The 57,671-nt window shown below is 39.8% G+C and carries 49 protein-coding genes, 1 tRNA gene and 1 riboswitch (1 of these 51 cut by a window edge); of the genes, 41 read left to right on the forward strand and 9 right to left on the reverse strand.

Features of this window, described 5'->3' with window-relative positions; all coding sequences use genetic code 11:
* Positions 1 to 251: 251 nt before the first annotated feature.
* Positions 252 to 461, reverse strand: coding sequence for a DUF378 domain-containing protein (locus IGL24_RS06035; protein WP_206858012.1), 210 nt, complete (start codon positions 459 to 461; stop codon positions 252 to 254).
* Positions 462 to 673: 212 nt separating this feature from the next.
* On the opposite strand from IGL24_RS06035, the gene IGL24_RS06040 reads away from it, so the two are divergent.
* Complete coding sequence (locus tag IGL24_RS06040) at positions 674 to 1,366, forward strand: DNA-directed RNA polymerase subunit omega (protein ID WP_207699400.1); 693 nt, start codon at positions 674 to 676, stop codon at positions 1,364 to 1,366.
* Positions 1,367 to 1,520: 154 nt separating this feature from the next.
* On the forward strand, positions 1,521 to 1,796 hold the full coding sequence (locus IGL24_RS06045) for a hypothetical protein (RefSeq protein ID WP_206858009.1): 276 nt from the start codon (positions 1,521 to 1,523) through the stop codon (positions 1,794 to 1,796).
* Positions 1,797 to 1,939: 143 nt separating this feature from the next.
* Here the strand turns inward: IGL24_RS06045 and IGL24_RS06050 are convergent.
* Positions 1,940 to 2,022, reverse strand: a tRNA-Leu gene (locus IGL24_RS06050).
* 64 nt (positions 2,023 to 2,086) lie between these two features.
* On the opposite strand from IGL24_RS06050, the gene IGL24_RS06055 reads away from it, so the two are divergent.
* The 4 genes from IGL24_RS06055 (at position 2,087) to nagA (ending at position 6,050) form a co-directional block, all read left to right on the forward strand.
* Positions 2,087 to 2,248, forward strand: a complete 162-nt coding sequence (locus IGL24_RS06055) for a hypothetical protein (protein ID WP_206858007.1) — start codon at positions 2,087 to 2,089, stop codon at positions 2,246 to 2,248.
* A gap of 135 nt (positions 2,249 to 2,383) precedes the next feature.
* Entirely contained in the window at positions 2,384 to 3,601 is a 1,218-nt protein-coding gene (locus IGL24_RS06060) for a pyridoxal phosphate-dependent aminotransferase (protein ID WP_207699399.1), read from the forward strand.
* Between the two features lie 389 nt (positions 3,602 to 3,990).
* A complete protein-coding gene (locus IGL24_RS06065) occupies positions 3,991 to 4,827 on the forward strand; it encodes a helix-turn-helix domain-containing protein (RefSeq protein ID WP_207699398.1) in 837 nt (278 codons plus the stop codon).
* Between the two features lie 74 nt (positions 4,828 to 4,901).
* Positions 4,902 to 6,050, forward strand: coding sequence for an N-acetylglucosamine-6-phosphate deacetylase (gene nagA / locus IGL24_RS06070; protein ID WP_206857995.1), 1,149 nt, complete (start codon positions 4,902 to 4,904; stop codon positions 6,048 to 6,050).
* Between the two features lie 83 nt (positions 6,051 to 6,133).
* On the opposite strand, the gene IGL24_RS06075 is transcribed toward nagA, so the two are convergent.
* On the reverse strand, positions 6,134 to 6,928 hold the full coding sequence (locus tag IGL24_RS06075) for a MerR family transcriptional regulator (protein WP_429968413.1): 795 nt from the start codon (positions 6,926 to 6,928) through the stop codon (positions 6,134 to 6,136).
* A 156-nt stretch (positions 6,929 to 7,084) separates the two neighbouring features.
* On the opposite strand from IGL24_RS06075, the gene IGL24_RS06080 reads away from it, so the two are divergent.
* On the forward strand, positions 7,085 to 9,676 hold the full coding sequence (locus IGL24_RS06080) for an HAD-IC family P-type ATPase (RefSeq protein ID WP_207699397.1): 2,592 nt from the start codon (positions 7,085 to 7,087) through the stop codon (positions 9,674 to 9,676).
* A 292-nt stretch (positions 9,677 to 9,968) separates the two neighbouring features.
* On the opposite strand, the gene IGL24_RS06085 is transcribed toward IGL24_RS06080, so the two are convergent.
* The 3 genes from IGL24_RS06085 to IGL24_RS06095 all read right to left on the reverse strand — a co-directional run bounded on the left by IGL24_RS06085 (position 9,969) and on the right by IGL24_RS06095 (position 12,647).
* Positions 9,969 to 11,264 (reverse strand): ISL3 family transposase, encoded by a 1,296-nt coding sequence (locus IGL24_RS06085; RefSeq protein ID WP_207115953.1) that lies wholly within the window; start codon positions 11,262 to 11,264, stop codon positions 9,969 to 9,971.
* Positions 11,265 to 11,534: 270 nt separating this feature from the next.
* Positions 11,535 to 11,918, reverse strand: a complete 384-nt coding sequence (locus IGL24_RS06090; protein WP_429968414.1) for a hypothetical protein — start codon at positions 11,916 to 11,918, stop codon at positions 11,535 to 11,537.
* Positions 11,919 to 12,647 (reverse strand): DNA/RNA non-specific endonuclease, encoded by a 729-nt coding sequence (locus IGL24_RS06095; protein WP_207699395.1) that lies wholly within the window; start codon positions 12,645 to 12,647, stop codon positions 11,919 to 11,921. It abuts the gene before it with no gap.
* 126 nt (positions 12,648 to 12,773) lie between these two features.
* On the opposite strand from IGL24_RS06095, the gene IGL24_RS06100 reads away from it, so the two are divergent.
* Entirely contained in the window at positions 12,774 to 13,298 is a 525-nt protein-coding gene (locus IGL24_RS06100) for an NfeD family protein (RefSeq protein ID WP_206857979.1), read from the forward strand.
* A 13-nt stretch (positions 13,299 to 13,311) separates the two neighbouring features.
* Positions 13,312 to 14,793, forward strand: a complete 1,482-nt coding sequence (locus tag IGL24_RS06105) for a flotillin family protein (RefSeq protein WP_206857978.1) — start codon at positions 13,312 to 13,314, stop codon at positions 14,791 to 14,793.
* Positions 14,794 to 14,900: 107 nt separating this feature from the next.
* Here the strand turns inward: IGL24_RS06105 and IGL24_RS06110 are convergent, their stop codons facing one another.
* Positions 14,901 to 15,497: an FUSC family protein gene (locus IGL24_RS06110; RefSeq protein WP_206857976.1), complete on the reverse strand. Its 597-nt coding sequence runs from the start codon at positions 15,495 to 15,497 to the stop codon at positions 14,901 to 14,903.
* 109 nt (positions 15,498 to 15,606) lie between these two features.
* Here IGL24_RS06110 and IGL24_RS06115 point away from each other — a divergent pair, with 109 nt between their 5' ends.
* Entirely contained in the window at positions 15,607 to 16,572 is a 966-nt protein-coding gene (locus tag IGL24_RS06115) for an aromatic acid exporter family protein (RefSeq protein WP_207699394.1), read from the forward strand.
* Positions 16,573 to 16,628: 56 nt separating this feature from the next.
* On the opposite strand, the gene IGL24_RS06120 is transcribed toward IGL24_RS06115, so the two are convergent.
* Positions 16,629 to 17,588 carry a Gfo/Idh/MocA family protein gene (locus IGL24_RS06120; RefSeq protein ID WP_207699393.1) on the reverse strand — a complete coding sequence of 320 codons (960 nt, stop codon included), beginning with the start codon at positions 17,586 to 17,588 and terminating at the stop codon, positions 16,629 to 16,631.
* A 193-nt stretch (positions 17,589 to 17,781) separates the two neighbouring features.
* Between IGL24_RS06120 and IGL24_RS06125 the strand changes: the two genes are divergently transcribed.
* From IGL24_RS06125 to purB, 9 genes are all read left to right on the forward strand, one after another.
* Positions 17,782 to 18,318 (forward strand): hypothetical protein, encoded by a 537-nt coding sequence (locus IGL24_RS06125; RefSeq protein WP_207699392.1) that lies wholly within the window; start codon positions 17,782 to 17,784, stop codon positions 18,316 to 18,318.
* A 13-nt stretch (positions 18,319 to 18,331) separates the two neighbouring features.
* Entirely contained in the window at positions 18,332 to 19,129 is a 798-nt protein-coding gene (locus IGL24_RS06130) for a D-alanyl-D-alanine carboxypeptidase family protein (protein ID WP_207699391.1), read from the forward strand.
* Between the two features lie 9 nt (positions 19,130 to 19,138).
* A complete protein-coding gene (locus IGL24_RS06135; RefSeq protein ID WP_206857966.1) occupies positions 19,139 to 19,753 on the forward strand; it encodes a glycoside hydrolase family 73 protein in 615 nt (204 codons plus the stop codon).
* A gap of 23 nt (positions 19,754 to 19,776) precedes the next feature.
* Entirely contained in the window at positions 19,777 to 20,454 is a 678-nt protein-coding gene (locus tag IGL24_RS06140; protein ID WP_207699390.1) for a hydrolase, read from the forward strand.
* 290 nt (positions 20,455 to 20,744) lie between these two features.
* Positions 20,745 to 20,842: riboswitch (purine riboswitch) on the forward strand.
* A gap of 86 nt (positions 20,843 to 20,928) precedes the next feature.
* Entirely contained in the window at positions 20,929 to 21,510 is a 582-nt protein-coding gene (locus IGL24_RS06145) for a xanthine phosphoribosyltransferase (protein WP_206857962.1), read from the forward strand.
* A gap of 2 nt (positions 21,511 to 21,512) precedes the next feature.
* Entirely contained in the window at positions 21,513 to 22,820 is a 1,308-nt protein-coding gene (locus IGL24_RS06150) for a solute carrier family 23 protein (protein ID WP_207699389.1), read from the forward strand.
* 320 nt (positions 22,821 to 23,140) lie between these two features.
* Positions 23,141 to 23,629 (forward strand): 5-(carboxyamino)imidazole ribonucleotide mutase, encoded by a 489-nt coding sequence (purE, locus tag IGL24_RS06155; RefSeq protein ID WP_206857958.1) that lies wholly within the window; start codon positions 23,141 to 23,143, stop codon positions 23,627 to 23,629.
* A complete protein-coding gene (gene purK / locus IGL24_RS06160; protein ID WP_207114815.1) occupies positions 23,622 to 24,746 on the forward strand; it encodes a 5-(carboxyamino)imidazole ribonucleotide synthase in 1,125 nt (374 codons plus the stop codon). The genes purE and purK overlap by 8 nt, the downstream gene beginning before the upstream one ends.
* A gap of 13 nt (positions 24,747 to 24,759) precedes the next feature.
* Positions 24,760 to 26,055 carry an adenylosuccinate lyase gene (gene purB / locus IGL24_RS06165; protein ID WP_206857947.1) on the forward strand — a complete coding sequence of 432 codons (1,296 nt, stop codon included), beginning with the start codon at positions 24,760 to 24,762 and terminating at the stop codon, positions 26,053 to 26,055.
* Positions 26,056 to 26,183: 128 nt separating this feature from the next.
* Here purB and IGL24_RS06170 read toward each other — a convergent pair whose 3' ends face one another.
* Complete coding sequence (locus tag IGL24_RS06170) at positions 26,184 to 26,561, reverse strand: hypothetical protein (RefSeq protein ID WP_206857946.1); 378 nt, start codon at positions 26,559 to 26,561, stop codon at positions 26,184 to 26,186.
* 257 nt (positions 26,562 to 26,818) lie between these two features.
* On the opposite strand from IGL24_RS06170, the gene purC reads away from it, so the two are divergent.
* The 22 genes from purC to recQ all read left to right on the forward strand — a co-directional run.
* Positions 26,819 to 27,550, forward strand: coding sequence for a phosphoribosylaminoimidazolesuccinocarboxamide synthase (gene purC, locus IGL24_RS06175; protein ID WP_207699388.1), 732 nt, complete (start codon positions 26,819 to 26,821; stop codon positions 27,548 to 27,550).
* A 3-nt stretch (positions 27,551 to 27,553) separates the two neighbouring features.
* Positions 27,554 to 27,808, forward strand: a complete 255-nt coding sequence (purS, locus tag IGL24_RS06180) for a phosphoribosylformylglycinamidine synthase subunit PurS (protein ID WP_207699387.1) — start codon at positions 27,554 to 27,556, stop codon at positions 27,806 to 27,808.
* Between the two features lies 1 nt (position 27,809).
* The gene (purQ, locus tag IGL24_RS06185) at positions 27,810 to 28,484 is read left to right on the forward strand and encodes a phosphoribosylformylglycinamidine synthase subunit PurQ (protein WP_206857933.1); all 675 of its coding nucleotides are present in this window, start codon (positions 27,810 to 27,812) and stop codon (positions 28,482 to 28,484) included.
* A complete protein-coding gene (gene purL, locus IGL24_RS06190; RefSeq protein ID WP_207699386.1) occupies positions 28,485 to 30,707 on the forward strand; it encodes a phosphoribosylformylglycinamidine synthase subunit PurL in 2,223 nt (740 codons plus the stop codon).
* Positions 30,692 to 32,131 (forward strand): amidophosphoribosyltransferase, encoded by a 1,440-nt coding sequence (purF, locus tag IGL24_RS06195; protein ID WP_207699385.1) that lies wholly within the window; start codon positions 30,692 to 30,694, stop codon positions 32,129 to 32,131. The genes purL and purF overlap by 16 nt, the downstream gene beginning before the upstream one ends.
* Positions 32,132 to 32,161: 30 nt before the next feature.
* Positions 32,162 to 33,205, forward strand: a complete 1,044-nt coding sequence (purM, locus tag IGL24_RS06200; protein ID WP_207699402.1) for a phosphoribosylformylglycinamidine cyclo-ligase — start codon at positions 32,162 to 32,164, stop codon at positions 33,203 to 33,205.
* Positions 33,202 to 33,777 (forward strand): phosphoribosylglycinamide formyltransferase, encoded by a 576-nt coding sequence (gene purN, locus IGL24_RS06205; RefSeq protein WP_206857927.1) that lies wholly within the window; start codon positions 33,202 to 33,204, stop codon positions 33,775 to 33,777. The genes purM and purN overlap by 4 nt, the downstream gene beginning before the upstream one ends.
* Complete coding sequence (gene purH, locus IGL24_RS06210) at positions 33,777 to 35,309, forward strand: bifunctional phosphoribosylaminoimidazolecarboxamide formyltransferase/IMP cyclohydrolase (RefSeq protein ID WP_207699384.1); 1,533 nt, start codon at positions 33,777 to 33,779, stop codon at positions 35,307 to 35,309. The genes purN and purH overlap by 1 nt, the downstream gene beginning before the upstream one ends.
* Positions 35,310 to 35,324: 15 nt before the next feature.
* Positions 35,325 to 36,590, forward strand: a complete 1,266-nt coding sequence (gene purD, locus IGL24_RS06215) for a phosphoribosylamine--glycine ligase (protein WP_207699383.1) — start codon at positions 35,325 to 35,327, stop codon at positions 36,588 to 36,590.
* 118 nt (positions 36,591 to 36,708) lie between these two features.
* The gene (locus IGL24_RS06220) at positions 36,709 to 37,623 is read left to right on the forward strand and encodes an aldo/keto reductase (protein ID WP_207699382.1); all 915 of its coding nucleotides are present in this window, start codon (positions 36,709 to 36,711) and stop codon (positions 37,621 to 37,623) included.
* 105 nt (positions 37,624 to 37,728) lie between these two features.
* Positions 37,729 to 38,883 carry a hypothetical protein gene (locus tag IGL24_RS06225; protein ID WP_207699381.1) on the forward strand — a complete coding sequence of 385 codons (1,155 nt, stop codon included), beginning with the start codon at positions 37,729 to 37,731 and terminating at the stop codon, positions 38,881 to 38,883.
* Between the two features lie 237 nt (positions 38,884 to 39,120).
* On the forward strand, positions 39,121 to 40,098 hold the full coding sequence (gene guaC / locus IGL24_RS06230) for a GMP reductase (RefSeq protein WP_206857920.1): 978 nt from the start codon (positions 39,121 to 39,123) through the stop codon (positions 40,096 to 40,098).
* Positions 40,099 to 40,208: 110 nt separating this feature from the next.
* The gene (locus IGL24_RS06235; protein WP_207699380.1) at positions 40,209 to 41,642 is read left to right on the forward strand and encodes a PLP-dependent aminotransferase family protein; all 1,434 of its coding nucleotides are present in this window, start codon (positions 40,209 to 40,211) and stop codon (positions 41,640 to 41,642) included.
* Positions 41,643 to 42,172: 530 nt separating this feature from the next.
* The gene (gene pdhA, locus IGL24_RS06240) at positions 42,173 to 43,282 is read left to right on the forward strand and encodes a pyruvate dehydrogenase (acetyl-transferring) E1 component subunit alpha (RefSeq protein WP_010735671.1); all 1,110 of its coding nucleotides are present in this window, start codon (positions 42,173 to 42,175) and stop codon (positions 43,280 to 43,282) included.
* Between the two features lie 2 nt (positions 43,283 to 43,284).
* The gene (locus IGL24_RS06245; RefSeq protein WP_206857917.1) at positions 43,285 to 44,262 is read left to right on the forward strand and encodes an alpha-ketoacid dehydrogenase subunit beta; all 978 of its coding nucleotides are present in this window, start codon (positions 43,285 to 43,287) and stop codon (positions 44,260 to 44,262) included.
* A 23-nt stretch (positions 44,263 to 44,285) separates the two neighbouring features.
* A complete protein-coding gene (locus tag IGL24_RS06250; protein ID WP_207699379.1) occupies positions 44,286 to 45,935 on the forward strand; it encodes a dihydrolipoyllysine-residue acetyltransferase in 1,650 nt (549 codons plus the stop codon).
* Positions 45,936 to 45,942: 7 nt separating this feature from the next.
* Positions 45,943 to 47,349: a dihydrolipoyl dehydrogenase gene (gene lpdA / locus IGL24_RS06255; RefSeq protein ID WP_207699378.1), complete on the forward strand. Its 1,407-nt coding sequence runs from the start codon at positions 45,943 to 45,945 to the stop codon at positions 47,347 to 47,349.
* Positions 47,350 to 47,512: 163 nt separating this feature from the next.
* Complete coding sequence (locus IGL24_RS06260; protein ID WP_206857908.1) at positions 47,513 to 47,788, forward strand: UPF0223 family protein; 276 nt, start codon at positions 47,513 to 47,515, stop codon at positions 47,786 to 47,788.
* 4 nt (positions 47,789 to 47,792) lie between these two features.
* A complete protein-coding gene (locus tag IGL24_RS06265; RefSeq protein ID WP_207114818.1) occupies positions 47,793 to 48,560 on the forward strand; it encodes an inositol monophosphatase family protein in 768 nt (255 codons plus the stop codon).
* A 322-nt stretch (positions 48,561 to 48,882) separates the two neighbouring features.
* Positions 48,883 to 50,712 carry a translational GTPase TypA gene (typA, locus tag IGL24_RS06270; RefSeq protein WP_207114819.1) on the forward strand — a complete coding sequence of 610 codons (1,830 nt, stop codon included), beginning with the start codon at positions 48,883 to 48,885 and terminating at the stop codon, positions 50,710 to 50,712.
* 386 nt (positions 50,713 to 51,098) lie between these two features.
* Complete coding sequence (locus IGL24_RS06275) at positions 51,099 to 56,210, forward strand: putative mucin/carbohydrate-binding domain-containing protein (RefSeq protein WP_429968415.1); 5,112 nt, start codon at positions 51,099 to 51,101, stop codon at positions 56,208 to 56,210.
* 451 nt (positions 56,211 to 56,661) lie between these two features.
* A protein-coding gene (gene recQ / locus IGL24_RS06280; RefSeq protein ID WP_207699376.1) for a DNA helicase RecQ crosses the window boundary here: on the forward strand, positions 56,662 to 57,671 show its 5' portion. 778 nt of this gene lie beyond the right edge of the window; 1,010 of the gene's 1,788 nt are visible here — the first part of the coding sequence; it begins with the start codon at positions 56,662 to 56,664; the stop codon falls past the right edge of the window.

The raw sequence follows: 57,671 nt of genomic DNA on the forward strand, positions 1-57,671 counted from the left end.
GAAAAACGCTTTCTTTCGCTTGAATAAAAGAATGTATGTTCTCATTTTTTGAAGAATGATATAGTTAAGAAAGTATTAAGCTAACAATAAATAAGTAATTTTTTGATTGAAAAGAGTAAAAAAGGCGATATAAAGTAATCATCTGGACTCATGAAGATGCTCTTTCGAGAGGATAATCAGAGATTTTTGAAAATAAAAATAGAACATAGAGCAACTAGATGCTCCATGTTCTAAAAATCAAATCCCAACTATTAGTTTTCAACACGATTGGAGATCATTGGAAAGAATTTCAAACAGTAAATAGCGCAAATCCCGACAATTATATAAATAGCTTTAGCTAAAATTGTTGTTGAACCACCAGCAATCATCGCCACTAAATCAAATTCTAATAAACCAACCAATAACCAGTTCAATCCTCCAACGATCAATAATGTTAAAGCAATCATATCTAACGTTTTCATTGAAATTACCCCTTTCCTATATGACTTACTACCATTATAAAACAATTAAAGGATTACTACTAAAATACTGCTTGTAATTTAATCCTTAGGTGCCTTTATTTCAACGTTTATACAGAATCATAGAAATGTGATACAGATATGTCTTGACATTAGGAAGGCAAAAGATTAGATTTATCTGGTTATAAAATAATTATTTCATTAAGGAGAAGAACATGAAAAAGAAATGGATTATTGGTGGATTGATTGCGTTGTTGTTGGGAGCTATTGGTTATACAGGTACGCGTTTTGCAGGAGAAGTTTTATTTTGGGGAGGTGAAGCTGATATCGCGAAAATCAACGAGAATCTTGATAAACTTGATCAGCAATTAACAAGTCATCAACAAAAAATCACCGATTTAACTAGTGTATTAGCGACTAAAAATCAAGAACTTCAAGAGTCACAAACGAAAGCACAAGAATATCAGTCTAAAATCTCTGATCTAGAAACGCAAAAAAGTCAATTAGTTGCAGAGCAAACAAACTTACAAAATCAGTTAACTAGTAAGGAAAACCAACTAAAAGACAAACAAACTGAAATCAACAATAAAATCAATGAAATCAGTCAAAAAATAAGCGAAATCAATAATTTGAACAGCCAATGGAATTCAAGACTCCAAGAGATCCAAGTAAAATATACGGAAATGCAAAATAGCGTCAATCAGTTAAATGAACAAATCGCTCAACTAAGCCGAGAGAAAACAAACTTACAATCCGAGTTAGCAACCACTAAAAAACAATTAGAAACTATTTCAGCAGAAAATAGTAGTTTAAGAAGTTATATTGCTCAATTAGAAAAAGCGAGAAGTGATGCGAAGTTGACAGCGGCAAAGTCTCAACAAATCGTTGATCGACAAGTCAGCAAGTAATGAGATCTAAATCGATAAAAGAAAAGCGAGAAGAAACGGTCGTGACGTATTTATATAGATAGTAAGTACGCTGTAAAAGTTGTTTACTAGTAGAGAATAAAACTTGAAAAACTGAACGTTTGTTCGTATAATAGTAAGGGAGGGGGAGATGACAATGGAAAGAAAATATGGAACGGTCTCGAAAATCAGATTGTTAAAATTAGGAGAAAAACCATTGATCCGTTTTACTTTAGGAACAGAGAATTGCTTGATTGCGAGCCATAGCTTGAATTTTATTGCCGATGTCGATGATGGGATGAAAATCTTTGTAAAAGGCTACTATAACAACCGCAAACAATTTGTTGTCAAAGACTACACGGTATTAGAAAAACCAAACATTGTCGTCGCTTTTGAAAATAGCCCCTTTCCTAGACAAAAACTAGTAAAGTGATTCAACAAGAATAAATGGTGAAAGAAGTAGCCAATAAGTTTACCTATATATAGGTAGAAGATAAATAATGTTCTGAGGCGTTGCCTCTTCTTAAAAACGAAAACAAAAAAACTCATGGCTTGAACCATGAGTTTTGTTCATTATGCAGACGATGGGATTTGAACCCACACGAGCTTACGCTCACAAGACCCTCAATCTTGCATGTCTGCCGTTCCATCACGTCTGCAAGAAACAACAATATAATCATAGCGAGTAACGAAATAGATGTCAAGATAAGAAAGAGGAAAATCATGAATAAGTATGATGGAGAATTCTCGATTTTAGGAATGATAGCAGGCATCATCATCGGATTAGCATTTGGGAAGTTAGCCATGGGGATATTTTTAGGGGTGATCATTGGGATCGCTATGGATTGGGCAGCAAATCTTTGGAATGATCGCCAAGAGAAGTAAACTCAAAAAAAGTTGATTTTCATCTAGGATTTTTTTAAAACGGTGGCAAAATCCAGATGAATGGAGTATGATATGGAAATAAATGAGTATAATCAGAAATTTCTAACTTTTTTTGAAACGAGGGATTGGATCACTATGAGAGAATTTGAAAAATCCAATAAATTAGAAGGCGTAAGCTACGATGTCCGCGGGCCTGTTCTTGAAGAAGCAGAACGAATGCAAGAAGAGGGCATCAGTATTTTGAAATTGAACACTGGAAATCCAGCTCCGTTTGGATTTGAAGCACCAAATGAAGTGATCCGAGATTTGATCATGAATGCCAGAGATTCAGAAGGTTATTCAGACTCAAAAGGGATTTTTTCTGCTCGAAAGGCAATCGAACAGTATTGCCAGTTAAAAAAATTCCCAAATGTAACGATCAATGATATTTATACTGGTAATGGCGTCAGTGAATTGATCACGATGTGTATGCAAGGATTGCTGGACAATGGTGATGAAGTATTGGTTCCTATGCCAGATTATCCTTTATGGACCGCTTCCGTTTCATTAGCTGGAGGAAAGCCCGTTCATTATGTGTGTGATGAGCAAGCAGAGTGGTATCCAGATATTGACGATATCAAATCAAAAGTAACGAGTCGAACAAAAGCGATCGTGATCATCAATCCAAACAATCCAACGGGGGCTTTATATCCAAAAGAGCTACTTGAAGAAATCGTGAAAATTGCCCGAGAACATCAATTGATCATTTATTCTGATGAAATCTACGACCGTTTAGTGATGGACGGCTTAGAACATATTCCAATTGCAACGTTAGCACCTGATTTGTTTGTTGTGACCTTGAATGGATTATCAAAATCTCATCGTGTGGCAGGATTCCGTGTTGGTTGGATGGTATTAAGTGGAGACAAATCAAATGTCAAAGGCTACATTGAAGGGTTGAACATGTTATCTTCGATGCGTCTTTGTTCCAATGTTTTGTCGCAACAGATCATCCAAACTGCTTTAGGTGGCTACCAAAGTGTGGATGAATTATTGTTGCCAGGCGGACGGATCTACGAACAAAGAGAATATATCTATAATGCGATCAATGATATACCTGGACTATCAGCAGTTAAGCCAAAAGCAGCCTTTTATATCTTCCCGAAAATCGACACGAAACGCTTCAATATTACAAATGATGAGCAGTTCGTCTTAGATTTTCTACATGAGCATAAAATCTTGCTTGTTCATGGAGGTGGCTTTAATTGGCCAAATCCTGATCATTTCAGAATCGTGTACTTGCCTAAATTAGATGACTTAAAAGTGACAGCGAAAAAAATGCGTGAATTTCTGACAACGTATCAACAAAGATAGGAAAGTTGATAGCTTAACGATTACACGTACGCAAAGCGCTTGGCTCGTGAGTGGATAACTCGCGGGACAAAGCGGATTTTAAGAAGTAAGTGGTGACCGATGAAAATGGAACACAGTGATTTTTGTGGGTGATTGCTTACTTCTTAAAATCCAATGCGTTCATTTGATCCATGGGTTTACTGAACTTGTGGGAATAAGTGTTTGTTTTAACCTATTTACAAGTAAATATGACTTTACCTAAAAGCCGTCCCGACACCGAGACGCTTTTTTAATGCCAACTATTTGAAAACCAAAAATGTTGCTGTTGGTCTTTTCTTGAAGTTTGCAAAGTAGTCAAGTACAATACATGTAGTCATGCGAATACGCATATTTTTTAGAGGAGGATACTTATGGAAGCGTTAGTCGATTCCTTTGGTACGATCATCAAAGAAATCCGAAAAGAACAAAAAATGACCCAACAAATGCTTTCACAAGGCATTTGTTCTCAAAGTGTGCTGAGTAGAATTGAAAATAACGAAGAGTTACCGAATGTATTGGTAATGGCGCAAATCTGCCATCGACTTGGAGTGACGATCGATTATGTGATGAATTTATCCAAAGATAAATTTCGAGCAGCAACGAGACAATTTGATTTTCTAGATCTTTATTTTCTAAAAAGAGATTATCGTAAATTAGAGCAAGAACTAAAATCAGCGAAAGTAACAGAGAACCTGTATTCCGCTGAAGATTTTCAACGGTATTACTATTATTTAGGCGTTTGTGAATTTACGTTAAGGAAAAACTTAGTACAGGCCCTCAGCTACTTAAAAGAAGCATTGACTTATTCAAGTCAAAAAGATCGAATCCACGTCTGCGATATTGAGATCCAATTGATCAGCTGTATTGGTAAAGTCTATGGTGTAGCGGGGAGAAGTACGGAAGCAAGATATTATTTAAGCCGTAGCGTTCAACTGTTGCATGAGACAATGAACGATCATAACAAAAGCGAGCTGACACAAATTTTTTATAATTACGGAAGTTTTTTATTTCATCAAGGAGAAAGTGAAGCAGCACTTGAACAAGTGAATCAAGGCATTCGCTGGGCACAAGAAAAAAATAGCTATTATTATTTAAATGATTTATTTATTCTGAAAAGTTTGATATATAAGCAACAAAATGAACTATCAAAAGCGTTGTTTTATGAAGAATTAGCTCAAGCTGTAAAAAAAATCGCAAAAAGTATATAAATGGTGTAGACCATTCTTGACTTCTCTCGTAAATAAGAGTAATTTAAAGGTAGATCATCAAAGGAGAGAATAGAATGAGAACTTATATCTATGCTGACAAATTCTTTTTGGCATCTGGTGTGAAAAATGCTGGATATCTTGAAATCACTGATGGACTTTTTGGAGAGTATCTTTCAGAAAAACCAACAGGAGAAGTAAAAATCATTGATCAAACTGGCAAATGGATTGCCCCTGGACTTGTAGACACGCATATTCATGGGTTTATGAATCACGACGTTATGGATAATGACGCTGAAGGTATTAAAGCCATGTCAGAAGGATTATTATCTTGTGGAGTCACTGCATTTTTACCTACCACATTGACTTCTAGCAAAGAACGTCTAAAAGACGTAGCAGAAACCATTGGAAAAATGTATCACGAAGCTCCTGGTGCTAAAATCAAAGGAATCTATTTTGAAGGCCCATTCTTTACAGAGGAACACAAAGGCGCACAAAACCCAAGTTATTTTGGCGATCCAGATCTAGCTGTCTTCAATGAATGGCAAGAAGCTTCTGGTGGTTTGATCAAAAAAATCGCCTTAGCTCCAGAGCGTTCAGGTGTTGAAGAGTTTGTCAAACAAGTGACCGATGAAGGCGTTGTCGTGGCGTTAGGTCATAGTAATGCGACGATCAACGAAGCGCAAGCCGCAGTTGAAGCAGGAGCAAGCGTGTTTGTTCATGCATTTAATGGTATGCGTGGATTGAATCATCGTGAACCTGGGATGGTTGGTGCATTATTGTCATTAGACCACGTGTTTTCTGAATTGATTTGTGACGGTCACCATGTCCATCCAAATGCTGCTCAAATCTTGATGGAAAAAGCAGGACATGATCATGTTGCATTGATCACGGATTGTATGATGGCTGGCGGCATGCCAGATGGCAACTATAATCTAGGTGAGTTTCCAGTTGTCGTTAAAGACGGAACAGCTCGTTTAGAATCTGGTAATCTAGCTGGAAGTATTTTAAGATTAAAAGAAGCAATCAAGAATGTAGTTGATTGGGGCTTAGCTACGCCTGAGCAAGCCATCATGATGGCTACTTACGTTCCAGCGGTCAGCTGTAAGATCGACGATACATGTGGAAAGATTGCTAAAGGAAGAGATGCTGATTTCATCGTCTTGAATCCTGACATGACTTTAGATGCCACTTATTTAGATGGTGTAGAACGTTACCATGCATAAAAAATGAAAAACAGCCAAAAGGGAAGAAGCAGATCGTAGCTTCATTCTCTTTTGGCTATTTTTGTGTTGTTTTTATAGGATCGTTACTGGATCAATACTTCTAAACGAGTAATAAATTCATCTTGGTCATTCGTTTCATGGAAATCAACGAGGTACAGTTCATAAAATGGACTTTTTAGTTCTAGTTTGTGTGTTTCCGCATATTTTCTCATTTCTTGAATACCGATGATTTGTTGCTCATAGCCTCCTTGGTATGTGTAAGTCAAGTATTTCCCTGAGGGCAAGGTGGATACTTCATTGATCAGCGAGGCAGTTTCTGGATAGAAATAGAATACTTGATAGGCAATAGGATCCGTATCTTCATGTAAAATACTTCCAAATAGATTTTGATTATTGGCACTAAGATGTTTTTCATGTTTTTTGTGCAGTTGCTTCAACGCATAATCGACATCATCGCTTGTCGTCATCTCATCGTCTTTGATCACTTGACGTAATTGATGCTCCATCACAATCGGTTGATGGAAGGGAGTGTCTTCTACTTCATAGATCAACTGTAAGCGATCATCCAGTAAGGCGATTTTTTCTTTAGATTCTTCAATCAAGCGATGCAAAGAATCAATTTCAAAACGTAAAAGTTCTTTTGTGCGTTCAATGTTTTTATTTTTAAGGTATTCGACGATATCTGGTAGAGAAACATCGAAATATCTCAAATCTCGAATCGTGTTTAGTTGTTCTAGTTCTTTATAAGAATAGTTACGATAGCCATTATCGTCATAATCTGGTTGGATCAAACCGATTTTTTCATAGTACCGTAAAGTATGTGGGGTAATATCATATAATTTTGCTAATTCATTGATTTTCAATCGATTCACTTCCATTTGATTTTATTTATAGCTTGTCTCTGTTTCTCATTTTACTATTAGTTGGTTAGAAAAAGCGAGTTATTTAAAAAAATGTCAAAAAAAGCATTGACCTTAGAGTTACTCTAACCTGTAAGCTTATTTTAGATTAGTAATTGTTGGAGGAGAAAAAGTATGGAGTGGTATAACAAGTCAACTGAGGAAACATTCGAACGGGTTCAAGTCACAGATTTTATTTCAGAAAGTGATCGTCTTGAACGACAACAAAAATTTGGAAAAAATAAAATGGAAGAGCAAGACCAAACGCCTGAATGGCAAAAATTCTTATCTTATTTCCACGATGCTTTGATGTACATCTTATTAGGTGCTGCAATCTTGAAAGTAGCAACCGGAGCATTGATGGAAGGCGGGATGATTTTTTTAGTTGTTTTTCTAAATGCAATGATCGGTTATTTCCAAGAACGGAAAGCAGCCTCATCTTTAGATAGTATCAAAGGATTATTGAGTGATAAAGCAGTGATTTTGGAAGACGGTAAAAAACGTGAAATCGATCCGACTGAGTTGGTCGTTGGCGATCAAGTAGTTTTGACTGCTGGAGATATCGTACCAGCGGATGTTCGGATCATTGAATCATTCAACCTACAAGTGGATGAAGCAATTTTAACAGGAGAAACACATTCTGTCAGCAAAACTAGCGAGAGTTTACCAGAAAACACAGAATTAGCGGAACAAATCAATATGGCTTTTTCTGGCACAAAAGTTGAATCTGGAAATGGGCTAGGCGTCGTTGTTGAAGTAGGTCCGAATACTCAAATCGGTAAGATCAGTCATTCGTTATCGACGGTTGAAGAGCAAGAAACACCATTATTGAAAAAAATCAAAGAAATGAATACAAGTATTTTTAAAGGAATCAGTGCGTTGATTTTATTGATTGCGATCGTTTCTTATTTTTACTACGGCATGACGTGGGGCTATATAGCGACGGCGATCATCGCTTTGATCGTTTCTTCGATTCCAGAAGGCTTGCCATCGATCTTAACCATTATTTTGTCGGTCGGTGTGAATCGAATGGCAAAACAAAATGCGATCGTAAAAACATTACCTACTGTAGAAACATTAGGAGCAATGACGGTTATTTGTTCAGATAAGACAGGAACATTGACAAAAAATGAAATGTCTTTGGTCCACATTGCGACATTGAATGATTGGTACACGCCTCAATCATTTACAAAAGCATCACGTACAAAAGTTGAGGAGTATTTGTTCCAAGCGATGCACAATTGTCAAGAAACACAATTAGCAGATGGCGATTGTCCTGAAACAGGAAATGCAACTGAACTTGCATTATTACGTTATACAAACACGCAGGACGCAAAGATTTATTCGCCGATCGCTAAGATCCCATTCGATTCAGCGTATAAGTATATGAGTACCGTCCATGAGATCAATGGCAAAAACATCCTGTTCGTCAAAGGGGCGCCTGATGTATTGATTGAAAAAGCTGGCCAACAAATGGATGCTAGAGGTACGATTCAAGCCATCGATAAAAAACGTTGGAATAAGAAAAATGAAGATTTGGCAAGTCAAGGGCAACGTGTTCTAGCTTTCGCTATGAAAGAAATCGGTGATGCAGACTTATCACATGATTCATTAGATGCAGAGTTAACAATGATCGGTCTGTGTGGTGTAATCGATCCACCGAAAGAATCAGCGATCGAAGCTGTAAAATCGATGCAGCAAGCAGGAATCCGTGTGAAAATGATCACTGGCGATCATCCATTGACAGCTAAAGCTATCGCAAAACAATTAGGATTGCAAAATCATCAAACTGCGATCACAGGAAAAGAGCTGAATCAACTTTCAGAGCAACAATGGCAACAAGCAGTAAGTGAAAATGATGTGTTTGCTCGAACGACACCAGAACATAAATTAGCGATCGTGTCTTATCTGCAAGAACAAGGTGAAATTGTAGGAATGACCGGAGATGGTGTAAATGATGCACCGGCATTGAAGAAAGCTGATGTAGGGATCGCTATGGGAATCAAAGGGAGCGATGTGAGTAAGCAAGCGGCGGATATGGTCTTAGTCGATGATAATTTTGAGACGATTGCTTACGCAGTAAAAGAAGGTCGTCGGATTTTCGATAACTTGAAGAAAACCATTCTCTTTTACTTGCCAACCTGTTTGGCACAAGGGTTATTGTTGCTGTTCTCATTGATTGGAAACTTCCCATTACCATTAACGACTGTTCAAATTCTTTGGTTAAACCTAGTGGCTTCAATCACTTTATCTTATGCGTTAGGATTTGAACGAGCGGAAAAAGAAGTAATGAGTCGCCGACCACGACCACTAGATGAGCGAATCCTTTCGCGATATGCGTTGATGCGTATCTTATATGTGGGCATGATCTTAACGATCTTAGGTTTGACTGCGATGGAATATGTCTCAAATGATGCCCGTCAAACGGTGTTGATCAATGCGATGGTCTTTGGTCAAGCCTTCTATATGATCAATTGCCGCCGAATCAGTGAGTTTAGCTTGGACAAAGGATTATGGAAAAATACAGCATTGTTTTATTCAATTGGGATCATGGTCTTGCTTCAAGCAGCGATGATCTGGTTCCCACCATTGCGAATGGCATTAGGAACTAACTTGTTATCAAATGCAGAAGTAGTCATCAGTCTTTTACCAGGATTACTTTTATTCTTCTTAGTAGAAATCGAAAAATATATTTTATCAGCTAGAAGTTACAGAGTTGATGCTTGATCGTTTACTTTCTCCATGAAACCAGATAGGTAAACTAGAGAGAATTTCTTCGAAAAAGTAGCTGTTAAATACTTCTACAACGAATGTAGAGCTAAAAAAATGCAAAGCGATCGAAATGATGGGTCATTTCGATCGCTTTTTTGTGTAAACATTCAAATCATCAATCCATAGATAAGCTTCATTTCTCGCTAATTTCTAAGGAAATATTGGCTCTTTGTCAATAAGGACTGATGAGTGCAATCAAGTGAAATCCGGAAGAAGAAGTGAACACTTCTTCTCCGGATTTTCTTCGTTATTTGACGTGAATGACTTGATTCGTCAAAAAGATTCGGATGCGCATGTTCTCAAATGATTTAAAGCCATAAGACACTCGTTTGAGTGTTTTGATGTGGGTGTTTTTTGCTTCAATTTTCCCATTAGAGTAAGGATAAATCAAAGAATGACGAATCCCTTCTTCATAGCTCAGAAGATTTTGTAGTTTTAGCCGAAATTCTTTATCTAATGTTTCTGGTAACTGATGCAAGAGAGTGAAAAATGACTCGTGGTCTTTGTCACGAAAGGCATCCGCTAGTTCATGGAACGCTTGATAGGCGACTTTCAAGGCAGTTGAAGCACTTAATAAACGGTCAAGCACCATGGCTTCTGTCAGGTAAGGATACTTTGGGGCACGAAAGCTACGCCAAGTTTTATATTCTGTGTGGTTGATATTCTTCCGATTTTTGGTGAGTAAGCGCCAATGGCTTTTTAATTTCCTTGGCATTGTCCGATTGCCCGAAGCAATCAGGCGTTTCATTTCACGGACACGAAAATCTTGGAACGCTTGATTCATGTGTTTGACCACATGAAAACGATCAATGACCAGTTTGGCATGAGGAAATACTTTTTTTGTTAGTTGAAAATACGCCGCATTCATATCAGTAACTAAATAGTCGACGTCAGATGGATTCACACATGTCTGGAAATAAGTGGTCAACCGAGACAATTTTCGAGTGGGTAAGATATCAACTAATTGCCCGGTTTCCCCATCGGCACAAATAAAACTCATCTTATCTTCTGAGGATACATGGGAACGAAATTCATCGACCATCAATACTTTGGGCAGGTGGCGCTTGGCTTGTTTTGGTAAATAGGTTTTTAACGACTTCAAAATACGCGTCACCGTTGGAATAGACACCTGGCAATGCTTTGCGATAAAAGATAAGGAGACCTTTTCGGTGAGTAAAGCAATGATTTTCATTTTTACATGCTCGGCAATCGAATGATTTGGCCGAACAAAATAGCTTTGGGCTGTCCAATGGGTATGGCAGTTTCTACAGTGATAACGTTGTTTCTTCAGCCGCATGATTAGCGGTAAATGGTTGAATTGATCGAAACGAATGCAGGTCATTTTCTTGCCATTTTTGACAATGACCGTTTTCCCCTTCGAATCTCTCACGGCAGAGCCACAAGTCAAACAAGCAGAAGTAGGAGGAGCTAACACTGCGTCAATAACTAAAGTATTGGTTTGATGGAACGTTTCGTAAGAAACATCTTGGATGGTTAAATATTTATCTGTTAATCGGAGCATTTTTTTGATAGAATTTTCCATAGAGCATATCGTCCTCTCAGTTGTTTATTTTGTGGTGATTTAATCATACTAGAGAACGATATGTTTTTTAATACCCAAAAAGAAAAAGTGGACTGACGAATCAGAATTGATTCATCAGTCCACTTTATTATAGAGCCGAAATATTAGCAAGCACATGGAACATCAAAAAATGTCATCCACGAAATTCGCAAGGAAGATTTCGTGGACGACATTTTGTTTTTCGAGAATAAAGGTTTTTTTCCGATTTTTTTATTTGTAGATTACTCTAATCTAATTAGCGGGAAAATCAAAAAAATCGACGATCGATTTTGAAGAGTTTGCGTATCTTATAAGTAGATCGGCTAAACTCCCATTGAATTGCTGGATTTCTTCTTTCTGGTGCGAGCGAGGAAGTAAATAGACCGTATCATCATTTGCCAAGACGTAATCGCCATCGATCGTACGAGCAACCAAGTGAAAGGATGAAAGGAGCTTCGCGAGATCCTCTTCATTAAGTGATGTATAATCGATCGTCCGTAGAATACTAGCTTTAAAATGTTTTGAAGAAGGAAAAAAGACAAGTTCTTCATAATCGGTCAGTTCTTTCTCTTCAAGCCATGTAAGTGTTTGTGTCAATGTACCGTTTTTGTTCAATTGTTCAAACAATCGTTTCACCTACTTTTTATTTGGGATCAACACAGTAAAGTCGATCGTTGGATTATTGCCTGTTCCTTTTGCCTCTAACTCGACACTTTCAGGGATCAGTTCATCGCCAGCGTAATGCGGAGTAACACGATAACGAACAGTTTCCCCATGGTTCAATGCTTTACGGATCTTTAGTTCATAAAAATTCATATAAGGATCGTTGACGGGAAATTGAAACAAAGTAACTAGATTTCTCTTATCGTCGCCACTGCCACCGAATTGTTTAGCGATCAGATGTCCCCGAGAATGATCATATCTCGGCCCAGAAATAAATCCAGGAGGGCGGATGTCACGATTTGCACTAGTTCCTGTGTTGATCATTGATTTTTCCAGTAAGGCATCCGCACCAGTTGGTCGTCCTAGCTGATCAAGCGCATGATACTCGATCCATCCATGGTTCGTTGAAAAATCATTTGCGGTGAATGATGCTTGCCCTAAGTCTTGCGGCCCAGGATTGTTTCCAGTTGGTGCTAAGTCTTCTTCTTGCGGTAGGCCATTGTTTCTTTGTTCAGATGAGTTCGGTGTTGCATTTTCTTTTTCTGTTACGTTCTCACCAGATTCTTTATTTAAAGAAGCAGATTCACTGTAATCAGTGGTGACTGTTGGCTCTTCGTTCACTAAGTCCATCCCGATAAATCCGATTGCACCCAAAACAACTAAAGAAATCAATGTTCCCCATAGTTTTTTTAAATTTTTCATTCTTTCACCTCGCTTATTAGTATAAGGCAAAATAAAAAGGACTAAAAGTAAAAACTTTATCCAAAGTAGAGTAATTATATAGGTGATTATGATATGATATTCTTGTACACAAAGGAGGCGAATGAGATGATAGGAGGAATCGCAATCATCACGATTTACTGGTACGTTCTACTCATATGTGCCGGGATTGCAGTGTTACTTGTTATTTTTGGGGATGTCTTTGATTTCGATGGACCTATCGATCCGATGCTGATCGTTCCTTGGTTGACTTTTACTAGCTTGTTAGGGTATTTGGGAGAATCCTTGACCGACCAGTCCTCGTTAGTGATTTTCGTTATCAGTGCCATTATTGCAACCGTTTTAGTCTTTTTGTTGAATTTTTATGTCTTGATGCCAATGAAGCATGCAGAGTCATCGCTATCGGCTTCTGAAAAATCATTGGAAGGTCAAATCGCTACGGTGGTGACGCCGATACCGATCCAAGGAATGGGTGAGATCCAACTGAAAAGTGTTACTGGTTCGATCAGCCGTCCCGCTTGTTTTTATGCGCCTCAGGAGACAATGATCAAACGAGGAGAAAAGGTACTGATCATTGAAGTAAAAGATCGTGTTTGTTACGTTACGCCGTACGAAAGTATGTTGAAAATGTGAAGGAGTGGAAAAAATGGAAATATCTGGAGTGTTTGTAGCAATTGTTTTAGCAGTATTGATCGTTTTGATGCTATTGATCGTCTTTGTAGCCAAGTACCAAACGGCAAAACCAGACGAAGCATTGATCATCAGTGGTAGTTATTTAGGAAGTAAAAATGTCCATGCGGATGAAAGCAACAACAAAATCAAGATCGTCCGTGGTGGCGGGGCATTCGTACTGCCAGTTTTTCAACGTTCGAATCGCATCAGTTTATTATCAAGTAAATTAGATGTATCTACCCCAGAAGTTTATACCGAACAAGGGGTTCCAGTAATGTGTGATGGTACTTCGATCATCAAGATCGGTTCTTCTGTAGAAGAAATTGCGACAGCTGCGGAACAATTTTTAGGGAAAACGCGTGAAGAACTTGAAAATGAGGCTCGTGAAGTCTTAGAAGGTCATCTACGTTCGATCTTAGGTTCGATGACAGTGGAAGAAATTTATCAAAATCGTGACAAATTCAGCCAAAGCGTACAAGAAGTGGCCTCTGTGGATCTAGCGAAAATGGGCTTGATCATTGTTTCCTTCACGATCAAAGAAGTACGTGATAAGAATGGTTACTTGGATTCATTAGGGAAACCACGGATTGCTCAGGTCAAACGTGATGCAGATATTGCAGAAGCGGAAGCACTAAAAGAGACACGAATCAAAAAAGCGGAAGCAGAAAAAGAATCACAAGCTGCCGAATTACAACGTCAAACGGAAATCGCTGAATCTTTGAAAGAAAAAGAATTGAAACTAGCTGCTTACAAGCAAGAGCAAGATGTGGCACGAGCAAAAGCTGACCAAGCGTATAATTTAGAAAGCGCAAGGGAGCAACAACAAGTAATCGAACAAGAAATGCAAGTAAAAGTCGTTGAACGTCAAAAACAAATCGAACTAGAAGAAAAAGAAATCATTCGTCGTGAAAAACAATATGATTCTGAAGTGAAGAAAAAAGCAGATGCTGATCGTTATGCGAAAGAACAAGAAGCGCAAGCGCAAAAAGTCAAAGAAGTGACAGAGGCAGAAGCGGAACAATTTAGAATCGAAGCATTAGCGCAAGCTCAGGCAAATCAGACTCGTTTAGCTGGGCAAGCTGAAGCGGAAGCAACATTAGCAAGAGGGAAAGCCGAAGCTGAAGCAAAACAAAAAATCGCAGATGCGTTCAAAGAATATGGCGAAGCGGCTGTGCTTAGCATGGTGATCGAAATGTTGCCTCAATTGATGCGTGAAGCGGCACAACCTCTTGGAAATATTGAAAAAATCTCTGTCGTTGATACAGGTAGTGCCTCAGGTGAAACAGGCGGTGCTAATCGGGTAACGAGCTATGCCACAAACTTGTTGTCTACGACACAAGAAACATTGAAAGAAACAACTGGATTGGACATCAAAGACATTATAGAAAATCTTTCTACTCGCGGAAATTCTCGACAATTGAATGTCTATGAAGGATCAAACGAACCGAAAGAATAGGCGTTGAATGAAAAAAACTCAGAGGAGTTGTACTGACCACAAAAGTTAGACCAAGATACTAACTTTTGAAGGTCACTACAATTTTTCTCTGAGTTTTTTATCGTTTGCTATTTTTGTTCGTTTTGTTTACGGATCTGCGCTTTTACTTCTTCAAGATTTTCAAGCAAGGCTTGCTCTTTTTTTCTTAATTCTTCTAAGTCTTCGACAATCTCTTCTTTTTTTTCTACTTCTGGTGGACGTAAGAAGAAATTGATCCCGATGGCGATAAATGTCCCGATAAAGGTGTCAAAAACCCGCTCAACAGCATAGAAGACTGATTCGCCTTGGGGGATGCTCAAAGAAATCAGCAATAATGTTGCGATAGCAGCAATGATTCCAGAATTATTATTGATCCCGTCAGATAAGACGATCACGATGATCACTAACAGTGGCAGAACGATCAGTTCAACTAAAAAATCATTGTGGAAGTAACTTTTGACAAAAAAATAGAAAATTCCTAATCCGCCACCAAGGAGATTCCCGATGATCCGTGAGCGACCAAAAGAAAAGGTAGTCGTCAAATCTTGGCGTAAGGAAAAAACAGCAGATAGGGCAGCAATCATTGGAATGCCACGATTAAAGAGATGGAAGATCAAAATACATAAGAAAACAGCTAAAGCGCTCTTCATTGTACGCATACCAAGTCGAAAGCGTCCAAATTGCATAGTATACTCTCCTTTATGTTCTTTACAATATCATAACTAAACTTCCCTTGGATTGCTAGTTTTTCATGGATGAATTTAGTATAATTCAAGAAAAAGAAAGGAGCCGATCATGCGAATTGGAATGAGAACGGTAAAAACGGTCATTAGCGTTTTTGCTTCGATGGTAGTTGCCAACTATTTTTCCTTGCTCTTCTGGCCGTCTGCCGGGATTATTGCTTTGTTGAGTGTGGGGAATACTCGTCGCTCGACATTGATGACTGGCATTTATCGAATCGCTGCATTTATCATTGCCACATTTATTGCCTTTTTGTGTTTTACTTTTTTAGGCTATCGAATCATCAGTTTCAGTGTCTTTCTTTTATTTTTTATTCCGATCGCTGTGCGGTTCAAATTGACAGAAGGAATCGTTGTGAATTCAGTCTTGATCACGCATTATCTAAGTGAACAAAGTATGAGTTGGCAATTGATCGCAAATGAAGCAGCTCTGATGATCATTGGGGTAGGTTTCGCTTTGTTATCAAACGTTTACATGCCAGATAGTAAAAAACGATTAAAAGAAAATCAAGTGATCATTGAAGAGCGTTTTCGACAACTCTTGAGGAATATGGCAGATTTTCTGATTTCTGATGGTGTCTATGAGAATCAAGGATTATGTAAAGAATTGCAAGTTTTTATTCGAGAAAGTCAAGCATACGCGCGGGATCATCAAGAGAATAACTTACTCAGACAAAATCAATACTATGAAACTTATTTTTCCATGCGTCGAGCACAGATCAATGTGATCCAAGACATGCAAGAGAATTTAGAGTATATCCATGAGCCGGTACCGTATAGCGACCATATCTATGGATTATTGATTTATACAGCCGAAACATTTTCTGAGTCGAATGATGGGAAAGAAATATTAGCACGCATCGAAGAGGTGTATGGATTGTATCGTCAAATGCCATTACCTACTACTCGGAGTGAATTTGAAGCTCGTGCGGAGTTATTCCAGTTTTTACAATCATTTAAAAGTTTTATTGAAATAAAAGTAGAATTTTCTCAGCAGATGATCGTAGATGCTGAAAAGTGAAGAAATAAGACGAAGCGATACTAATGACTATCTGCTTCGTCTTATTTTATATTTATTTATCCGTTTTTCTTCCACTGTTCTTGCATCTCGTCTAACAGTGCAATGACTTCGGTGGTTAAATACAGCGAGCGATTAGGGAGTTCGCCTTCGATCATTTTTACCATATTCTCAATTTCATAATTCATTGCTTGTGCACGATTGCCACTTTCAATCAATTCTTTTGTGCCATCTGTATAGATGATTTCGGCTTGATCTGCGCGAGGATAATCATTGATCGAAAGATAGCCATTTTCAAAAGCGACAATACCAACTTTTGGCATTTTTGCCTGGAAAGTCAGGCTGATCGTCGCTAATTCATTTTCTTTATTTTGTAAAATGGTCACGGATTGTTCATCGACGCCTGTTTTGAATGGAATCATTCGAGAAGCGATGACTTCAGGTTGTGAACTTAAAAAGAAACGTGCAAATGAAACAGCGTAAGTCCCAATATCCAGCAAAGCACCGCCTGCTAAATCAGGATTGAAAAAACGGTTGGTTGGATCAGGTTCTTTGTAACTGCCAAAAGGCGCTTGGATCATTTTCAGTGCCCCTAATTTGCCTGAGTCGATCATTGAACGAAGTTGCTGATATAAAGGCATATTGAAAATCGTCATTGCTTCTGCCAAAATCAGATTTTTTTGTTCTGCTAACTGGATGGCCTTTTGAAGTTCTGCTTTATTCATAGTGATCGCTTTTTCGCATAAAACATGTTTTCCTGCTTCTAAGGCAGGAAGGATGTAATCGATATGTTGACGATTAGGAACGGCGATATAGACGATATCCACTTCAGGATCTTGTAACATATCTTGGTAATCGCCATAAGCTTTTTTAATGGCATGACGGGTAGCAAACGTTTGTGCTTTTTCGAGTGTACGTGATGCGACAGCAACCAATTCACTTGATTGTTGATTGAAGCTTTCTGCAAATTCTTGGGCAATCGATCCTAGACCAACGATGCCCCAGTGAAATTTTTTCATTTTTCATCTCTCCTCATGCTATAGTTATTGTAAGGGTATTTAGTTGAATAACCTTGGGTTCACTATTATTATAACAAAAAAAGGGGATTCGTTCGTTTTGCCGATTCGCTTTCTAAAAAAAGAGGAAAAAAATGTACAAGTGGATGATTTTTCAATTTAATTTAAGTAAAATAATTACGAGGAGGGAATTACCATGCATCAAGTATACGTTGATCTTATTATGAGTGTTTTACTCGAACAATTTGAAACAGAACAAAATTTCTTAGATACTTATCTATTGGTGGACGAAGGAACTTGGCAAGGCTGGAAGCGTGGCGAACAAAATCTGCCATCAGAAGCAATGCAAAAAGTTAAAAACCTCTTTACAGATTATGAGTGGATGCTGACACAGAAAATTTTACGTCAAACCATCATTTTCCCTGAAAAAAGAAATGTTGCAGTTGCAGAATATAAGCAAGTCAAAACTCGTATTGCTCAGAAATGGGTTGGCAGCGGCAGTGCGGATGTCGAATTGGTTCCTTTAAAAAAAGATCAAATTTCCAATGGATATCTTGACTTGAAAGTCAGTATTCAATATGATGAGTGGGGTTATGATGATATTTTGAATTTCCGATTACCAGCAGAAGTTCAAAAGCAAATCGAAGGAGAGAAAATCGAGTTATTAGATTGGGTAAATGAAAATCTGGAAGAAACTTATATCAGTGAGAAAGTGGAGCCAGAAGGGGAATGAAAGGATTTTTTAAGTGAATAAAATTTTAGGTTTTGCTGCAGTTGTGATCATGATCGTTGCGATGGGCTATGTAGTCATCAGTGAAAAAGATTCTGATACGAAGGTCCGAGCGGATAATTCAAAGACTGAGCAAACAACTACGAGTACAACAAAAGAAAGTTCAGAAAACCAGACAAAAAAAGAAACAGCTAGTGAGTTGCCAGATGTCAAAGTGGACGATTGGTCACTTGTTTTGGTGGGACCTGATCATAAGCTTGAGACAGAAATTGATGAAGCGAATCAATTGGTTGCGTTAGACAATGGCTATTTGGTCGATAAGCGCATCAAAACGGACTATGAAGCACTGGCTAAAGCAGCAGAGACAGCGGGCTTTCCGCTGGTAATGGTATCTGCATACCGGTCTGTGGCTACGCAACAACAAGTTTTTTCTCAAAATGTACAACAAGTGATGAGCAGTCAAGGTGTCACTGAAGAAGAAGCGACCAATATCACGAAAAAAACGATGACAGAACCTGGTTATAGTGAACATCATACTGGTTTAGCTGTGGATGTGGTCGATGAAACATGGTATAACAACTATCCAAGCACAGTTCTGGATGAAAAGTATGGTGAGGAACCAGGCGCTAAGTGGCTTGCGGAAAATGCCCCTAAATATGGGTTTATCATCCGTTATCCAAAAGGTCGTCAGGATATTACCAAGATCACTTATGAACCTTGGCATTTACGATATGTGGGCAAAGAAAGTGCGGAATATATCGCAGCAAATGATTTAACGATGGAGGAGTACCTAGACCAACTAAAAGAAAAGTAGGAATAAGAAATGGCAAAAAAGAAATGGAAAAAACAAAGGCGCAAAAATAATCGCTGGTTTGCTGTAATTGTAGGAAGTATGTTGATGATGATGGCTTTTGTTTTTTCTATGAGAAGTTTGTCATCCCCATATTCCACAGAAGCACAGCAACAAGAAGAGTTGACCCATCAAGAATTCATCAATGCATTAGTTCCTCACGCAAAAGAGCTGCAGCAAGGATATGGCGTTTTGCCGAGCATCATCATCGGTCAAGCTATACTTGAATCTGATTGGGGCAATAGTACCCTTGCGAGTAAATATAAGAACCTATTTGGCATCAAGGCATTTGGGAACGAAGAAAAAGTCAATCTGGAAACAAAAGAATATATCAATGAAGAATGGATCACCATCCAAGGAGACTTCCGAGTCTATTCTTCGTGGGAAGAGTCGATGGATGATCACACTGCATTATTTATCAATGGTGTTGATTGGAACCCTGCTCTGTATGCGAATGTGATCGCTGCGACGAATTACATCGAGGCAGCCCACGCGTTACAAACAGCAGGATATGCGACAGATCCGACATATGCTGATAAAATCATACATGTGATTGAAACTTATCAGTTAAATCAATACGATCAATAATCAGACAGAACGGAAGTGGACGGATGGCAGATTTATTTGTTCCGGAAATAATGACAGAATTACATAAAGATATCGTGAGAGTTCCAGAGGTCATTATGGAAGCAAGTGGGATTAAAATTTTTGGAAAGTTGATACGTTCGATTATCTTTACAACAGATATTGCGATCATCAGAAACACAAATGCAAATGCAGTGATCGCAGTTTATCCGTTTACGCCGCACCCGGCGATTACGAAAAGCATTATCGAAGCAGCGGATATTCCAGTTTTTTCTGGAGTTGGTGGTGGATTGACGCAAGGGATGCGTTCTGCATACATGAGTCTTTTCGCTGAAGCGCAAGGTTCACTAGGTGTGGTATTGAATGGACCGACACCTGTAGAAACAGTTCATGATGTCTGTCAGGTTGTCGATATCCCAGTAATCAGTACGGTGACATCCAAATACTCGGAAATCGAAGAGAAATTAGCGGCAGGTATCACGATCATCAATATCAGTGCAGGAAAAGACACAGCAGAGACTGTACGTTTTTTCCGAGAGAAATATCCAGAGTTACCGATCATTGCGACTGGTGGACCAACAGATGAGAGCATCAAAGAAACGATTGAAGCTGGTGCTAATGCGATCACCTATACGCCACCAAGCAGTGGGGAATTGTTCAGTCGTAAAATGGACAAATACCGAAAAATCGAGAAGACGAACTGAATCTTAAACAAAAACTAGTTGTTGTGACAACTGTCTAGCTCCAAGCAATAAAAAATAATGGGTTTTACTTTTGTTCCAGTCTCGTACAATCTTGACTTTAGCAACCTTTCTCTTTTTGGACGGGTTGCTTTTTTTATCTAAAAGATTCGTCTACTTTCTGTGTTGGAACAATGCGTGTGGTCATCACCTAAACCTAAGATAAATCCTTTATGAGAAATACGAGAAAGATGGTTGTAAGTTTCAGAAACAAGTGTTAGACTGTTTTCATCGTTTAAAAACAATGCGTTTATCAATCGAATAATCGAACAACTTATATATCGTCATGATAAGGATGACAGTTTCTAGCCAGCACCGTAAATGTTGGACTATAAGTGAAAAAGTAGTGAGACATCTTTTTTGCTTATATATTCGAGCAGAAGAGATGTTTTTTCTATTGTGAGTAAAATGAATTTAGCAAGAAAAGGAGTAAATAAAGTGAAAGAATTAGTAGGACGTATCAATAAAGATGGGCAAGTCTTGGGTGAAGGCGTGTTAAAAGTAGACAGTTTTGTTACTCATCAGGTTGATCCAGTTTTGATGGAACAAATGGGCCAACGTTTTGCAGAAGTTTTTAAAGAGCAAGGAATCACTAAAGTCGTAACGATTGAAGCTTCTGGCATCGCACCAGCTTTATTTGCAGCTAAAGAGTTGGGCGTACCAATGATTTTTGCTAGAAAAGCCAAAAGTTTAACAATGGACGAAGAATTACTAACTGCTTCTGTCTATTCATTTACGAAACAAGTAACGAGCACGATCTCGATTTCTCGGAAATTTTTATCTTCTGACGATAAAGTATTGATCATCGATGACTTTTTAGCCAACGGTCAAGCGGCAAAAGGCTTGATCGAATTATGCCAGCAAGCAGGAGCGAGCGTTGAAGGAATTGGGATCGTCATTGAAAAATCATTCCAAGACGGTCGCCAACTTCTTGAAGAAATGGGCTTGAAAGTCGTATCGCTTGCACGCGTTGCCTCACTTTCAAATGGTCAAGTAGAATTTCTTGAGGAGGATGCATAAGCGTGGAAAAAGAAACACAAAATGGTAAAGCTGCTGTCTTAGGACTACAGCATTTATTAGCGATGTATGCAGGCGCTGTTGCTGTACCGTTACTGATCGGTACGGGGTTGGGGTTTAATCAAGAACAGATGACGTATCTTATCTCAATCGATATTTTTATGTGTGGGTTAGCCACACTTTTGCAATTGACTGTCAATCGCTTTTTCGGCATCGGCTTACCAGTTGTTTTAGGTTGTGCGATCCAAGCAGTAGCACCGTTGATTTTGATCGGTAGTACAGAAGGTGTAGGGGCAATCTACGGTTCGATCATCGCATCGGGGATTTTCGTCGTTTTAGTAGCGGGCTTCTTTTCTAAGATCAAAAAGCTCTTTCCACCAATCGTAACTGGAACAGTGATCACAGTGATCGGGCTGACATTGATTCCTGTAGCGATCGAAAAAATGGGTGGCGGTAGTGCAGCTGCTCCTGGATTTGGTGATTTGACTAATTTATTATTAGCGTTTGTGACGATCCTCTTGATCGTAGGCGTGCAATTATTAGGAAAAGGATTCATCCGTTCGATTGCAGTATTGATCGGTTTGATCGGAGGAAGTATCTTAGCGGGCTTCTTAGGTAAGATCGACTTAGGTGCGATTGGTCAGGCACCAGTTTTCCACGTACCGCAACCCTTTTATTTTGGCAAGCCGACATTTGAAATTTGGTCGATTTTATTGATGATCATCATTTCGATGGTGAGTATGGTCGAGTCAACAGGCGTATACTTTGCCTTGGGGGATATCACTGGCAAAAAAATTGGCGAAGAACAACTGAAAAAAGGCTATCGAGCAGAAGGTTTAGCTGTGGTCTTAGGTGGTATTTTTAATACATTTCCGTATACCGGCTTTTCGCAAAATGTTGGATTAGTTCAACTTTCTGGAATCAAAACAAGAAAACCGATTTATTTTTCTGCTTTCTTTTTGATCATTTTAGGTTTATTCCCTAAAATCGGTGCGGTTGCTCAAATCATTCCTGAACCAGTTCTTGGTGGCGGAATGCTTGTGATGTTTGGTATGGTTGCGATCCAAGGAATCCGTATGTTGCTAGAAGTCGATTTTACAAATGATAAAAATTTGTTGATTGCTGCGGTATCGATCGGTTTTGGCTTAGGATTCAATTTGATGCCTGAACTATTCAGTCAATTACCAGAAACAGTCCAAATGTTTACTGGAAATGGTATCGTCATGAGCAGTATCACAGCCATTGTTTTGAACTTAGTCTTCAACGGACTAAAACAAGACGAGAAAATCATTAAAGAAGCACTGAAGGATTGATCTAAGTCCCTTCACAAATAATAGTGAACAAAAAATGCAGAGAATCTGAAAATGGTTGATATTTTCGGGTTCTCTGCTTTTTTAGTTGAAGGATAGGCAACAGGCTTTTTTGATGTGTTTGAAAAACAGGAAGAACAGTTTTAACGATTTGTTAAAAAACGAATTATTTCGATCATGGAAAAACTTGTTTTGAAGTTTTTTTGATCGATTCCAAAAAACGAACAATAATACATATTAAGTTGATTTCATTCGAATTTCACTTGATTTTGAAGATAGCGATTGATAAAATATGAGTGAATACAAATCGAGAGGAGAAACGAATGACTGCAAAAATTTCTGTGATCATGGGAAGTATTTCGGATTGGGATACAATGAAACATGCGTGTGAGATCATCGAAGAATTTGGTGTTCCATATGAAAAGAAAGTGGTATCTGCGCATCGGACACCTGATTTGATGTTCTCATACGCTGAGGAAGCTCGAGAAAAAGGAATAAAAGTCATCATTGCTGGGGCGGGCGGTGCTGCGCATCTACCAGGGATGGTTGCCGCAAAAACGACCCTACCGGTAATCGGTGTTCCTGTCCAAAGCCGAACATTGAACGGATTAGATTCTTTGTTGTCCATCGTCCAAATGCCAGGCGGCGTCCCTGTAGCGACAACCGCAATTGGAAAAGCTGGAGCAATTAATGCCGGTCTACTTGCGATACAGATGCTTTCAATGTATGATTTAGAATTGGAGGCTGCATTAGCGAAACGACGCGCAATGTCGGTTGAATCTGTAATAGAAAGTAGTGATCAACTTGGTTAAACCATTATTACCAGGATCGACGATCGGGATCGTCGGTGGTGGACAGTTAGGTCGCATGATGGCGATCAGTGCAAAAGAAATGGGATTCAAAGTCGGTGTACTTGATCCAATGAATGATTGCCCGGCTGCTCAAGTAGCAGATTGGCATATCGAAAGTTCATACGATGATACTTTTGCCTTGGAGGAACTTGCAAGAAGAACTGAGGTTATCACCTACGAATTTGAAAATGTCAGCGTGGAAGCGCTGAATGCGATTTTGCCCATGTCATTTATTCCTCAAGGGACAGATTTGTTGGCGATCACGCAAGATCGTCTTTTAGAAAAATCTTTTTTAGAAACAAATAATATTGTGATCGCACCACATGCGACGATCGTTAGTCCAACAGATATCCAAGATGCAATCGATGGTATCGGCTATCCTTGTGTGTTGAAAACAACTCGAGGCGGATATGATGGGAAAGGGCAATATGTTCTGAAGAGTCGAGCAGACTTAGCTCCTGCGATGGATCTTTTAAGAGAAGGGACTTGCGTATTAGAAGCATGGATCCCATTTGAGAAAGAACTATCGATCATGGTTGCTGGAAATGGACAAGGACAATATATGACATTCCCAGTTGTTGAAAATATCCACCGCAACAATATTCTTCATGAAACGATCGCTCCAGCAACGGTTCCAACTGATGTGATCGAAGAAGCAGAAAGGATCGCGAAAGTGATCGCCGAAGCAGTTAGTTTGTCCGGTGTACTTGGCGTCGAAATGTTTTTGACAAAGACCGGCGGATTATACGTCAATGAATTAGCGCCACGTCCACATAATTCAGGACACTACACCTTGGAAGCTTGTGGGATGACGCAGTTTGATGCGCATATTCGCGGAATCTGTGGCTGGCCGTTAGCTGAAAAAGTGCCACTATTGAGCAAAGCAGTCATGGTCAACGTTTTAGGCGAGCAACTATTAGAAAGTTACAATTTGATTGCCAAAAAACAAGATTGGAAATTCCATTTTTATGGCAAGAAACAAGCAAAAAAAGGTCGTAAGATGGGACATATCACGATTTTGACAGAAGATATCGAGGCGACATTGAAAGAAATCGAAAAAACGAATATTTGGGACTAAAGGAGAATACTTGATGTTAGAACGTTATACACGACCTGAAATGGGCAATATTTGGACAGAGCAAAACAAATACCAAGCATGGCTAGAAGTGGAGATCCTTGCTGATGAAGCTTGGGCAGAGTTAGGAGAAATACCTAAGGAAGATGTCGCAAAAATTCGTGAACATGCGTCTTTTGATATTGATCGTATCTTAGAGATCGAACAATCGACTCGCCATGATGTCGTTGCCTTTACTCGAGCTGTGTCTGAAACACTTGGCGAAGAAAGAAAATGGGTCCATTATGGCTTGACGAGTACAGATGTTGTCGATACGGCTTACGGTTATCAAATCAAACAAGCCAATGACATTTTGCGAGAAGATTTGAAACGTTTCACAGCGATCATAGGCGAAAAAGCAAAAGAGCATAAGTATACCGTGATGATGGGACGTACGCATGGTGTGCATGCTGAACCAACGACTTTTGGACTGAAATTGGCTACTTGGTATTCTGAGATGAAACGAAACATCGAACGTTTTGAACATGCAGCAAAAGGCGTAGAAGCAGGGAAAATTTCTGGCGCTGTTGGTACGTTTGCGAATATTCCACCGTTTATCGAAGAGTATGTCTGCGAAAAATTAGGAATACGTGCGCAAGAAGTATCGACCCAAGTTTTACCACGTGATCTGCATGCAGAGTATTTTGCAACGATGTCATTGATTGCGACAAGTATTGAGCGTTTTGCGACTGAGATCCGCGGACTTCAAAAATCTGAGACACGTGAAGTGGAAGAGTTTTTTGCGAAAGGACAAAAAGGTTCATCAGCAATGCCTCATAAACGGAATCCGATCGGGTCAGAGAATATGGCAGGTTTAGCACGTGTGATCCGTGGACATATGATCACCGCTTACGAGAATGTTTCGCTTTGGCACGAAAGAGATATTTCACATTCTTCTGCAGAACGAATCATTTTACCTGATACAACGATCTTGCTTGACTACATGTTGAACCGTTTCGGCAATATCGTTAAAAACCTTACAGTATTCCCAGAAAACATGAAGCGTAACATGGAAGCTACTTTCGGCTTGATCTACAGTCAACGTGTTATGTTGAAATTGATCGACAAAGGCATGACAAGAGAAGAAGCTTACGATCTTGTTCAACCTAAGACTGCTTATTCATGGGACAATCAAGTTGCTTTCCGTCCGTTATTAGAAGAAGACGAAGCGATCACTTCTGTTTTGACATCAGAAGAAATCGATGAAGCCTTTGACTATAACCATCACATGAAAAATGTTGATGTCATTTTTGAACGTGTTGGTTTAGCCTGAATCGATCGGGTAGAACAAAAAGCTGCTTTATGTATAAAACACGAACAATAGATGACTAAAACGATTATTTCAAATTGAAGAAAAAAAGAACATCCTTCAGATCAACTACTGAAGGGTGTTCTTTTTGTTTAGGCGTAAGCGATTTGATGACCAAAATCAAAATGTTGTGAATGAAGAAGGCTCAATAAGGTCTCGACAAAAGTGTAGCCTAACTCTTGTTGGTCGAACGTTACACGCAATCGATAATGATGCTTGAAGAGCTTTTGCTCATGGATTTGTTTGATCACTAATTCATGGTTGTTTTGTGTCTGATAATGAAACGTTCGCTTTCGACATTCTGTTTGTCGTTTTGCTGCACGACGAAGTTTTCTAAATGTATAAAAGCTTCGATCCTTCATACAGGCATCAACATCTTTGATGGCAAGCAGATCATTATATAAGCGTGATTTTTCTTCTACAGATAAATCGAGTAAAAAACTTTGGGCAGACGTACTTGGATCTTCCATTCAGTAACCTCCTTGAAACATCTAACTGTTTTATTTAAATCTACTATATCACCAATCAAGAAATGTGTAAACGCTTCTTAACGAAGAAGCATGAATCTTAAGAATGGTGTTAAAACCGAACATTAAACGTTTTTAATTAATGAAATGTACACTTTTATATTGCTTTGAATTCAGAGCCTTGGTAAAATTTAAAGTGAAAAGACGAACAAATATTACGCGTTGCCAAAGCAACGTTAATAAAACAAGGAGTCGTTGACATGGAAAAACGAGATTTGCTCTATGAAGGAAAAGCAAAAAGAATGTTTCGCACGAATGATGAATCTGTCTTATGGGTGGAGTATTTGGATCAAGTAACAGCCCTCAATGGTGGGATGAAAGATCAGATGCAAGGGAAAGCTGAATTAAACAATCAAATCACAAGTGCTATTTTTGAATACTTAGCGACACAAGGAATCAAAAATCATTTTATTGAGAAATTATCAAAAACCGAACAATTAATTAAAAAACGGTCGATCATTCCCTTGGAAGTGGTCGTGAGAAACATTGCAGCTGGAAGTTTTTCAAAGCGTTTAGGAGTAGAAGAAGGACAAGTGTTACCAACACCGATCGTTGAATTTTATTATAAAAAAGATGAATTAGATGATCCATTCATCAATGATGCCCATGTTACTTTTCTGGAGTTGGCAACACCAGTAGAGATTGCAGAGCTAAAAAAACAAGCGTTGCAAATCAATGAACATTTGAGTGAACTGTTCAAAAAAATCGATTTGCAATTGGTCGATTTCAAAGTGGAATTTGGACGAACTGCGTCAGGTGAAATCGAACTGGCAGACGAGATCTCCCCGGATACTTGTCGTTTATGGGATCTTGTGACCCATGAACATATGGATAAAGATGTATATCGACGGAAGATCGGTGATATCATTCCTGTTTATCAAGAAGTACTGAATCGTTTAAATCAATTATCAATCGAAAATAAAGGAGAATAAATCATGTATTTTGTAAAAGTGTACGTAACATATAAGGACTCAGTATTAGACCCTCAAGGAGAAGCAGTTAAAAATGCGGTTCATCGTTTAGGTTACGATGTGATTGAAGAGATTCGTATCGGAAAATATTTTGAGATCCAAGTGTCAGCGAGTGAAGAGGAAGTTGAGGCAACGATCGAAGCAATCTGTGATCGCTTATTAGCAAACGTCAATATGGAAACTTATCGTTATGAAATCAGCAAAATGGAGGAAGTTTAGCATGAAATTTGCCGTGATTGTTTTTCCTGGATCAAATTGTGATGCTGATTTACTTTGGGCGATCCGTGATGTGATGGGCGCAGAGGCGGACTATGTTCGTTATGATGAAACTTCTCTTGAGGGCTATGATGGGGTGTTGATCCCTGGTGGCTTTTCTTACGGCGATTACTTACGTAGTGGGGCGATTGCTCGTTTTTCTGCAATCATGGATGAAGTGATCCGTTTTGCGGAAGAAGGTAAACCTGTTTTTGGTACATGTAATGGCTTTCAAGTATTGACGGAAGCAGGATTATTACCAGGCGTCCTAAGAAGAAACGATTCACTGCGCTTCATTTGTAAATCAGCGGCACTGAAAGTCAACAACCAATCCATGTTCACTTCAGAATATGACGAAAATGAAGTCATTGAGTTGCCAGTAGCACATGGAGAAGGCAATTATTTTTGTGATGAAGAGACACTTCAAGAACTGATCGACAACAACCAAATCGTGTTTACATACGAGGGAGAAAATATTAACGGCAGTGTAGCGAACATTGCGGGAATCACAAATAAAGCGGGAAATGTGCTAGGGATGATGCCTCATCCAGAACGAGCGGTGGAAGCATTGCTAGGCTCAGAAGATGGCAAACGTTTCTTTGTTTCCCTATTGAAGAATTTCGGAAAGGTGACTGCATAAATGAAAACAATGATCGAACCAACTGCATTAGAAATCAAAGAACAAAAGATTTATACGCAATGGGGATTGACGGACGAGGAATACCGTATGATCGAAGAAGATATTTTAGGTAGAATGCCTAACTATACGGAGACTGGTTTGTTCTCAGTGATGTGGAGTGAACATTGTTCTTACAAAAATTCAAAACCGATCCTAAAGAAATTCCCTACAAGTGGGCCAAAGGTGTTGCAAGGCCCAGGTGAAGGGGCGGGGATCGTCGATATTGGCGATGGTCAAGCAGTAGTTTTTAAAGCAGAAAGTCATAATCATCCTTCAGCAGTTGAACCCTATGAAGGGGCTGCGACTGGTGTTGGTGGCATTATTCGCGATATTTTCAGCATGGGCGCACGTCCGATCGCTTTACTTGATTCTTTGCGTTTTGGTGAATTAGATAATCCTCGCACCAAATATCTTTTAGAAGAAGTCGTTGCGGGTATCGGAGGCTACGGCAATTGTATCGGTGTACCGACGGTTGGCGGCGAGATCGCCTTCGATCCTTGTTATGAAGGCAACCCATTAGTGAATGCGATGTGTGTTGGTTTGATCGACCATAAAGATATCCAAAAAGGTCAAGCATCAGGTGTGGGCAACTCGATCATGTATGTGGGTGCTAAAACAGGTCGTGACGGTATCCACGGTGCGACGTTTGCCTCTGAAGAGTTTAGCCAAGAAGAAGAACAACAGCGTTCAGCAGTCCAAGTAGGCGATCCGTTTATGGAGAAATTATTGTTAGAAGCTTGTTTGGAATTGATTTTGGAGCACTCAGACATTCTAGTAGGTATCCAAGATATGGGAGCGGCAGGTCTTGTTTCCTCTAGTTCAGAAATGGCTTCAAAAGCTGGTTCTGGCTTGATCTTGACCTTAGATGATGTGCCGCAACGTGAATCGCACATGACACCTTATGAAATGATGTTGTCTGAATCACAAGAACGGATGTTGATCTGTGTGAAGGCAGGTGCAGAAGCGCGAGTCCAAGAACTATTCCAAAAATACGACTTAGATGCAGTAACGATCGGAAAAGTGACGGATGACGGTCAATACCGTTTGTATCATCATGGAAAAGAAGTAGCAAATCTTCCTGTCGATGCCTTGGCTGAAGATGCTCCTGTGTATCATAAAGAAATGGTTGAACCTGAACGGATGGCGAAATTCCGTGAATTAAGCCAATACCAACCAGTGATTTCTGATCCGAACGAAACTTTGACAGCTTTGCTGAAACAACCAACGATTGCATCCAAACGTTCGATTTATGAAACCTATGATTCTCGTGTGCAGACGAATACAGTCGTGGCTCCTGGTAGTGATGCGGCAGTCTTGCGGATTCGTGGCACGAAGAAAGCGTTAGCGATGACGACAGATTGTAATGCTCGCTATATTTACCTTGATCCAGAAGTTGGTGGCCAGATCGCAGTTGCAGAAGCAGCACGCAATATCGTAGCTAGTGGTGGTCAACCATTAGCAATCACTGACTGTTTGAATTATGGCTCACCGGACAAACCAGAAGTCTTCTGGGAGTTAGCTTATTCAGCTGACGGGATCGCCAAAGCATGTGACATGTTGGAAACACCTGTGATCTCTGGAAATGTTTCTTTATACAACGAAACGGACGGACAAGCGATCTATCCTACACCGATGATCGGGATGGTCGGATTGATCGAGGCGCATGAACATATCACGACCCAAGGATTCAAACAAGCGGGCGATTTGATCTACGTGATCGGTCAGACGTTTGCGGACTTTAATGGGAGCGAATTGCAAAAGATGCAACTTGGTCGAATCGAAGGAATGGTCGAACATTTTGATCTAACGAACGAAAAAGAAAATCAAAACTTAGTATTGGAAGCAATCAAAGCGGGATTGATCCAAAGTGCGCATGACTGTGCAGAAGGCGGCTTAGCGGTGGCTATCGCTGAATCAGCATTCACCAATGGATTGGGTGTATCGACAACAGTTGATTTGCCAGTCGCTCACCTGTTTTCTGAAACACAATCACGTTTTGTCGTATCCGTGACAAAAGAAAATCAACAAGCATTTGAAAAGTTAGCTGGTAATCGTGTGACGCTCCTTGGTCACGTGACTGAACAGGAACAATTAGTGGTGCAAGCGAGTGATGGAAGCATTGACTTGCCAGTCGCTTCTGCGAAACAGTCTTGGGAGGAAGCAATCGAATGTCTTATGAAGTAAGAAGTATCAATGAAGAATGTGGAGTGTTTGGCGTTTGGGGACATCCCCAAGCTGCCAACGTCACTTATTTTGGTTTGCATAGTTTGCAACATCGGGGACAAGAAGGCGCTGGTATCGTATCGAATGATGAAGGAAAGTTATATGGTCACCGTGATCTTGGATTGCTTTCAGAAGTTTTCAAAGATCCACGAAAACTAGCTGCATTATCGGGACAGGCAGCGATCGGTCACGTTCGCTATGCCACCGCTGGCAATGGCAGCGTGGATAATATCCAACCTTTCTTGTTCAAGTTTTATGATCAATCGATCGGATTGGCTCATAATGGGAATCTGACGAATGCTCGCTCGTTGCGTACGTCTTTAGAAAAAGATGGCGCTATCTTTCATTCAAATTCAGATACAGAGATTCTGATGCATTTGATCCGTCGCAGTAACGAAGAGACATTTTTAGACCGACTGAAAGAAGCGTTGGCTGAGGTAAAAGGAGGATTTGCCTACCTTTTATTAACAGAGGACTCAATGGTTGCGGCCTTGGATCCAAATGGTTTCCGCCCATTAGCCATTGGTCAGATGAAAAATGGGGCGTATGTCATTACTTCTGAAACGTGTGCGTTGGAAGGAATCGGCGCGCGTTTCGTACGTGATGTCTTACCTGGAGAAATCGTGATCATCAATGATGAAGGGTATACGATCGAACAATACACAACTGAAACGCAATTGGCGATCTGTTCAATGGAATATATTTATTTTGCCCGTCCTGACTCTGATATTGCGGGGATCAATGTTCATACGGCACGTAAAAATATGGGGAGACGTTTAGCAGCCGAAGCACCGATCGATGCAGACATGGTGGTTGGTGTGCCAAATTCTTCTTTGTCCGCGGCAAGTGGCTATGCTGAAGCAAGCGGGATTCCTTATGAAATCGGATTGGTGAAAAATCAATACGTGGCTCGTACGTTCATCCAACCAACGCCAGAATTAAGAGAGCAAGGTGTTCGAATGAAGCTTTCTGCGGTTCGTGGTGTTGTTGAAGGCAAAAAAATCATTATGGTCGATGATTCGATCGTTCGTGGCACGACGAGTCGAAGAATCGTGAATTTATTAAAAGAAGCTGGCGCAAAAGAAGTCCATGTACGTATTGCTTCCCCGCCATTAAAATATCCATGTTTTTATGGCATCGATATCCAAACGAGAAAAGAACTGATCGCAGCGAATCATTCGATTGAAGAGATCAGAGAATGTATCGGCGCCGATTCGTTGGATTTCTTAAGTGAAGAAGGATTGATCGAAGCTATCGGGTTGCAAAAAGATGCACCTTATTCAGGGCTATGTATGGCTTATTTCAACGGCGATTATCCAACACCGCTGTATGACTATGAAGAGAAATACCAAGAATCTTTAAAAGAAAAAGTATCATTTTTTTAGGTGGAGCAAATGAAGGGAGCAAGTAATCAAATGGGCAATGCGTATGCAAAAGCAGGCGTGGACGTAGAAGCGGGCTACGAAGTCGTGGATCGCATCAAAAAACATGTGAAGAAAACAGAAAGAATCGGTGTGATGGGTGCGCTGGGCGGCTTCGGTGGCTGTTTTGACCTTAGCGCGTACAAGTTAAAAGAACCGGTCTTAGTTTCTGGGACAGATGGTGTAGGTACTAAGTTAGCGGTAGCTATCGCCGCAGATCGTCATGAAACGATCGGTATTGACTGTGTGGCAATGTGTGTCAATGATATTTTGGCGCAAGGAGCAGAACCTTTATACTTTTTAGATTATCTAGCAACAGGAAAAAATGATCCGGAACGGTTAGAAAAAGTCGTCGCTGGTGTGGCAACTGGTTGTGTATCAGCCAATATGGCATTGATCGGTGGAGAAACAGCAGAAATGCCTGGCATGTATCAAGGAGACGATTATGATTTAGCTGGTTTTGCGGTAGGAATCGCAGAGAAAAAGCAATTGATCACTGGTGAAACGATCGCCGCAGGAGATATCTTATTAGGGTTGCCTTCAAGCGGTATTCATTCAAATGGCTACTCTTTAGTTCGCAAAATCTTTTTAGAACAACAAGGATTTTCGTTGGAGGAAACAATCGAAGGGTTAGATGCTCCGTTAGCAGATGTATTGCTTGAACCGACGAAAATCTATGTTTCAACCTTATTGCCATTAGTTAAAGAAGAAAAGATCAAAGGGGCTGCGCATATTACAGGTGGCGGGTTTATTGAAAATATTCCTCGGATGTTACCAGAAAATATGGCTGCAAGCATCAAACAAGGCACGTGGCCGGTTTTACCGATTTTTGATGCGCTACAGAAATATGGTGAGATCCCTGCCCATGAAATGTATGAAATCTTTAACATGGGGATCGGCATGGTCATTGCTGTGGCGCCAGAAGATGCGGCTGGGATCATCGAGAAGATCCGTGAGTCTGGCGAAGAAGTGTACCAAATCGGTCAAGTAGTGCCGTTTGTTGACCAAAAAGTAGTGATCGAAGAGGGAAAAAAATGAAGATTGCCGTATTTGCTTCTGGAAATGGCAGTAACTTCCAAGCATTAGTCGATTATTTCAAAAAGAATCAACTTTCTGCGACGATCGACTGGTTATTCTGTGATCAGCCAGAGGCGTATGTCTTGCAACGTGCTAAAAAAACCGGGACTGCTTTTACTAGTTTTTCACCAAAAGAGTTTGCATCAAAGTCGGAGTATGAACAAGCGATCCTTGAAGAGTTGGACAATCGAGGAATCGATTTGATCGTGTTGGCTGGCTACATGCGCATCGTTGGTGAAGACTTGCTCGCGGTTTATGAAAATAAAATGATCAATATCCATCCCTCGTTATTACCGGATTTTCCTGGTTTGCATGGGATTAGGGATGCTTTTGAGGCAGGAGTAGATGAAACAGGTGTAACCGTTCATTATATCGATCGTGGTGTCGATACAGGCCCAATCATCCGTCAAGAAAAAGTGACGATCGAAAAAGAGGATACATTAGCCACATTAGAAGAAAAAATCCATCAGATCGAACATCGGATCTTTCCAGAAGTGATCGCAAATTTAGTAAATATGGGAGATGTAAAATAATGACAAGAGCGTTAATAAGTGTTTCGGATAAAACTGGGATCGTTGAGTTTGCGAAAGGATTACGTACTGCAGGTATCGAGATCATCTCTACAGGTGGGACGAAAACAGTATTAGATGAAGCAGGGATCGATACGATCTCCATCGATGAAGTGACTGGCTTTCCTGAGATGATGGATGGCCGAGTAAAAACGTTACATCCTAAGATCCACGGAGGATTGTTAGGGCGACGAGACATCGAGAGTCATATGGCAGCGATGGAAGAAGAAGCGATCCAACCAATCGATGTTGTCTGCGTCAATCTCTATCCATTCAAAGATACGATCCTAAAACCGGAAACGACTGAAGCGGACGCGATTGAAAATATTGATATCGGTGGTCCAAGTATGCTGCGCAGTGCAGCCAAGAACCATGCCTTTGTGACAGCCGTCGTTGATCCATTCGATTATGAGGTCGTTTTGGCAGAAATCAAAAAAGACGGTCAAACGACCCTTGAAACACGCAGAAAATTAGCGGCTAAAGTTTTCCGACATACAGCTGCTTATGATGCGTTGATCGGTCAATATTTGACAGCTGCTGTGGGCGAAAAAGAGCCTGAAAACCTAACACTTACTTATACGCACAAACAAGATCTACGCTATGGTGAAAATAGTCATCAAGAAGCTGCGTTTTACCAGTCTGCTTTACCAGTGGAATACTCCATTGCAAGTGCAGAACAATTGCACGGGAAAGAACTTTCTTTCAATAATATTCGCGATGCAGATGCTGCTTTACGTATCATGAGAGAATTTACAGAACCGACAGTCGTTGCATTGAAACACATGAATCCATGTGGCATCGGAAGCGGGGAGACGATCTTCTCAGCTTGGGAAGCTGCTTATGCTGCTGATCCAGTATCGATCTTTGGCGGGATCATCGTGTTGAATCGTGAAGTCGATTTGGCTACTGCCCAAGCAATGACTCAATTGTTTTTGGAAATCATCATCGCTCCTAGTTTCAGTGAAGAAGCACTTGCTGTTTTGAAAACCAAGAAAAATCTCCGCTTGTTACAAGTTGATTTCGCAAATGTGGCGGAAAGTGCCAATGAAATGGTATCAGTCCTTGGTGGTTTATTGATCCAACAAGATGATGTTGCAATGGAAGAACCAGAAAGTTGGACTGTCGTAACTGATCGCCAACCTACGAAAGAGGAAGAAGCTGCGATGGCTTTTGCATGGAAAGCGGTAAAACACGTTAAGTCTAATGCCATCGTTGTAGCCAATCAACAGCAAACTCTTGGTATTGGCGCAGGTCAAATGAATCGTGTCGGTTCAGTCAAGCTTGCAATCGAACAAGCAGGAGAAAAAGCAGAAACCGCAGCTTTAGCAAGTGATGCGTATTTCCCAATGGATGACTCTGTCGAATACGCTGCGAAGCATGGTATCAAAGCAATCATCCAACCTGGTGGAAGTATCAAAGATCAAGCGTCGATCGACATGGCAAATAAACATGGCATTGCGATGGTATTTACTGGCGTACGCCATTTTAGACACTAAGAGGGAGCGAATAAAATGAAATGTTTAGTTATTGGCTCCGGCGGACGGGAACATGCAGTCAGTAAGAAACTTGCAGCTAGCCCGTTGGTCGAAGCGGTATATTGTGCCCCTGGAAATCCGGGGATGAAAAAAGACGGAATCAGACTAGTGGATCTTGCGGAAACAGATCATGGAAAACTGATTGGATTCGCTCAAACTGAAGGCATCGCATGGACGTTCGTAGGTCCAGAGGTTCCCTTACTTAATGGGATCGTTGATGATTTCCAAGCAGCTGGACTAGCTATTTTTGGTCCAACGAAAGCAGCGGCATTGATCGAAGGTTCAAAGAGTTTTGCTAAAGAGCTGATGGCACGTCAAGGAATTTCCACCGCAGATTCACAAACTTTTACAAGTTTTAGTGAAGCGAGAACCTACATTGAAGCAAAAGGTGCGCCAATCGTCATCAAAGCAGATGGATTAGCTGCTGGTAAAGGGGTCGTTGTGGCAGAAACACTTGAAGACGCAGTCAACGCCGCTTCAGAGATGTTAGAAAATGATCGATTTGGTGCGAGTGGGCAGCGAATCGTCGTAGAAGAATTTTTATTTGGCGAAGAATTTTCTTTACTTGCTTTTGTTCGCGACACAGAGGTTTATCCAATGGTGATCTCGCAAGATCATAAACGAGCATATAATGAAGATAAAGGGCCAAATACTGGTGGAATGGGCGCGTATACACCTGTACCGCAAATTCCTCAATCAGTGGTCGATCAGGCGATCGAAGAAGTGTTGAAACCAGCAGCACAAGGCATGAAAGAGTTAGGACGCTCATTTACAGGTATTTTATATGCTGGTTTGATTGCTACGACTGATGGTCCGAAAGTGATCGAGTTCAATGCTCGTTTTGGTGATCCGGAAACGCAAGTTGTCCTGCCTCGTCTCAAAAGTGATTTAGCGGAAATTATTGATCGTCTGTTATCAGACAAACCGATCGAGTTGACATGGGAAACTGAAGGATGTCGCCTAGGTGTAGTGGTGGCGGCAGAAGGTTATCCAGGAACTTATCAAAAAGGGACGTTACTCCCAGATTTTTCATCTGACACAGAAGTTTCAGTCTATTATGCTGGGGTCGAGGAAGAATCAGGAGATCTGGTAAGCTCAGGAGGGCGTATCTATCTGGTAGAAGCAAGTGGTCAAACCATCGAAGAAGCGCAAGAAAAAATATACTCTGTTTTAAAAGTCAAGAATACTGACCATACTTTCTATCGGACGGACATCGGCTCTAAAGCCTTGATGCCAAAGTAAAAGCTGTGTAAAAAGATAAAACTATTTTTTGCTGAAAAGGAAAAATAGTTTTATTTTTTTTGAAGCCTTTTCATGGTGGTTATGGTAAAATCGAGGTGGTAAGAAAGGATGAGATTTGATGAAAAAGATTCGTTTAGGGGCTTCTGACCAGCTCGTATCCTCCGTCATTTTAGGCTGTATGCGTTTGAATGGTTCTGAACAACCTGAGAAAGTGATTGAAACAGCTTTTGAAAATGGCATCAACTTTTTTGACCATGCGGATATTTACGGTGGTGGGGACTGTGAAACGATTTTTGCTCAAGCGTTAGCAAAAACTTCGCTAAAACGTGATGAATTATTTATCCAAACAAAGTGCGGGATTGTCCCAGGAGTGATGTTTGATTTTTCAAAAAAACATATCATTCAATCCGTGGAAGATAGTCTTCGTCGATTGAACATGGAGTATGTCGACGCATTATTACTTCACCGTCCAGATACATTGGTTGAACCAGAAGAGGTAGCTGCGGCTTTTGATGAACTGGAGCAATCTGGGAAAGTTCGTTTCTTCGGTGTGAGCAATCAAAAACCGATGCAAATCGAATTGTTGAAAAAATATGTCCGTCAACCGTTGTTGGCGAATCAATTGCAATTTGGTCTTAAACACTCAGAAATGATCGATCAAGGAATCCATGTGAATATGACTGATGAAGCAAGTGTGGACCATGATGGCAGTATCTTAGATTACTCACGTTTACATGACATGACGATCCAAGCGTGGTCGCCATATCAATATGGTTTCTTTGAGGGAGTGTTTATTGGCAATGAGAAATTCCCTGAATTAAATCGGTCGTTAGATGAACTGGCAGAAAAATATCAGACAACACCAACTGGGTTAGCTTCTGCTTGGATCTTACGTCATCCAGCTAATATGCAAGTCATTGCTGGAACGATGAATCTTAAGCGAATTGAAGAAATCGCTAAAGCATCAACGATCGATATGACTAGAGAAGATTGGTATGCACTATACCGCGCAGCTGGCAACATTTTGCCATAAAACAAAAGATATCATTGACCGACTCTCTGTTTTTAGATGAGCAAGAGAGTCGGTTTTATAAAAAGAAAAAAACGATGAGTTGCATCGAAGAAAAGAGGAGAATCAATGGACAAAAACCTAAGAAAATTATTACAAAATGAGAGAAAACACTTATATAGCGATTTTAGTACAATACATAAAACACAACAAAAGCTTTATAAAGAAATCATCAAAGAACAAAATAATTTATTGAATAGATATCCTAAAAATGAAAAACAAGCAAGATTACTCGTTGTTGCAATCAACGCCTATGATGCTAAGGTAGATAAATGGGTTGCCAATGCCATGAGAATGGAGAAAATAGAGAAACATATCAAGGGTATTCGTTTGAAATTACATGCGGGAATAGAGCAACCAAGTAAGGCATTTAAAAAAATGGGGTATCAGGAAAATTCAGCAATCAATCTGCTTGAAAAACGGAACGAGACTTTTTATCCGAAGGTATTCCATGGATTGATCGAAAAAGTCACTTCTTTCCATCGTCCGGATTTCACTTTCACTCATGGAGAAGCAAAAATTCCAGAAAAGGTTGAATTGGATTTAAGCAAAAAGACGCTCCAAGCTCGTAAAGATCGTTTGACAGCTGAACTGAAAGTACTACATAAAGAAGTGCATGAATGGAAAAATGAATTAGAAGGATTAACGAAACAAGTGTTACAGAGTCAGAAAGATATACAAAATCCCGATTTTCGAACGGAGTTCATAACAGGATTGGAATCTCATCATTCAATCGATAATATTACTAGACCAGTGCTCGATTCGGTCGAATCATTACATTCAAGTATGTTGAGTTACGGTGCTGCGTTGATTCATTTACATAAAAAAGACGAACAGCTCTTTGAAACTAGAGAAAAAATCAATAGCAGCAAGGAGTATGTTGAGGGTAGTAAGACCTTAAAAGAGTTGAATTATAAGCGTGGAGATGCGCTTGCAACTCTAACAAAAGTGCATAGAAACCACTATACGCCTCAAGTGTTAGGAGCCATTGATTATATAAGAAGTCAAGGAGCAGAAGTTGAGCGAGCGGTCAATGTACATAGACGATTAGATACTAATAATAATATTCAAATTCGGCGAGACTTGCAGACTGGTGGTTCTTTTGCAGATCGGACTAATGCTGCGAAAGATCAAGCAAAAACGATGCAAAACAGACGGTTGGGAATTATTAATCAAGATAAAAGTCGTAAGCCAAATGATAGTAAACAAAAAAGTGATCGTTGATAGGGATTGTGACGAATCAAACGAACAAGCAAAGATTAATACGAAAAAGCGAACATTTTTAAAAATGTTTGCTTTTTTTAACGAAAAGTTAATTAATGATAAAATACAGTTTTTTTATTATAAAAAGCTTGATTTTTTATTTGATTTACGTTAAATTACATGAGGTGCTAAAAATAAGCACGAAAAAAGAAGGTAATGTTCGTGTTTTGACGAATATAAACCCGAGAGGAAGATATGATGAAAGTATTTGATTACGAAGATATTCAACTAATTCCTAATAAATGTATCGTAAACAGCCGTTCAGAATGTGATACTACAGTGAAATTAGGTTCACATACATTTAAGATGCCTGTTGTACCAGCTAATATGCAAACGATCATTGATGAAACGATTGCGGAATTTTTAGCTGAAAATGGTTATTTCTATATCATGCATCGTTTTGAAGAAGAAACACGAATCCCGTTTATCGAAAAAATGAAAGAAAAAAACTTGATCTCTTCTATCAGTGTTGGTGTGAAGAAAGACGAGTATGCCTTTGTAGAAGAATTAGCAGCAAAATCACTTGTGCCTGATTATATAACGATTGATATTGCTCATGGACATTCGAATGCTGTGATTGCGATGATCCAACATATCAAAAAGCATTTACCGGATACGTTTGTGATTGCTGGGAATGTAGGGACACCAGAAGCGGTTCGCGAACTAGAAAATGCCGGCGCAGATGCAACTAAAGTGGGGATTGGCCCAGGAAAAGTATGTATCACAAAAATCAAAACTGGTTTTGGTACTGGTGGTTGGCAACTAGCAGCGTTAAGATGGTGTGCAAAAGCAGCACGTAAACCAATCATTGCAGATGGCGGGATCCGCACACCTGGAGACGTGGCGAAATCTGTTCGTTTTGGTGCAACGATGGTGATGATCGGCTCATTGTTTGCTGGACATGAAGAATCACCGGGAGAAACAAAAGTAGAAAACGGAGTTGTCTATAAAGAATACTTCGGCTCTGCTTCTGAATTCCAAAAAGGCGAGAAGAAAAACGTCGAAGGTAAGAAAATCTGGATCCAACATAAAGGATCATTGAAAGATACGTTAGTCGAAATGCAACAAGATTTACAATCTTCCATTTCATATGCTGGTGGACGCGATTTAGAATCGATTCGAAAAGTTGATTACGTGATCGTTAAAAACTCGATTTTTAATGGAGATACGATTTAATTCAAAAGAAAAGGATTGGTAGGAGAAATCTTACCAATCTTTTTTTTGATATTTTTATTTCTTTTGAAACTACGCTACAATAGTAGAAAGTAAATTATTGGAGAATAAATATGTGGACGAAAGTAAACAAAAATAAAGGGTCTGCCTACCAACAGGTCATGGACCAGATCGTAAAGAAAATCGAAAGTGGTCAATTGCAGCCAGGGGATAAGTTGCCTTCTGAACGATTATTTGCTGATTTTTTTGGTGTGAATCGTACGACAGTCGTTCATGCGTTAGATGAGTTGAAGGGATTAGGGATCTTGGAAAGTCGCCGAGGGAGTGGGCGGTTTATTAGTTCTTTGACGTGGGGCGATTTTTCAGAACCAAGGATCGATTGGCGACAGCTTATTTCAGCTCGGTATGGAAAAATAGTCGATACTTATGGAGAAAAGGTCAAAGAGGCAAGTCGAAAATCTGATTTTTTAGATCTCTACTCAAGCGAGATGCCAGTTGATGTACTTCCAAATGTCGAAATGCCCAATTATACATTAGAAGGTATCATAAAAGAAGAACAAGCCGTTTCGGTGTTTGGCTATCAACCATTGATGGCGCAAATCAGAGAACGATTGGTGAAAACCAACGGATTTTCGTTTAAAAAAAGTCAACTGCTAGTCACTGGCGGAGGGCAACAAGCGATTTTTCTTATTTTACAGACGATTTTGTCAGTAGGAGATGCAATTGCTGTCGAATCACCCACCTTTTTTTACGGTTTACCTTTGTTCAAAGCCTTAGGTACAAGGTTATTTGGTATTCCGATGGATGAGCATGGGATTGATTTAGATCGTTTAGAAGAAGCCATTCTCAAACATAAAATCAAAGCGGTCTTGGTTAACCCTAACTTTCAAAATCCAACAGGTACAGTGATGTCTGCTGAAAGGCGCCAACATTTGGTCGTGCTTTGCCGCAAATATAAACTACCGATCATTGAAGATGACGTGTTTTCTGATTTAGCATTTTCTCCTGAAACACAAGCGGCTATCTCTCCGATCCATGCTATTGATCCAGAGAATGTTTTATATGTAGGTTCGCTATCTCGGCTTCTAGGGGAAACAACAAAAATCGGCTGGATCGTCGGTCCAGCTATTCTTATCCAACGATTATCTGAAGCGCAGAAAATGATGGACGTTTCTTTGAGTATCTTTACACAAATGGCCGCCACTGCGGTTTTTGATTCTTCGTTTGAACAGAATATGACAAGTCTTCGTCAAAGATTAGAAACGAACAGCCAACTTATACGGGAATGGATCGATTCCCAAGATTTCTTTCAATTAGCGCCTCTTTCGGGAGGTTACTACGCATGGTTGACTTGGAACGGTGGAAAAATGACTAAGGCATTAGCAGAAAGATTGTTGCGTGAGGGGGTAGGTGTAGCTCCAGGTTATCTTTTTGGTGAAGAAAAGGGGTTAAGGATCAACTATAGTCGTTTAGAAAGGCAACATCTTCCATTGTTTATTGCACAAATGGATAAACTCCGTCGCTGGTTGGAGGAAGAAGGACATTAGAATACGCCGACAGAACGAAAAGAAGAGGTAACTTTAGTTATTTTTTCTTTTCGTTTTTGTTTTGTGAAAAAATTTCTCTAAAAATGGACGAATTGCTTATAAATCAAAAGAAATGTGCTGTTGTACAGGCTTATTGTTTGTAAAAAAGCCCTTAATAAGGATAAAATTAAAGTAGGTGATTTGTGTAATCACTCACTATTATGTAAAAAATTAATACAGTGGTTGTTAAAAGGTTGTAACAACTAGGATGCAGAAATGAAACGGTTGTTATAATAGTGGAAGATCATCTCTTTGTTCTTTTAGGAAAAATGTAAACCGCTTACTACATTGTGATTACCTTCACTATTTCAACAGAGATAGCGATTGTTATAATTTTTTTAAATGGTGAAAATTTGTGCTTAAAGCTTGTATTTCGGAGGAATACATGATAATTTATTAGTGAAGCCGGAGAAATAGTGATACAGATATCGTCACTGTTTCAACGCGGAATGAAGAGAGTTTCTTATAGATGAGAGAGGAATGTGTGATAAATGGCAAACAAGAAAACACCTATCGACTTCCAAGCGTTGCTTGAAGAAGTCAATTCAGATTTTCCGGTATACCAAGCACTTGATCAAGATGGGAAAGTAGTTAACCCTGATCTTGTTCCAGATTTAACAGATGAAGAGTTAGTAGAATTGATGACTAGCATGGTTTGGTCTCGTGTATTGGATCAACGTTCTACAGCATTGAACCGTCAAGGACGCTTAGGATTCTTTGCGCCAACAGCCGGTCAAGAAGCAAGTCAATTAGCTAGTGCCTTCGCATTTGATAAAGAAGATGTACTATTACCAGGTTACCGTGATGTTCCACAATTGATCAAACACGGCTTACCTTTATCTCAAGCATTTTTATGGTCTCGTGGACATGCAGCTGGGAACTTCTATCCAGAAGAATTGAAAGCTCTACCACCACAAATCATTATCGGTGCTCAATACGTCCAAGCAGCAGGTGTTGCATTAGGACTTAAAAAACGTAACAAGAAAAATGTTGTCTTCACTTATACAGGTGATGGCGGTTCTTCTCAAGGTGATTTCTATGAAGCAATCAACTTTGCTGGTGCTTACCATGCGAATGCAGTCTTCTACATCCAAAACAACGGATTTGCGATCTCAACACCTCGTGAAAAACAAACAGCAGCTAAAACATTAGCGCAAAAAGCAGTAGCAGCTGGAATCCCTGGTATCCAAGTGGATGGTATGGACCCATTAGCAGTGTACACTGTTTCAAAAATGGCACGTGACTGGGCAGTATCTGGTAACGGTCCAGTATTGATCGAAACATTGACTTACCGTTATGGTCCACATACATTATCAGGTGATGACCCAACTCGTTACCGTGAAAAAGATGTTGACGATGAATGGCAATTGAAAGATCCATTGATCCGTTTCCGTAAATACCTAACTGAAAAAGGATTATGGAGCGAAGAAAAAGAAGAAGCAGTAATCGAACAAACAAAAGAAGAAATCAAAGCAGCGATTGCAGAAGCTGATAAAGTTCCAAAACAAAAAGTTTCAGATTTCTTGAAAAATATGTTCGAAGAAACACCACAAACAATCAAAGAACAAATTGCAATCTATGAAGCGAAGGAGTCGAAATAACCATGGCACAAAAAACAATGATTCAAGCAATCACAGATGCCTTAGCACTTGAACTTGAAAACGACGAAAACGTACTCGTTTTTGGTGAAGATGTCGGCAAAAACGGAGGCGTATTCCGTGCAACAGAAGGATTGCAAGAAAAATTCGGCGAAGATCGCGTATTTGACACTCCTTTAGCAGAATCAGGTATTGCCGGATTAGGTTTCGGTTTAGCACTTGAAGGATTCCGTCCCGTTCCTGAAATCCAATTCTTTGGATTTATCTTTGAAGCGATGGATGAAGTTGTCGCACAAATGGCTCGTACAAGATACCGTATGGGTGGTACAAGAAATATTCCAGTAACGATCCGTTCACCATTTGGTGGTGGTGTCCATACACCAGAATTGCACTCAGACAACTTGGAAGGATTGATTGCTCAATCACCTGGTATCCGTGTAGTAATTCCATCAAACCCATATGATGCAAAAGGATTATTGATTGCTTCTATTAGAAGTAATGACCCTGTTGTCTTCTTGGAGCATATGAAACTTTATCGTTCATTCCGTGAGGAAGTGCCAGATGAAGCATATGAAGTGCCATTAGACAAAGCAGCAGTGACTCGCGAAGGAACAGATGTATCGATCATCACTTATGGTGCGATGGTTCGTGAAGCAATCAAAGCCGCAGACAATCTTGAAAAAGAAGGAATTTCTGTTGAAATCGTTGACCTAAGAACAGTTGCTCCTTTAGATGTGGAAACTATCATCAACTCTGTTGAAAAAACAGGCCGTGTCGTTGTCGTTCAAGAAGCACAACGTCAAGCAGGTGTAAGCACTCAAGTGATTTCTGAAATCTCTGAGCGTGCGATTCTTTCATTAGAAGCTCCAATCGGACGCGTTTCTGCGCCAGATACTGTTTTCCCATTCGGTCAAGCAGAAAACATTTGGTTACCAAATGCTTCTGACATCGAAGCAAAAGTTAAAGAAATCGCAGAATTTTAAGGAAAGAAAGGACGTTAAACCCCATGGCTTACCAATTTAAATTACCTGATATCGGTGAAGGTATCGCAGAAGGTGAGATCGTTAAATGGTTTGTTCAACCAGGCGATACGATCAATGAAGACGATACATTATTAGAAGTTCAAAATGACAAATCAGTGGAAGAAATTCCATCTCCAGTAACAGGAACAGTTAAAAGCATCGTTGTTCCAGAAGGTACAGTTGCCAATGTTGGCGATGTATTAGTAGAAATCGATGCACCAGGAAATGAAGACAATGAAGGTAGCGAAGGCGTTGCAGCAACTGAGCAAACACCTGAAAAACCAGCTGCTGAACCAACAACAGAAAGTTCATCTGCATCAGCAGGAGCTTCTGAAGGCGGCGTATTCCAATTCAAATTACCTGATATCGGTGAAGGTATCGCAGAAGGTGAAATCGTTAAGTGGTTTGTGAAAGCCGGCGACACGATCAATGAAGACGATACGTTATTAGAAGTACAAAATGATAAATCAGTGGAAGAAATTCCATCTCCAGTGACAGGAACAGTCAAAAACATCGTTGTTTCAGAAGGTACAGTTGCGAATGTTGGTGACGTCCTTGTTGAAATCGATGCACCTGGACACAACAGTGCACCTGCAAGTAAACCTGCTGAATCTGCAACATCAGAAACAAAAGTTGAAACTTCAGGTTCTTCAAGCGTAGCAGAAGCAGCTGATCCAAACAAACGTGTTCTAGCTATGCCATCTGTTCGTCAATTTGCTCGCGAAAAAGACGTAGATATCACTCAAGTTGCAGCAACTGGAAAAGGCGGACGTGTGACAAAAGAAGATATCGAAAACTTCTTATCAGGCGGAGGCGCTTCAGCACCTGCTGAAAAACCAGCTGAATCAGCTGCACAAACAGAAGCACCTGCTGAAAAACCAGCAGAAACAAAAGCAGCTCCAGCGAAAGCATTCAAATCTAACTTAGGCGACTTAGAAGAACGTGTAGCATTGACTCCGACACGTAAAGCAATCGCCAAAGCAATGGTCAACAGCAAACAAACAGCTCCTCATGTGACATTACATGATGAAGTAGAAGTAACGAATCTTTGGGATAACCGTAAGAAATTCAAAGAAGTTGCAGCTGCTAATGGCACGAAATTAACGTTCTTGCCTTATGTTGTCAAAGCATTGACTGCTACAGTGAAGAAATTCCCAATCTTGAATGCTTCAATTGATGATGCAAAACAAGAAATCGTTTATAAAAACTATTACAATATCGGTATTGCAACAGATACAGACCACGGTTTGTATGTACCGAATGTGAAAGACGCTGACCGTAAAGGTATGTTTGCGATCGCCGACGAAATCAACGAGAAAGCGAAACTTGCACATGATGGTAAGCTAGCTGCTGATGATATGCGTAACGGTACGATCACAATCAGTAACATTGGTTCAGTTGGTGGCGGCTGGTTCACACCAGTAATCAACTACCCAGAAGTAGCAATCTTAGGGGTAGGAACAATTGCTCAACAACCAATCGTCAATGCTGAAGGTGAAATCGTTGTTGGTCGTGTAATGAAATTATCATTGAGTTTCGATCATCGAATCGTCGATGGTGCGACAGCACAACAAGCAATGAATAACATCAAACGTTTATTAGCTGATCCAGAGCTATTAATGATGGAAGGATGAGAAACAAATGGTAGTTGGAGATTTTGCTGTTGAATTAGATACAGTTGTAATCGGTGCGGGACCTGGTGGCTATGTAGCTGCCATCCGCGCTGCTGAAATGGGCCAAAAAGTAGCGATCATCGAAAGAGAATACATTGGCGGCGTTTGTTTGAACGTTGGATGTATCCCTTCTAAAGCATTGATTGCTGCGGGTCATCATTATCAAGAATCACTTGATTCATCAATGTTTGGTGTGACAAGTGAAAACGTCACTCTTGATTTTACAAAAACACAAGAGTGGAAAGACAACAAAGTAGTAAAAACATTGACTTCAGGTGTCGGCTACTTGTTGAAAAAACACAAAGTTGAAACGATTGAAGGGGAAGCATTCTTCGTAGATGATCATACATTGCGTGTGATCCATCCGGATTCTGCTCAAACTTACTCATTCAACCATGCAATCGTAGCAACAGGTTCACGCCCAATCGAAATCCCAGGATTTAAATTTGGCGGTCGCGTGTTAGATTCTACTGGTGCCCTAGGTCTGACAGAAGTTCCTATAAAATTCGTCATCATTGGCGGAGGAGTAATCGGTGCAGAACTTGGCGCAGCTTACGCAAACTTAGGTTCTGAAGTAACGATCCTTGAAGGTTCACCACAAATTTTACCAACGTATGAAAAAGACTTAGTAAAATTAGTTGAAGACGACTTCAAGAAAAAAGGCGTAACAGTCGTGACAAATGCAATGGCTAAAGAATCTGTTGACAATGGTGACAGCGTTACTGTCAAATATGCAGTAGACGGCAAAGAAGAATCAGTTACTGCTGACTACGTGATGGTCACAGTTGGTCGTCGTCCAAACACTGAAGATATGGGCTTAGAACAAGCCGGTGTTGAAATCGGTGAACGTGGTTTGATCCCAGTGGACAACCAAGGACGTACGAATGTATCAAACATCTTTGCAATCGGCGATATCGTTCCTGGTGCAGCTTTGGCTCACAAAGCAAGCTATGAAGCGAAAATCGCAGCAGAAGCAATCTCTGGTAAAAAAGTTGCTGTTGACTACAAAGCAATGCCAGCTGTTGCCTTTACTGATCCTGAATTAGCATCAGTAGGGATGACGATCAAAGAAGCAAAAGAAGCTGGACTAGAAGCAACTGCCTACAAATTCCCATTCTCAGGGAACGGTCGTGCGTTATCATTAGGTAAAACAGAAGGCTTTATCCGCTTAGTGACAACGAATGAAGACAATGTCATCATCGGTGCACAAATCGGCGGAGTCGGTGCGAGTGATATGGTTTCTGAACTTGCCTTGGCAATTGAGTCAGGTATGAACGCTGAAGATATCGCGTTGACGATCCATCCACATCCATCATTAGGTGAGATCACAATGGACGCAGCTGAATTAGCTTTAGGTTTACCAATCCACATTTAAACAAACAAAACAGCTTTCTCTTAGATGAGGAAGCTGTTTTTTTATTGCCCTTTTATTTATTATAAAAATATTATGTAAACTATATTAGAAAGAGAAACCATTTGGAAGAAGACTTCTTCCTATGATAAACTGAAGAAGATGAAATGAATAGGAGAAATCGTAAATGAATGAATATCAATATCCTTTAGATCTAGATTGGACGACCGAAGAAATGGTTATCGTGATGAACATGTGGGAAAGCCTCGAAAAAGCAAATGAACAGGGGATCAATAACCAAGAGTTTCTAAAAACGTATCAAGAATTCAAAACGGTGATCAAATCGATCGGAGAAGAAAAACGTTTAGGGCGTGAATTTGAGAAAGCATCAGGTTATTCACTTTACCGTACAGTCCAAGCAGCAAAGAAAAATACGAACAAAATGTTAAAAATGAATGGGTGAGACGATGGGAAAAATGATTGAAGAGATAATCAGCTGGTTGATCGCAGCGAAAGAAAAGATCATCCTAGCGCAAAATGAGCAACTAATGATCGATGAAAAAACCAATCGTAAAGATTTAGTTACAAACATGGATCGCGAAATCCAAGCTTTTCTGATCGAGAAGATCCATTCAGCCTACCCTCAGGCAAAGGTATTGGCAGAAGAAGAAGGATATAGTGACTTACCTGATTTAAGCGGACAAGTCTTTATCATTGATCCCATCGATGGTACGTTGAATTTTGTTGTGCAAGGCGAAAACTTCTGTATCATGCTCGCTTACTATGAAGATGGTATTGGTCAATTAGGTTTTATCTATGATGTTATGCGGGATGAGTTGTATTGGGGCGGTAAGGAAATTGGTGTTTACAAAAATGATATAAAATTACCTCAACCAAAAGATCTTCCCCTTGAAAAAGGGTTAGTAGCGATCAATAGTTATCTTTTTGGTCATGATCGTTTCAATATCCACGCAATCGGTGAACAAAGCATCGGCGTTCGGATGTGTGGCTGTGCAGGGTTGGAATTGATTGCGATGCTAAAAGGAAACCATATTGGCTATATTTCTAATTTAAGCCCTTGGGACTACGCAGCAGGCAATGTGTTACTCGATGTATTTGGTATGAAATACAGCGGCTTTTCTGGTGATCCGTTAACGTTTCATGGAAGAGAATATTACTTAGCCGCAACACCGACAGCTTATGAAACGATTCTTGAGATGCTTGAATTTGAATAGTTTAGAGATATAGCCTTGTTTACTTTAATGTCAATAAGCTGAGAACCATTGGATTTTTTACTTTAGGATGGTTTTTAGCTTATTTTTGTTGATTACTTATAATTTAATCGAGTAAACAATCGATATTTTTTAAGTGAAACGCTGTTTATTTTTCATAAATTCGGATTTTTCGAGCTGTTTTGATTATAAAAATGGGTAAATTATTAATTTTCTCGAAAAAATGAAAACATTTCACTATATTTCATGAAAAAAGTTTGGTATAATAAACAGTCGAGTAAAATTGCCCTGTGATAAAGAATCGATAAAAAAGGAGTTACTTAAATTGAATAAAAGAAATGACATCCGTAACGTAGCGATCATCGCCCACGTTGACCACGGAAAAACTACATTGGTTGATGAACTATTAAAACAATCTGACACATTAGATGCCCATACTCAATTACAAGAACGTGCGATGGACTCAAACGCACTTGAACAAGAACGTGGAATCACGATCTTAGCCAAAAATACAGCGGTTGATTATAAAGGAATTCGTGTAAACATCATGGACACACCTGGACACGCGGACTTCGGTGGTGAAGTAGAGCGTATCATGAAAATGGTTGATGGTGTTGTATTGGTCGTTGATGCCTATGAAGGTACGATGCCACAAACACGTTTCGTATTGAAAAAAGCCTTAGAACAACATATCACACCAATCGTTGTTGTGAACAAGATCGACAAACCATCTGCACGTCCAGAGTTTGTCGTAGATGAAGTATTAGAATTATTTATCGAATTAGGCGCAGACGATGATCAATTGGATTTCCCAGTGATCTACGCATCTGCTTTAAACGGAACATCAAGCTTGTCTGATGATCCAGCTGATCAAGAACCAACAATGGCACCGATTTTTGATACGATCATCGATGCGATCCCAGCACCGATCGACAACAGCGAAGAACCTTTACAGTTCCAAGTATCATTACTTGACTACAATGATTACGTTGGACGTATCGGTATCGGCCGTGTTTTCAGAGGGAAAATCAAAGTGGGTGATCAAGTAGCCTTGATCAAACTTGATGGCACCGTGAAAAAATTCCGTGTCACAAAACTATTTGGTTTCTTTGGCTTACAACGTCTAGAGATCCAAGAAGCAAAAGCCGGTGACTTGATTGCCGTATCAGGGATGGAAGATATCTTCGTTGGGGAAACAGTCACACCAGTTGACCAACAAGATGCGTTACCAGTCTTGCATATCGATGAACCAACATTACAAATGACTTTCTTAGTGAATAACTCACCATTTGCTGGTCGTGAAGGTAAATATGTAACATCACGTAAAATCGAAGAACGTTTGATGGCTGAATTGCAAACAGACGTATCTTTACGCGTAGAACCAACAAACTCACCAGATGCTTGGACAGTTTCAGGTCGTGGGGAACTTCATTTATCGATCTTGATCGAAAACATGCGTCGTGAAGGCTATGAATTACAAGTGTCACGTCCAGAAGTTATCGAAAGAGAAATCGATGGCGTGAAATGTGAACCGTTTGAACGTGTTCAAATCGATACACCAGAAGAATATATGGGAAGTGTCATCGAATCATTGAGCCAACGTAAAGGTGAAATGCAAGACATGGTCCATACAGGAAATGGTCAAATCCGTTTGACATTCTTGACACCTGCACGTGGATTGATCGGTTACTCAACAGAGTTTCTTTCAATGACTCGCGGTTACGGAATCATGAACCACACATTTGACCAATATCTTCCAATGCTTCCTGGCCAAATCGGCGGACGTCACCAAGGTGCATTAGTGTCTATCGATACAGGAAAAGCTACAACGTATTCAATCATGAGTATTGAAGAACGTGGTACGGTATTCGTTGAACCAGGTACAGAAGTCTATGAAGGCATGATCATCGGCGAAAACAGCCGTGACAATGACTTGACTGTCAACATCACAAAAGCAAAACAAATGACTAACGTCCGTTCTGCAAACAAAGACCAAACGTCAGTGATCAAGAAACCAAAACAATTGACACTTGAAGAATCATTAGAATTCTTGAATGACGATGAATACTGTGAAGTAACACCAGAAAACATCCGCCTAAGAAAACAAATCTTAGAAAAAAATGCGCGTGAAAAAGCATCTAAAAAGAAAAAATAATCGTGATGATCGAACCTCAGAAAACAATCTCTGAGGTTCGTTTTTTTTTGTATCTTTAAAACTAAATGAAGATTAGACCTTTTTCTTGATAAATAGAGATAAATAACGCTGTTCTTTCAATTTTTTCCAGTTGAAATAGAAAAAATGGCGTTATCAAAAAAAGTTTTTCGTTTTAAACTTAACAAAGTAAAGTTTACCTATATTTATAGATATGGAGGGAAGGTGAGACCAAACGAAAAAAAGACAAAACCACGCTTCTGATTGAAAGATAAAATAGTAAGTGTAAACATTTGAGAAGGAGGAGCGATGTCTTTAGATGAGAGAAATAGATACCAGATAACTAGCAACGCTCCTCCTGATGGGTAAGATCGAAGGAGGAACGTAAGGTGAGTATACGGAGAAAGATAATACATAGTGTTTTAGTTGGGGGTATGTTGTTAGGGAACTTGAATGGAGTGATTGTTCAAGGTGTCTCTGTAACAAATACGAATCAAACGGAAGAAACAAAACAAATAAAAGAAGTAGAAACACAAAAAAAGAAGAAAACACAAACACAAGAAAGCGAAACTCAATCAACAAAAGATTCCAAACAAAATACAAAAACGAAAAAAACAGAACAATCTTCTGAAAGTAAAACTGCTAAAAAAGTAGTTGCAGTTGCTAATAATCCAAAAGATAATATTCCTAGTGGCATCAACCCTATAACTGATTTAGCTTATATTCAAATGGCAAATGAAAGAGGAAAAACGATACAAGAGGATTTAAAAAATAGTTCAATTGATTTCTCAAAATCAAAAGTCGAAATTGGGGAGGAAGTTGTGCTTGAGGGATTTAGTTATAGTGTAGTATATGTTCAAGCCATTATGATGGATGCACTGAATACACAAGGTTCAGGTGAATATTGGGCCTCGGTTGAATCTGAGAGCGGTAACTGGGAAATGAAATTAAGTGCTAAGCGAACTGATACTATCCAAGGAGAACTTACTGCCACATTTAAACGATTAAAATATAGTAGCTCAGATAGGGAAGAAATTTTTCGTTTTCCAAGAATCTATTATTCCGTATTAATGACTTTAGTGGGAACATTTGAATATACGTTCGAAAAACAAATGCCTACGGCTGAGAGTATTATTGGTAAGTTGGAAGCGAGTGTTAAGGATGGCTCGCACACATTAATGCAAGAAGCAAAAGTTCCTTCACCGGAAATGTTTGTAAAGGTCGAGAATAGTCGCGGAAATATCAATTACGAATGGTCGACAGCCCCAGATACAAGTAAAGTGGGTGATCAAACGGCGAAAGCAATTGTATCGGACGAAACCGGAAGAAAGGCAGAGATTCAAGTGCCAATCACAGTAACTCCGCTACCAGTTGAAATCAAGGCAAAACCAGGACCATTTGACATTTATCAGTATGATTTGATGCCTGACGCAGAAGATTATTTTGAAATCACAAATAAGTATGGAACATATAATGTGGAATGGATCAATAACGCTAATACGAATTTGGCTGGTACACAGTCTTGGCAAGCAAAAGTAACGACTTCCGATGGTCGTGAAGCAACTGCTTCAGTTCCAATGGAAGTTAAACCGCATGAAGGCTTGAAAGTTAATCTAAAACCAATCGAGGATCGAAGCCTCGGTTATAGCTACCCGACATTTGAATCCAATTTTAGAGATTATATTGATTCAGTCACCATGCATGGTGACACAGTTGAATTAAGAGATCTTGAATTTATTCCAGAAGAAAGTGTAGAAGCGGATTATCGTATAGGAGGTACTCAACTTCTCAAATTAACAGTTCAAACAAAGCATCCAAATAGCGGTGTGATGATTAAAGGAACTGGCGAGGTAACACTAAATGTGCTTTGGGATCATTCGATTTTAATGAAATCGATCAACGGTGAATCAGCAGGTTCCTTTTCTTTAAGGACGGACAATTCTGGAAAAGAAACGGCAAAAATTGTATTTGGTATGGGGATACCAACTTCCACAAATACAGCAGTTGGCCCGCAGACTTCTCCATTTTCGTTGTATTATTCGTTTGAAGTTTTACGCGGTGAAACAGTGGTTTATAGTCAAGAAGTGACAAATCGGGCAACATGGCAACAAATCATGGATAAATTTGGAGATTCCACTGGAACCATCGATGTACGTTATGATGATGTCATCAAAATCTATCACCCGGAACGGACACCGAGTAGTTCAGTCTTGATAATCGATGAAAAAGAACAGGATTATACCTATGATACTCCGTACGCTTATTATAAAATCACACCTTATGGATTTGATCCATTCCCAGTGCTCGAAGCAGAAGCATCACAAAAAAGCTTTGTTTTAGGAGAAAATACGAAAACGATTGATCCTGCTTCTTTACTAAAAAATGTGAAAATCAATGGTCGGGTGATCGATAGTAGTTTGTACGAAGTAGAATCATTGATCGATTTTGATACAAGCTCTATTGGAACGAGAAAGATGAAGTTGAAGGTGACAATGAATGATGGCCTTTCAGCCGAAGAATTTGAAGTCGATTATCAAGTGAAATGGGGCAGTACATTCGTCTTAAAAGGTCTGAATGATGCAACAGTCGGTGCATTTAGTCTGCTAAAAGAAAATGATCAGTGGGCTTTGCATGCCAGTCAAGGTGTGAGTGGCACGGACTTGAGTCAACCGGTCAACAATCACTTCGGTCGAGATACATACTATGGTATTGAAGTTATCGAAAATATTACGACAAAATTCCAATATAAAGTTTTAGGCAACCAGTCGATTGAAGAAGCAATCAATGGTTTCAACCAAGGTCAACCATTACCAGTCAAAGAAGGAGATGTCATCAAGGTTTATCACGCAGAACCAACTGGTAATAATTTATTGATGAAAGACGAGTTAGCAAAAGATTATACGATGGGTTCAAATGATGCCTACTATGAAGTAACTGCGCATGGCTTAGAACCGATCATCGCGATTTCAACGGATACTAAATCACAAGAATTTACTTTAGGTGATGATGCAACAGGAATCGATGGGGCACAGCTGATCAATCAAGTGACGATCAATGGCACCGAGCTTACGCCTGATTTATACACGGTGAAGCAATTGGGGAACTTCGATACAACGACAGTCGGACAAAAGGAACTGGAAATCCAATTTGACACGAAAGACGGGGTAATATCGAAAGTTATCACGGTTCCGTATGAAGTGAAATGGGGTCGGACGATTGTGATGAAATCTAGTTCTGGTGGTTCCGCAGGTGTCTTCTCACTGCAAACGAACAATACGACCAGACAGCTAAGGATCCATCACGGTTTTGACTCACCATTAGATGAGCGATTAAGCACTGATTCAGCTCTTTACTATTCGATTGAAGTTTTACGAGGAGAAAGAGTCCAATATAGCCAAGAAGTCCCAGGACGTGTAACTTTACAAGAAGTCATCGATAATTTTGGGAATGGCACGCAAGCGGTCAATGTTCAGATCGATGATATCATCAAGATCTATCATCCGCAAAAATCTGCTGGAAGTTCTGTATTGATGGTGGATGAACTAGAAGAAGATTTTACATACGGGTCAGACTATGCCTATTACAGAGTAACGACGTATGGCTTTGAAGCACTACCGGTCATGGAAGTGCATGGCGCAAATAAAGCGTTTTACTTAGCCGAAGATGTGACTGATGCGTTAGATGCTGATTTACTTGATCGAGTGACGATCAACGGTAAGACGGTTGATCCAGAAGAATATACGATCGAGCGACGTTCAGAAATCGATACAACGACTGTCGGAGAGAAAACTGTAAGCATGCGCGTGCGAATGAACGATGGCTTATCCAGTGTTCAACTGGATGTTCCTTATCAGGTCAAATGGGGTAGTACATTTGTCCTAAAAGGGGAAGAAAAAGATGGCACAAGAGGGATCGTTGGTTCCTTTACTCTTCTAAATCAAAATGATGAGTTGACTATTTATGCAACTAAAGGACAAGAAGAGACTGAATTGAATGCACCAGTGAATACCGCTTTTGGCCGTAATACTTATTATCGCATCGATATTTTGGCAGATCCAAAAAATAAAACGAATCCACTTTTTCCAGACAATATCAAATATACGTACGAAGTTGCTGGAAATCAAACGGTTCGTCAAGCAATCCAAGGGTTCAATAATGGGCAACCTTTAGCTGTAGAAGAAGGCGATATTTTCCGAGTGTATCATGCAGAAACAGAAAACCAAAACTTATTGATGTGGGATGATATCGTCAAAAATTATACAGCCGGTTTGAACTATGCGTATTACGAAGTCAAGAATGGCGAATTTGAACCGATCACAATGATTCATGCAGATGTGTCAAGCCAAGAACTCGTTTTAGGTGAGGATGCAAGTGAAGTAGACGTTACTGCTTTGGTTGAGAATGTTGCCTTCAATGGGCAAAGCTTGAATACTGAACTGTATAAAGTGGAGCAAATCGAATCATTTGATACGCGCACGACAGGAGAAAAAACTGTCAGTGTCAAAGTATCAACTGCGGATGGTGTTTCTTCAACGGACATCGAAGTGCCTTACGAAGTGAAATGGGGCAGTACGATCCATTTGAAAAATCGCAAAGGAGAAACGGTAGGCTCGTTCGGTTTGGTTAAGAAAGATAAAAAAATAGAGATCCAATCAGTTCAAGGAACAGATCGGACAGTGCTGAAAAATCGTGTGACTGAATACGATGATACTGAAGTTTATTATGGAATCGAGCTTCTCAATGAACGCAAGCAAAGCAAATATCAATACGAGGTACGTGGTACGCAAACGATCGAACAAGCAATCGCACGTTTTAATACAGGAAGCCCATTAGCGGTGACTGTCGGTGATATTGTGAAAGTGTACCACGTAGACACGAGCAACAATCTATTGATGGCAGAAGAAACCGAACGTAATTATACGTATGGCAGTAATTTCGCGTACTATAAAGTCACAGATTATGGCTTTGAACCTACAGGTGAATTGACAGTTGAATCTGCTCAAGTTTCGATTGCACAAGGAGCTGAAAGAGTTGACCTGAAATCGCTCGTAAAAGAGGTCAAAGTCAATGGACGCGCAGTTCCTAAGAACTTCTACACGGTTTCTTTAGATCCAACATCAGAAATCGATACAGAGACGATGGGCAGTCGCTTTGTTTCTATAGATGTCAAGGTGGATCGCAGCTATGGCAGTTTATCTACTCGAACAGAGTCCACATATGAAATCGTCGAACCTAGTCAAGAAGCAACGCCACAAGAAGATGATCCGAATGCAGAGGAAGGTGCTGACGGACAAGGTACCGGCGATTCTACAAATGATTCTGGTACTTTAGGTGATGCATCCGGTGAGGGCTTAGGTGAAGCCGCAGGAGCAGCAGGGGATGAGAGTAAATTGCCACAAACAAACCAAACGATCAATCGCTTCCTACCATATATTGGTATCTGTCTTTTAGCCATGGTTGGACTTGTATTGTGGAAGAGAAAAACAGCTAACAAGAATTAGTTTCATAGAGATTCAGCAACAATAAAAATGACAAGCAAACAGTCGAAAGAGCGAAAGTAACCGATACTTTAGCATTCTTTCGACTGTTTTTTTAATTTGAGTCATGAAGACTAAATTCTAAAACGAAATAAATGAATCTTAAAAGGAAAAAAGCAAAATCAACAACACACTGTTGAATCGTTAGCTGTGGAGAACTAAAAGAAACAAAAAATGAAAGCAAGAATACCAAGAAGAATTTTTAAAAGAACTTTTAAAAGACTCGAAAAGTGTGGTTTTTAGTTTCACAATAAGCATTTTGTTTCACAGAGTAAAACTTGCTCTTATAAGCAGAGAGAAGTAAAATAGATAGTGCATGTTTGACAAGAGATTCGCAGAAATGCGTAATTAATAGATGGATCGAACGATAAATGGTTGAATGGATAAAAATAAATAGAAAAAGAGGAGGGCGCATATGGAGCAGTTATTAAAAAAATATTTCGGCTATGAGCTTTTCCGCCCAGGTCAAAAAGAGATCATTGAGAAAATCATGAATCAAGAAGATGTCTTAGGCATCATGCCCACAGGAAGTGGAAAATCGATTTGCTATCAGCTGCCCGCGCTAGCCTTAGAGGGGCTGACGATCGTCGTTTCTCCTTTGATTTCGTTGATGAAAGATCAAGTGGATGCAGCGAATCAACTAGGGATCGCGGCGACATTTATCAATAGCTCCTTAGATGGTTATGAAGTGGCACAACGGTTTCGTTTATTAGATACGGATCAGTATCAGTTGCTGTATGTTGCGCCGGAACGATTTATCATGCCTGATTTTATCCAAGCGATGAATCGGTGGTCGGTTCGTTTGATCGCAATCGATGAGGCACATTGTATTTCACAATGGGGACATGATTTTAGACCGAGTTATTTGCAAATGGCGAATACCTTGGAAAATCTTTCTCAGCGACCGACAATCGTTGCTTTAACGGCGACAGCGACTGTTCCCGTAGCAAATGATATCAAAAGACTTTTAAAAATCCCTGAAAAGAATCATATCCAAACTGGCTTTGCGCGAGAAAATCTGCGGTTGCAAGTGATCAAAGATCAGAAAAAAGAACAATATTTGGTCGAATATTTAAAAGTCAATCAAAATCAGTCAGGGATCATCTATGCAGCCACCCGAAAAGAAGTGGATCGGTTGTACCAATTACTGACAAAATTTGGCTTTTCCGTTGGACGTTATCATGGTGGGATCTCAGAAAGAGAACGGACGGAAATGCAAGAAGCCTTTCTCTATGATCGTATTCAGCTACTCGTTGCAACGAATGCTTTTGGTATGGGGATCAATAAAAGTAACATTCGTTTTGTGATCCATTATCAAATACCTGGCTCATTGGAAGCTTATTACCAAGAAGCTGGACGTGCGGGCAGAGATGGTTTGCCTAGTGAAGCCATTTTGCTATTTGCGCCACAAGACGTGCAGGTCCA

The organism is Enterococcus sp. DIV2371 (assembly GCF_050498525.1).
In the GTDB taxonomy this organism is placed as follows: Bacteria; Bacillota; Bacilli; order Lactobacillales; family Enterococcaceae; genus Enterococcus_B; species Enterococcus_B mangumiae.

Coding starts and splice junctions, on each gene's coding strand:
- IGL24_RS06035 (WP_206858012.1), bottom strand. CDS start 461: ATGAAAACGTTAGATATGATTGCTTTAACATTATTGATCGTTGGAGGA.
- IGL24_RS06040 (WP_207699400.1), top strand. CDS start 674: ATGAAAAAGAAATGGATTATTGGTGGATTGATTGCGTTGTTGTTGGGA.
- IGL24_RS06045 (WP_206858009.1), top strand. CDS start 1,521: ATGGAAAGAAAATATGGAACGGTCTCGAAAATCAGATTGTTAAAATTA.
- IGL24_RS06055 (WP_206858007.1), top strand. CDS start 2,087: ATGAATAAGTATGATGGAGAATTCTCGATTTTAGGAATGATAGCAGGC.
- IGL24_RS06060 (WP_207699399.1), top strand. CDS start 2,384: ATGAGAGAATTTGAAAAATCCAATAAATTAGAAGGCGTAAGCTACGAT.
- IGL24_RS06065 (WP_207699398.1), top strand. CDS start 3,991: ATGGAAGCGTTAGTCGATTCCTTTGGTACGATCATCAAAGAAATCCGA.
- nagA (WP_206857995.1), top strand. CDS start 4,902: ATGAGAACTTATATCTATGCTGACAAATTCTTTTTGGCATCTGGTGTG.
- IGL24_RS06075 (WP_429968413.1), bottom strand. CDS start 6,928: ATGGAAGTGAATCGATTGAAAATCAATGAATTAGCAAAATTATATGAT.
- IGL24_RS06080 (WP_207699397.1), top strand. CDS start 7,085: ATGGAGTGGTATAACAAGTCAACTGAGGAAACATTCGAACGGGTTCAA.
- IGL24_RS06085 (WP_207115953.1), bottom strand. CDS start 11,264: ATGGAAAATTCTATCAAAAAAATGCTCCGATTAACAGATAAATATTTA.
- IGL24_RS06095 (WP_207699395.1), bottom strand. CDS start 12,647: ATGAAAAATTTAAAAAAACTATGGGGAACATTGATTTCTTTAGTTGTT.
- IGL24_RS06100 (WP_206857979.1), top strand. CDS start 12,774: ATGATAGGAGGAATCGCAATCATCACGATTTACTGGTACGTTCTACTC.
- IGL24_RS06105 (WP_206857978.1), top strand. CDS start 13,312: ATGGAAATATCTGGAGTGTTTGTAGCAATTGTTTTAGCAGTATTGATC.
- IGL24_RS06110 (WP_206857976.1), bottom strand. CDS start 15,497: ATGCAATTTGGACGCTTTCGACTTGGTATGCGTACAATGAAGAGCGCT.
- IGL24_RS06115 (WP_207699394.1), top strand. CDS start 15,607: ATGCGAATTGGAATGAGAACGGTAAAAACGGTCATTAGCGTTTTTGCT.
- IGL24_RS06120 (WP_207699393.1), bottom strand. CDS start 17,588: ATGAAAAAATTTCACTGGGGCATCGTTGGTCTAGGATCGATTGCCCAA.
- IGL24_RS06125 (WP_207699392.1), top strand. CDS start 17,782: ATGCATCAAGTATACGTTGATCTTATTATGAGTGTTTTACTCGAACAA.
- IGL24_RS06135 (WP_206857966.1), top strand. CDS start 19,139: ATGGCAAAAAAGAAATGGAAAAAACAAAGGCGCAAAAATAATCGCTGG.
- IGL24_RS06140 (WP_207699390.1), top strand. CDS start 19,777: ATGGCAGATTTATTTGTTCCGGAAATAATGACAGAATTACATAAAGAT.
- purE (WP_206857958.1), top strand. CDS start 23,141: ATGACTGCAAAAATTTCTGTGATCATGGGAAGTATTTCGGATTGGGAT.
- purB (WP_206857947.1), top strand. CDS start 24,760: ATGTTAGAACGTTATACACGACCTGAAATGGGCAATATTTGGACAGAG.
- IGL24_RS06170 (WP_206857946.1), bottom strand. CDS start 26,561: ATGGAAGATCCAAGTACGTCTGCCCAAAGTTTTTTACTCGATTTATCT.
- purC (WP_207699388.1), top strand. CDS start 26,819: ATGGAAAAACGAGATTTGCTCTATGAAGGAAAAGCAAAAAGAATGTTT.
- purS (WP_207699387.1), top strand. CDS start 27,554: ATGTATTTTGTAAAAGTGTACGTAACATATAAGGACTCAGTATTAGAC.
- purQ (WP_206857933.1), top strand. CDS start 27,810: ATGAAATTTGCCGTGATTGTTTTTCCTGGATCAAATTGTGATGCTGAT.
- purL (WP_207699386.1), top strand. CDS start 28,485: ATGAAAACAATGATCGAACCAACTGCATTAGAAATCAAAGAACAAAAG.
- purF (WP_207699385.1), top strand. CDS start 30,692: ATGTCTTATGAAGTAAGAAGTATCAATGAAGAATGTGGAGTGTTTGGC.
- purM (WP_207699402.1), top strand. CDS start 32,162: ATGGGCAATGCGTATGCAAAAGCAGGCGTGGACGTAGAAGCGGGCTAC.
- purN (WP_206857927.1), top strand. CDS start 33,202: ATGAAGATTGCCGTATTTGCTTCTGGAAATGGCAGTAACTTCCAAGCA.
- purH (WP_207699384.1), top strand. CDS start 33,777: ATGACAAGAGCGTTAATAAGTGTTTCGGATAAAACTGGGATCGTTGAG.
- purD (WP_207699383.1), top strand. CDS start 35,325: ATGAAATGTTTAGTTATTGGCTCCGGCGGACGGGAACATGCAGTCAGT.
- IGL24_RS06220 (WP_207699382.1), top strand. CDS start 36,709: ATGAAAAAGATTCGTTTAGGGGCTTCTGACCAGCTCGTATCCTCCGTC.
- IGL24_RS06225 (WP_207699381.1), top strand. CDS start 37,729: ATGGACAAAAACCTAAGAAAATTATTACAAAATGAGAGAAAACACTTA.
- guaC (WP_206857920.1), top strand. CDS start 39,121: ATGAAAGTATTTGATTACGAAGATATTCAACTAATTCCTAATAAATGT.
- IGL24_RS06235 (WP_207699380.1), top strand. CDS start 40,209: ATGTGGACGAAAGTAAACAAAAATAAAGGGTCTGCCTACCAACAGGTC.
- pdhA (WP_010735671.1), top strand. CDS start 42,173: ATGGCAAACAAGAAAACACCTATCGACTTCCAAGCGTTGCTTGAAGAA.
- IGL24_RS06245 (WP_206857917.1), top strand. CDS start 43,285: ATGGCACAAAAAACAATGATTCAAGCAATCACAGATGCCTTAGCACTT.
- IGL24_RS06250 (WP_207699379.1), top strand. CDS start 44,286: ATGGCTTACCAATTTAAATTACCTGATATCGGTGAAGGTATCGCAGAA.
- lpdA (WP_207699378.1), top strand. CDS start 45,943: ATGGTAGTTGGAGATTTTGCTGTTGAATTAGATACAGTTGTAATCGGT.
- IGL24_RS06260 (WP_206857908.1), top strand. CDS start 47,513: ATGAATGAATATCAATATCCTTTAGATCTAGATTGGACGACCGAAGAA.
- IGL24_RS06265 (WP_207114818.1), top strand. CDS start 47,793: ATGGGAAAAATGATTGAAGAGATAATCAGCTGGTTGATCGCAGCGAAA.